Consider the following 57,671-nt stretch of genomic DNA (forward strand, 5'->3'; position numbering starts at 1 on the left):
AGGACGAACTGTCCACCGGACAGGTCGTCGGGCGTGCCACCAGCGACCTCCAGCTGATCCAGGGCCTTCTGTTCATGCTCCCGATGACCATCGGGAACGTGCTGCTCTTCCTCATCTCTCTGGTGATCATGGCGTGGCTCTCGCCCCTGCTCACCCTGGTCGCGATCGCCGTCGCCCCCGCCCTCTGGTACATCGCCCGCCGTTCCCGCGCCCGCCTCTTCCCCGCCACGTGGTACGCCCAGGGGCAGGCCGCCGCCGTCGCCGGAGTCGTCGACGGGGCCGTCTCCGGGGTCCGGGTCGTCAAGGGCTTCGGGCAGGAGGACCAGGAGACCGGCAAGCTGCGCGAGGTCGGCCGCAAGCTGTTCGCCGGACGGCTGCGGACGATCCGGCTGAACTCCCGGTACACCCCGGCGCTCCAGGCCGTCCCCGCACTCGGCCAGGTCGCCATGCTGGCCCTCGGCGGCTGGCTCGCCACCCGGGGCGAGATCACCCTCGGCACGTTCGTCGCCTTCTCCACCTACCTCGCCCAGCTCGTCGGCCCGGTCCGGATGCTCGCGATGGTCCTCACGGTCGGACAGCAGGCCCGCGCCGGCGTCGAACGCGTACTGGAGCTGATCGACACCGAGCCGGCCATCGAGGACGGCACCAAGGAACTCCCGGCCGACGCCCCCGCGAGCGTCGAGTTCGACGACGTACGGTTCGGCTACGCGGACGACCGCCCCGTCCTCGACGGGTTCTCGCTGACCATCGAGCCCGGTGAGACCGTCGCCGTCGTCGGCGCGTCCGGCAGCGGCAAGTCGACCGTCTCGCTGCTGCTGCCCCGCTTCTACGACGTGACGCACGGCGCCGTCCTGGTCGGCGGGCACGACGTCCGCGAGCTGACCCAGCGGTCCCTGCGCGCCGCCATCGGCCTCGTGCCGGAGGACAGCTTCCTGTTCTCCGACACCGTCCGCGCCAACATCGCCTACGGATTCCCGGACGCCACCCAGGAACAGATCGAGCAGGCGGCCCGCGCCGCCCAGGCCGACCGGTTCATCGCGGACCTGCCCGAGGGCTACGACACCAAGGTCGGCGAGCACGGACTCACCCTCTCCGGCGGCCAGCGCCAGCGCGTCGCGCTCGCCCGCGCCATCCTCACCGACCCCCGGCTGCTCCTCCTCGACGACGCCACCTCCGCCGTCGACGCCCGCGTCGAGCACGAGATCCACGAGGCGCTGCGCCAGGTGATGGCCGGACGGACGACCCTCCTGATCGCGCACCGCCGCTCCACCCTCGGTCTCGCCGACCGGATCGCCGTGCTGGACCGGGGCAGGCTCGCCGACATCGGCACGCACGAGGAGCTGGAGCACCGCTGCGCGCTCTACCGGCGGCTGCTCACCGACCCGGACGAGCTGGGCGGCACCTCGCCCGGACACCAGCCGCTGACCGCCGCCGCCGACACCACCCCCGAGGACGAGCGCGCGCTCCAGGAGGAGCTGGACGCCGAGTTCGATGCCGCGCGCGGTATCAGCCCCCACCTGTGGATCCGCAAGGACGAGCCGCGCGATGTCGGGGCGGCCGGCATGCCGGCGACCCCCGAGCTGCTCGCCCAGGTCGAGGCCCTGCCACCGGCCACCGACACACCCGACATCGACGAGGCGAGGGCCGTCAGCCCCGAGGAGTCGTACGGGCTGCGCAGGCTGCTGCGAGGCTTCGGGCTGCCGCTTCTGGCGAGCCTGGTACTGGTGGCGATGGACGCGGGGGCCGGACTCCTGCTGCCCGTACTGATCCGGCACGGCATCGACCAGGGTGTCTCCCAGCTGGCCCTCGGTGCCGTCTGGGCGGCCTCCGCGCTGGCCCTGGTGGTCGTGCTCGTGCAGTGGGCGGCCCAGATCGGCGAGACCCGGATGACGGGCCGCACCGGCGAGCGGGTGCTGTACTCACTGCGGCTGAAGATCTTCGCGCAGCTCCAGCGGCTCGGCCTGGACTACTACGAGCGCGAGCTGACCGGCCGCATCATGACCCGGATGACGACGGACGTGGACGCGCTGTCGACGTTCCTGCAGACCGGTCTGGTCACGGCCTTCGTCTCCGTCGTCACCTTCTTCGGCATCATGGTCGCCCTGCTGGTCCTCGACGTGTCGCTGGCCCTCGTCGTCTTCGCGACGCTGCCGGCGCTGGTCGTCGGTACGTTCTTCTTCCGGCGCAAGAGCGTCAAGGCCTACGAGCTGGCCCGCGAACGCATCAGTGTGGTCAACGCCGACCTCCAGGAGTCCGTCTCCGGACTGCGGATCGTGCAGGCGTTCCGCCGCGAGCGCGACGGCGCGGACCGGTTCGCGGAGCGCAGCGACCACTACCGGCAGGCCAGGGTCCGCGGTCAGTGGCTGATATCGGTCTACTTCCCGTTCGTGCAGCTGCTGTCGTCGGTGGCCGCGGCCGCCGTCCTGATCGTCGGCGCGGGCCGGGTCGACAACGGCACGCTCACCACCGGTGCGCTGGTCGCGTACCTCCTCTACATCGATCTGTTCTTCGCCCCGGTGCAGCAGCTCTCCCAGGTCTTCGACGGGTACCAGCAGGCCACCGTCTCCCTGGGCCGCATCCAGGAACTGCTGCGCGAGCCGACCTCCACCGACGAGGCGGACGAACCGCTGGACGTGCTGTCGCTGCGCGGCGAGATCGCGTTCGAGGACGTGTCCTTCGCCTACGGCTCGGGTGACGACGCCGAAGAGGCCCTGATCGGGGTCGACCTGCGGATACCGGCAGGTCAGACGGTCGCGTTCGTCGGCGAGACGGGGGCCGGGAAGTCCACCCTCGTCAAACTGGTCGCCCGGTTCTACGACCCGACGGGCGGCCGGGTCACGGCGGACGGCACCGATCTGCGCCGGCTCGACCTCACGGCGTACCGGCACCGGCTCGGAGTCGTGCCGCAGGAGGCGTACCTCTTCGCCGGTACGGTCCGCGACGCCATCGCGTACGGGAGGCCCGAGGCCACCGACGCGCAGGTGGAGGCGGCGGCGCGGGCGGTGGGCGCCCACGACATGATCGCCACTCTGGACGGCGGGTATCTTCACGAGGTCGCCGAGCGGGGCCGCAACCTCTCGGCCGGCCAGCGCCAGCTGATCGCCCTGGCCCGCGCGGAGCTCGTCGACCCGGACGTCCTGCTGCTCGACGAGGCGACCGCCTCCCTCGACCTGGCCAGCGAGGCCCTGGTCAACCAGGCGACCGACCGGCTCACCGGCCGGCGCACCACCCTGGTCGTCGCCCACCGGCTGACCACGGCGGCCCGCGCCGACCGGGTCGTGGTGATGGACCACGGCCGGGTCGTCGAGGACGGCACGCACGACGAACTCCTCGCCCGCGACGGGCACTACGCCGTGCTGTGGCGCACGTTCATCGGGGAGGACGAGCCCGCCGGGGTGTGAGAGCCGGGCCCGTCCACCGGTTCACCTGCCGATGCCGGAGATCTTGCCGGTCCGCAGGTCCGACCGCACGGTCAGGTACGTGTATGTGGGGTGCTTGCCGTTGCTCCAGGTGAGCCGCACCTTCGACCAGGTGTGGCCCGCCCCGCTCTCGCCCGATGTGACCCGGAAGGCGAGCGGGGTGTTCTGGGCGCGGAGCACACCGTCCGCGTGGTTGCGCCTTTCCCAGGTGTTCAGCTGGGTGCGCAGGTGGGGCGTCAGGTAGAACGACCTCAGGGCGGCGGCGAGCTTGCCGCCGCCCTTCACCGTGAGGGCATCGATGTAGGCACCGTAGAAGTGGGCCACCTGCTGGTAGGCCGGGGTGCCGGCGTCGCTGCGCACCGGCGTCGCGGCCTTCGGCGCCTGCGGGGCCGACGCGGCGGCCGGGACCACGGCGACGACGGAGAGGAGTGCGGTGGCGAGCACCGTCCTTGCGAGGGCGCGCCGGCCGAGGGGGCCCTGCGTACTGCGGAGTCGGAGCATGGCAGTTCCTGCCTTTCCTGTGGCTCTGCCTGGTGGGAGCCATGCTGGGGCGATTCGGTTGCCCGGGAGGCGGAGCACGCCGGGTGCAACCTTCGGATGGCCTCCTGCGTCGTACGCATGTGTGTGTACGTACCGAGTGAGGGCGTAAATGTTCGATTAGCTGATGGGGCTGCTGGTGATCAGAAGGACCGGATGGGCCGGAGGGGCTGGGGAGGCCGGAGCGTTCGATGCGGCCGGAGCGGCTGATGCGGCCGTCGAGGCGGCCGACGCGGTCGGAACGACCGGCGGGGGCGGAAGAAACACCGGCGCCGGACGCCGGATGCTCGCGTACCTGTTCGTCCTGCCGCTGGTGACCGTCGGCCTGCTGCTCACCGGCACCGCTGCGAGCAGCGCCCAGGCCGCGACGGTCTGCCCCGGGCGCCTCGCGAAGGCGGTCCCGTTCAAGACCGGCGAGCTGCGCGTCTACAAGACCCGCTCCTACGCCTGCGCCGTCGCGGTCACCAAGAATCCGGGCCCGCGCCGCAAGATGTCCGTGGCGATCCAGCCGCGCGGCGGCAGCCCCGTCGTCGACAGCGGCAACTACGGCAGGCAGGCCGGCCCGGTGACGGTCCATGCGCTGAACCGGTGCGTACGGGCTTCGGCCACGATTTCGGGGAAGTCCGCTTCCACGGGCTGGATTCTCTGCTGACGGAGGGCCGGTCGACGGCGGCGGCCGGAGCGCTCACCGAGGGCCGACGGCCCGGGGCCGTGGTTCTCCCCGGCATCTTTCCAGGACAACAGGGTCTGGCGGTGCCGGTGTTGCCCCGCTAGGTTCACGACGAATGTTGTGAATCTTGGGGAGGGTGCATGCGCAAGGCGCTCAGAGGGTTCCTGTCGCTCGCGGTGCTCATCGGCACGGTGAGTGCGACGGGTGCCTCGGCCGGAGCGGCCACCGCCGCGGAACCGACCGGGTTCCGGAGCACGGCCGTCGGCGACAACGGCACGAGCACGGACATCAAGGACCGCATCCTGGCCATCCCGGGAATGAGTCTCATCGAGGAGAAGCCGTACGCGGGCTACCGCTACTTCGTCCTCAACTACACCCAGCCGATCGATCACCGGCACCCGTCCAAGGGCACCTTCCAGCAGCGCATCACCCTGCTGCACAAGGACACGTCCCGGCCGACGGTCTTCTACACCAGTGGCTACAACGTCTCCACGAATCCGGGCCGCTCCGAGCCGACCCGGATCGTCGACGGCAACCAGGTCTCCCTGGAGTATCGATTCTTCACCCCGTCCCGCCCGGCGCCCGCCGACTGGTCCAAGCTCGACATCTGGCAGGCCGCCAGCGACCAGCACCGCGTCTTCACCGCACTGAAGCAGATCTACACCAAGAACTGGCTGGCCACCGGCGGCTCCAAGGGCGGTATGACCGCCACGTACTTCGAGCGCTTCTACCCGGAGGACATGGACGGCGTCGTCGCGTACGTCGCGCCCAACGACGTGGTCGACAAGGAGGACTCGGCGTACGACCGGTTCTTCGAGAACGTCGGCACCAAGGAGTGCCGTGACAGGCTGAACGGGGTGCAGCGCGAGGCGCTGGTCCGCCGCGGGCCGCTGGAGAAGAAGTACCAGGAGTACGCCGCCGCGAACAGCTACACCTTCGACACCGTCGGCTCCCTCGACCGGGCCTACGAGGCCGTCGTCATGGACTACGTCTGGGCGTACTGGCAGTACAGCCTGCTGTCCGACTGCGACACCATCCCCGCCGACGCCAAGAACGCGCCCGACCAGGCGATCTGGGACTCGATCGACTCGATCTCCGGATTCTCGGCCTACAGCGACCAGGGCCTGGAGAGGTACACCCCGTACTACTACCAGGCGGGCACCCAGCTCGGTTCGCCGAACATCAAGCAGCCGTGGCTCGGCAACCTGAGCCGGTACGGGTACCAGCCGCCGCGCAACTACGTGCCGCGCTCCATCCCGATGAAGTTCCAGCCGTCGGTGATGCGTGACGTGGACACCTGGGTGAAGAACCACGCCGACCACATGCTGTACGTGTACGGGCAGAACGACCCGTGGGGCGCGGAGCGCTTCCGGCTCGGTGCGGGCGCCCGCGACAGTTACGTCATGACCGTGGCGGGCGGCAACCACGGCTCCAACGTGGCAGGGCTCGACGCGGACGACAAGGCGACGGCCACCGCCGCGATTCTGCGCTGGGCGGGCGTCGCGCCGGCCGCCGTGCAGGAGGACCCGGCGAAGGCGAAGCCGCTCGCGCAGTTCGACGCGCGGCTCGACAAGCGGGACGTGATGAACGAGCGCGGGCTGCGCCCGTAGGCGGTCAGCGCCGAAGCGGTCCTCGTGAGGCCGCCTCAGCAGGGAGGGAAGGGGCTGTGCGGGTGCGCACAGCCCCTTCCCCTCAGTACGTCAGCCCGTGACCGATCAGTACGTCAGCCCGTGACCGACCGGGTACAGCACCCGCGCCGGGTCGTCGGCGCGCTGCACGGGTACCGGCAGGGTGCCCTCCGGCTTTGCGCGGCCCGCGATCACACGGGCGGCGGCCCGCAGTTCGACATCGGTCCAGGAGTACGTGGCCAGGTTCGCCGCGAACCCGGTCCCGGCCAGCTGGGCGATGTCGTACGGATTGCGGATCGCGACCGTGATCACCGGGATGCCGGTGGCCGCCAGGGCGCTCACCAGGGTGCGCTGCGAGCTGGTCGCCGTGACGTTGTACGTCCCGACGATCACCGCGTCCTTGCCCTGCGCGGCCGCCACCGCCTCGTCGATCTTCGCCCTGGTGGGGGCGGTACCGGTGGACAGCGCCGTTGCCGCGTACCCCAGTTCACCGAAGGCGGTGGCCAGGGTGGTGGTCGGCGGTCCGGTGGTGCCGGACGGGGAGGCCGGGTCGGCGCCGACCACGAGCAGGTTCTTGTGGGACCGGCGAGAGAGCGGCAGCACCGCGCCGTCGTTGGCGAGCAGCGTGGTGGTGCGCTCGGCGATCCGGTCGGCGGCGGCGAGATGGGCCCGCGTCCCGACGGTGTGGTCCACGCCCTTGTGGCTGACGAACGGGTCGTCGAACAGCCCGAGCTTCGTCTTCAGCCGCAGGATGCGCAGGATCGATTCCTCGATCCTGGCCTCGCTGATCTCACCGCTCTTCACGGCCTCCAGGACGGCGTTCCAGGAGACGTCCAGGTTCGGCGGGTTGAGCAGCTGGTCGACGCCCGCCAGAAGGGCGAGGACCGGCACGCGCTCGTCGCCGTACTTCGTCCGCACGCCCTCCATGCCGAGCGAGTCGGTCACCACGACCCCGTCGTAGCCGAGCTCCTCGCGCAGGATGCCGGTGAGGATCGGACGGGAGAGCGTCGCCGGGTCCTCGGCCGGATCCAGCGCCGGGACCACGATGTGCGCGGTCATGATCGAGTCGATGCCCGCGGCGATCGCGGCCCGGAACGGCGGCGCGTCCAGCTCCGCCCACTGCTCCCGGGTGTGGGTGATGACGGGCAGCCCGGTGTGGCTGTCGGTGCTGGTGTCGCCGTGGCCCGGGAAGTGCTTGGCGGTCGAGGCGATCCCGCTGCTCTGATACCCCTTCACCTGCGCGGCGACCATCGCCGCGACGGACTGCGGGTCGGAGCCGAAGGACCGTACGCCGATGACCGGGTTGGCCGGGTTGACGTTGACGTCGGCGTCCGGGGCGTAGTTCTGGTTGATGCCGATCGCCGCCAGTTCGGCGCCCGCGATCTGGCCGGCCCGGCGGGCGTCGGAGCGCGAACCGCCCGCGCCCAGCGCCATCGCGCCGGGCATCAGGGTGGCGGGCTCGCCGACGCGGCAGACGATGCCGTGCTCCTGGTCGGTGGAGACGAGGAGCGGCAGGGGAGTCGGGCCGGCGAGGCCGGCGCGCTGGATGCCGTTGGAGAGGTCGGCGATCTGGTGCGGGTCGCGGGTGTTGTGCGCCCAGGCGAAGTAGATGATTCCGCCGACGTGGTACTTGGCGATCATCTCTGCGGCGGTGCGGACGCCGATCTCGGCCAGGTTGGCGTCGATGTCGGCCTGATCGGGCTCGGTGGCGGAGTGCCCGTACACCCGCATCACGAAGAGCTGTCCGACCTTCTCCTCCAGGGTCATCCGGGAGATGAGCCGCTTGAGGCGCTGGGTGGTGGCGGCTGAGTCGTGCTGCCCGCCGCCCGGCCCGCTGCTCGCGGACCTCTGGGCGGCGACGGCGCCGGGGGCGAGGACGCCGCCGGTGACGGCGACCGCGGCCGTCGCGGCAGTGGCGGTGAGAAGGGTGCGTCTGGAGGTGCGGTGGTGCACGTGAGCTCCTTCGGCCGTACTCGGGGACGAGAGAGGAGGTGAAAGAAACTTCCAAGGAGCACGGATATACAGAAAATAACTTCCGGTCAAGGGTCTGGACCGTTTTGAGCCCGTCCCGTGCTCGAAGGCGCACGGGTGATCCCGTTCCGTCCGGCGATCGGGGGGCGCGGCGCCACGACCCCGGCCGGTCCCCTACCTGAGCCCCACCGCTGCCCCGTGTGCCTGGAGCGCCGACACGGCCGCCGTGATCGCGGGCCGCCGGGCCGCCTCCGTGCGCCACAACGCGTACAGCCGTCGCACCGGAACGGGGGCGAGCGGCACCGCCACCACTCCCGTCGGCAGCGGACCCCGTCCCAGCCGGGGGATCATCGCGACCCCCAGGCCGGCGGCGAGCAGGGCCAGTTGGGTGTGGTTCTCCTCCGCCTGGTGCCGGATGTCGGGCTCGTAACCCGCCGCACGCAGGGTCCGTACGAGCCAGTCGTGACAGACCGTCCCCGGCGGCTGACAGATCCACCGCTCCTTCGCGAGTTCCTCGCGCCGCACCGCGTCCCGCCCGGCGAGCCGATGGCCCTCGGGCACCAGCAGATCGCACAGGTCGTCGCCGATCACCGCCTGCGCCACGCCGTCGGGCGCGGGCAGCGGGGCGATGTCCCAGTCGTGCGCGACCGCCAGATCGATCACGCCCTTGGCCACCAGGTCGACCGAGAGGTGCGGATCGACCTCGGTCATCCGGACATCGAGGGCGGGGTGGTCCCGGCCCAGCCCGGCCAGCACCCCGGGCAGCAGTCCGCGCGCCGCGGACGCGAAAGCGCCGATCGACAGCCGCCCGGTCGGCAGCCCCCTGCGCTCCTCCAGCGTGGTCTCCGCGCGCTCCATGATCGCCAGCAACTGCTGGGCCGTCGCGGCGAGATGGAGCGCCTCCTCGGTCAGCGCCACACCGCGTCCACGGCGTTCGAGGAGTGTCGTGCGGGTCTCCCGTTCCAGCTTGGTGATCTGTTGCGAAACCGCCGACGGGGTGTAGCCGAGCGCGGCGGCCGCGCCCGCGACGGAGCCATGGACGGAGATGGCGTGCAGTGCGCGCAGCCGGGACAGATCGAGCACCGGAGCCTCCCGGACACGGGGTCTCGTGATTCATTAGCAACACTCAATTCCACCATGAAGGAATCCGTGCTGGTGCTACATGGTCCGCGCGGGTGATCCTCGGTGCATGCGTCCCCTCCACATAGCCCTGGCCGCCCTGGTGGCCGCCGTCTGGGGTGTCAATTTCGTCGTCATCGAGATCGGCCTCGGGCACTTCCCACCGCTGCTCTTCTCCGCCCTGCGCTTCCTGGTCGCCGCGCTGCCCGCGGTCTTCCTCGTCGGCCGGCCCAAGGTCGCCTGGAAGTGGATCGTGGGTGTCGGGCTCGTTCTCGGAGTGGCGAAGTTCGGTCTGCTCTTCATCGGCATGGACCGGGGCATGCCCGCCGGCCTCTCCTCCCTGGTTCTCCAGGTCCAGGCGGTCTTCACGGCTCTCTTCGCCGCCGTCGCCCTCGGCGAACGACCGGGAAGGGTAAGGGTGCTGGGGATGGGAGTGGCCCTCGCGGGCATCGGGGTCGCGGCGGTCGACGAGGGCGCGAGCGGACCCGTGCTCGCCTTCGTCCTGGTGATCGCGGCGGCGGCCTGCTGGGGTGTGTCCAACGTGCTGACCCGCAAGGCCGCGCCGCCCGACTCCCTCAACTTCATGGTCTGGGTCTCGACCGTCCCCGTGCTCCCGCTGCTCGGCCTCTCCCTCCTCTTCGAGGGCTGGGACCGCGACGCCGACGCGCTGGCCGCGCTCGACTGGAGCGGCGTCGGAATCATCGTCTACGTCGCCTGGGTCACCACCGTCTTCGGCTTCGGGGCCTGGGGCTTCCTGCTGCGCCACCACCCGGCGTCGTCGGTGGCCCCGTTCACGCTGCTGGTCCCGGTCTTCGGGATGTCGTCGGCCGCGCTGCTGCTGGGCGAGTCGGTGAGCCCGCTGCGGTGGTGCGCGGCGGCGCTGCTGGTCGGCGGGGTGGCCCTCACCTCACTGGCGGGGACGCGCCGCCCGCGCACCCCGGCACCGAGGACGCCGGAGCCGGAGGTGGCGCGGGCCGCCTGAGCCGGCCGCGTAGGCTCGGATGCCGGGGCTCGGGTGCCGGCTACTGCTCGGCCGTGCCCAGCCGCAGCAGATGTTCCCGCCCGGCGTCCAGCAGCCCGGGCAGCTCCGCCGCCCCCGGGTGCCAACGCTTCTCGTACTCCCAGCAGACCCAGTCGTCCGGGGCCAGCGTGTCCAGGCAGGCCGCCAGCGGCAGCACCCCCGCCCCCAGCGCCAACGGCTCGGTGTCCTCGGCCGACGCGATGTCCTTCACCTGTACGTAGCCCAGGTGCGGGGCCAGCACCGCATGGCTCGCGGCCGGCTCCTCGCCCGCCAGCCAGGTGTGCATGATGTCCCACAGCGCGCCGATCTGCCCGTGCCCGACCGTGCCGACGACCCGGGCCACATCGACACCGGCCCGGTGCGAGTCATGGGTTTCCAGCAGGATGCGCACGCCCTTGTCGGCGGCGTGCGGCGCGGCGGCGGCCAGGCGCCGGGCCGCGGTCGCGTCGGCCGCGGCGGGGTCCTGGCCACCGCCGCCCGGGAAGACCCGGACGTTCCCCGCGCCCAGGTCGTGCGCCAGGTCCACCAGCCCGGCCAGCTCCTCCAGAACGGGCCCGTCGTCGCCCTCGGCGGCGGCCCGCACATACCCGGCGACGGTCAGGATCTCGATGCCGCCGTTCCTGAACTCATCGGCGACGGCGGCCCGTTCGGAAGCGGAGAGACCCGGGTGCACCGGCTCCTCCGGGTGCGCCCGCAGTTCCACCCCCTGATAGCCGTGCCCGGCGGCGAGCCGGACGACATCGGCGACCGGCATCCCCGGGACTCCGAGGGTCGAGAAAGCGAGCTTCACGTGTGGTCCTTCCGTCGTCGTCCGGCCGCCCTTCCGGCCCGGCCTCAGCAGGGCTCCCGGAGCAGCTGCTCCAGACTATCCAGCAGCCTCAGCGCGTCCGCCCGCTGCCGGGGCCCCAGCCGCTCGCCCGGCGCACCGGCGTCGGCCGGGACGTACGCCGCCACCCGCAACGCCGCGGCGGCCTGCCGGGCGAACATGGCGAGCAGGTCCAGTTCCCGGATGTCCGTGCGGGCGCGGGGGGACGGGTCGAGCACCTCCAGCACACCGAGCACCTGGCCGTCGCTGATCAGCGGGGCCGCCATCAGGGCGCCCGGCACGAACTCGGTGGACTCGGCGAGCGCACGGTCGAACGCGGAGTCCGTGGTGAGGTCGTCCACCACCATCGGCTCACCGGAGGTCGCCACCCAGCCCGCTATCCCGCGGCCGGCCGGGAACCGGCGGCCCACCAGGAACTCCTCGCCCTGGCCGGAGACCGCCTGGAAGACCAGCTCGTCCGCCTCCTCGTCCAGCAGGAAGACCGAGCTGGCCGCCGCGCCGAAGATCGCTCGGGCCACGTCGACGACGGACTGGAGGAGTTCGCGGCGGTGCGGATTCGCCGCCGGCACCGTGCCCGCGGCGGACACTGATTCAGTTCTCGGAGTCATCACAGACCTCTCCTGCCGGGGTGGAAAGCCGCGGACCGAACCGCACGTTGGCCGCGGAGAGATAGAGGGCGTTCTTGAGCTGGAAAGCCGTCATCCTCGGATGGTCCGAGAGCAGACGCGCGCACAGTCCGCTGATGTACGGGGTCGCGAAGCTGTTTCCGGTGGTACGGATCGAGGTGCCGCCCAGCCACGGCACCGTCACGTTCTGGCCGGGGGCGAAGAACTCCACCGGCGGGTCGGGGTTGTAGAGATGCAGGTCCGGGTCCGCCTCCTGGTGGCTGCCCACGGAGATCACCGAGGCGAACCGCCACGGGTAGCTCTCCACCGGGGAGTTGTGCGCCGAGGCGACGACGACCGTGCGGTTGAAGTAGGCGTGGTCGGCCAGCGCGTGCAGCTCCTCGGCGAACCGGGCACGGGTGGTGGACAACGACAGGTTCACCACGTCGAAACCCTGCTCCACCGCCCAGCGCAACCCGGCCAGCAGCACGTCCCCGGTGCCGGAGAACCGCTCGCCCAGCACCCGCACGCTGTGCAGTTCGCACTCCGGGGCGGCCCGCCGGATGATGCCCGCGCAGGCGGTGCCGTGCCCGCAGGAGTCCCCGGTGTCGGTCGGCCGCACCTCGGTCCCGCCCGTCTCCGGGTCCTTGACCACCACCCATGACCCCTCGACCGGGCCGACGCCCGGATGGTCGCGCTCGACGCCCGAGTCCACCACGCAGACCCGCACGCCCCGCCCGGTGCCCCGTACGCCGCCGGCGTCGTGCCCGGGGCCCGGGTCCGCGAGGACCGCCACGTCGTCGGGTCCGCGTCCCCGCAGACTCCAGGTCAGCCCGGGCCCCGGTGCCGTGTCCGTGGTCGTCATCCCTCAGCTCTTCTCCGTCGTGGCCGCCGCCGGTGCTGCGGCGAGCCGCGCGGCCCACCGCTCGCCCGGCAGATGTCCCTTCTGCGCGAACCCTTCCCGGGCCTCCCGCGCCGCCGCGGCCGCGCCCGCCGTGTCGCCCAGCAGCGCCAGCGTCCGCGCCCGGTCCAGCGACGCGGTGGCCCGCACCAGCGGGGAGTCGGTCAGCAGGGAGTCGCGCACGGTACGGTCCGCGTGGCGCAGGGCCGCCTCCGCGTCCCCGGCCCCCGCCGCCAGCCGGGCCCGCAGCCCCGCCAGGTCCACCCGGTCCGCGTGCGGCAGCGACTGCGGTGCCCCGACCCCTTCGAGCCACCGACGGGCATCGTCCGGCCGGTCGTCGTCGAGCAGCAGCCGTGCCGCCTCCAGTGCGACGGCCGGGCGCATGGACCGGGCCCCGCCGCGCTCCGCCGCACGGTCGGCCCGGACGAGCAGGTCAAGGGCCGTTCCGGTGCGCCCGAGCAGCGCCTCGACCGTCGCCCGGAACACCGGCAGGAAGACCTCCGTCTCCGCGTACCCCAGCTCGTCGGCCAGCCGTTCTGCCTCGGCCAGGCACTCCCCGGCCCGGTCCGCCCGGCCGTGCAGCGCGTAGAGCACGGCCAGCGGACAGTTCAGCGTGGTCCGCACGGCAGGACGGCCGCTGCCGTGCCCGGCGAGCAGATCACGGCAGCGGGTCAGCGCGACCGGTACCGGCTCCGGGCCGCGCCACAGCGAGATCCCGATGGCCCCGAGCGCGGCCGCCCGCTCCGGCTCGGCCTCGGCCCGCACCGCGTGGTCCAGGGCCAGGGTCAGGTCGCGGTCCGCCTCCTCGTGCCGGCCGGCCAGCTGCAACCGCTGCGCGAGCCGCAGCCGGGCCCGCGCCTGCCCGACCCAGTCCCCGGCGGACTCGAAGAGCGGCAGCACCGACCGGGCCGTCTCCGACACGCTCACCGAGGCCGGGTCCAGCACCGCCAGTGCGAGCCGGGCGTGCGCGGCCTCCACCGGCGCGGTCCCGATGGCCAGCACCTGCCGCAGCAGCCGTTCCCCGTCCTCGGAACGGCCGAGTGCGAGGCGTACCTCGCCGAGCCGTCGCAACGCCGGTGCCGCCGCCGGGTCACCGGCCGGGTGCAGCTCCACGGCGCGCTCCAACAGGCCCTGGGCCCAGTGCAGATCGGAACGGGCCAGGGCCTGCGCACCGGCCGAGGCGAGCGCGGCGGCGGCCCGGACCCGCAGGGCGGCGGCCCGGTCGTCGGCCAGGCCGAGCTCGGTGCGGTACTGGTACGCCCGCTCCAGGTGTCCGCCGACCGCCGCCTCGCCCGCCGCCGCCACGCTGGGCAGCTCGGCCGCCCAGGCGTGCCGTTCGGCCTTGGCCCGCTTCGACAGGGAGGCGTACGCCACCTCCTGGACCAGACCGCTGCTGAACCGGTGCCGTCCCGTGCCCGGTTCGCCGCCGGGCGCGGTCTCGACCAGGCGGCGTCCGCGCAGCCGGGCCAGCGCGCGGGCGACCCGGCCGTGGTCGTCGTCCGGCGCGGAGACGCCGGTGCGGTCGGCCGGGGCGGTCCTGGCCGTGTGCTCCGTCCCACGTGCCGTCCGGGTCAGCCGGACGAGTTCCGGCGCGGTGAAGTCCCGGCCGACGACCGCGGCCAGGTCCAGCGTGGTGCGTTCGGCACGTTCCAGCGCGCCGATCCGGGCACCGAGCAGCGCCTGGAGGGTCGGCGGCAACGCCGTGCCCCGCGCGTTCCGCGCATCCTCCGGCGCCGGGCCCGCGGGGACGAGGAGCTGTTCCAGGTAGAGCGGGTTGCCCTCGGCCCGGTCGTACAGATCACGGCCCGACGCGTCGTGGGTGGCCGCGGCGGCGTCGTCCGGGGCGGTTCCGGTGCCCGGCCCGGTCAGTTCGCGGGCCAGCAGGGCGGCCTCGTCGCGCGACAGTCCGGTGAGCGGCAGGACCTGCGCCGGGCCCGCGGCCGGGCCGGTGGCGGCCGGGGGCCCGTCCGGGCGGCCCGGACACACGAGGAGTCCGCCCGCCCGGCCCAGCGGCCCGGCCAGCCGGTTCACCGCCCGCACCAGCAGCGGCTTTGCCCAGTGCCAGTCGTCGAGGACCAGCAGCACGGGGCGCAGCCCCGCGGTCCGCGACAGCACGGTGATCAGCGCGGCACACATGTCCTCGAACGGGGCGTTGGGCGTGCCGTCGTGCAGCAGACCGCCGCGCAGCAGCGCCCACGCGTCGGCCATGGATGCCCCGGACCGCCCGGAGGCCCCGTCCAGTGCCTCCCGGGCGACGGACGACCCGACCACCTCCCGCACCGCGTCGGCCAGCGGCGCCAGGGTGCCGTGGTCGCCGTAGCTGCGGCAGCGCCCGGTGCCGACGACCGGCCGCCCGGCCCCGCCGAGTCCGGTCAGCCACTCGCGCGCCAGCCGGGTCTTGCCGATCCCCGCGTCACCGACGAGGCGGACCAGCCCCGGGCCCGCCCCGCGCACCGTGCGGTCCAGCGCCTCGTCCAGCGCCGCCAGTTCCGCGGCGCGGCCGATGAACGGCACGTCGAAACGGCGCAGCAGCTCCGGGTCGTCGGCGCCGAGCGCGATCAGCCGGTACGCGTGCACGCTGTCGGTCTTGCCCTTGAGCCGCAGGGGGCCCGTCTCCTGCGCGACCACGGTCGGACCGGCGGCCTCCAGGGTCTGCGGGCCGATCAGGATCTCGCCGGCCGCCGCGTTCTGCTCCAGCCGGGCTGCCACGTTCACCGTCTCGCCCGAGACCAGCGCCTGCCGGGTGCTGGCATCGGAACTCGCCACCACTTGACCGGTGTTGACGCCGATCCGGATGTCGAGCCGGATGCCGAGGGTGGCTTCGAGATCGGTGTTCAGCTCCGCCAGCGCCTCGCGCATGCCGAGCGCCGCGGCGAGCGCCCGCCGCGCGTCGTCCTCACGCATCACCGGCACCCCGAACACCGCCATCACGGCATCGCCGATGAACTTCTCCGGGGTGCCGCCGTGCGCCTCGATCCGCTCGCTCATCACCGCGAAGTAGCGCAGCGTCACGGTGCGCAGGGTCTCCGGGTCCAGCAGTCCGGACAGCGCCGTGGAGCCCACCAGATCGCAGAAGACCGCGGTGACCAGTTTGCGTTCGTCCTCCGGCGCCGCGGCGACGGGGGACGGGCACGGGGTGCCGCAGGACGGGCAGAACCGTGCGGCGGCGGGCAGTTCGTGCCGGCACGAGGTGCAGTTCATCAGGGCTTCCTCTCTGCTTGGTCCGGCCGGAGCGGCGGGCCGGGTCACGGGAACCGGCCCGCCGTGTGGTGTCGGGCCCCGACGAGGCAGGACCCGGGCAGCCCCGGGGCCGGTCGGCCTCAGAAGAGGGCGCCGCCCGCGATCTCGCCGTGCGCCTGCACCTCGGGCCCCACCGCGTCGAGCCGGCTCTTGATGTCGAGCAGCACGGTGAGTTCCTCCGGTGCGAGGTCGTCGAGCACCTGACGCTGCTCGTCGGTGAGCAGATCGACGGCGAAGCCGGCGCCGTACAGCACGGCGAGCCGGTCCGGTGGTTCGGTCATGTCTGGCCTTCCCTCGGGACGGACCGCCCGGCTCCCCGCACCGGCGGCGCCGGTCCGGTGCGCCCTAGCCGGACGAACAACTGGGTGAGCGCGTCCGTGGTGTGCAGGGCACTGACGGCGACGGCCGTCTCCTGGGCCCGCGACAGCGGCAACCGGTCGAGGAGGGCGAACAGTTCGCCGGCGTGGCCGTCGTCGAGCCGGGCGTGCTCGTGCACGGTGCGGAAGGCCGGGGCGGGCAGCCCGGTCGAGCGGGCCAGCCGGGGCGCGAGGCCGGCGGCCGGGGCGTGTCCCTCCAGCACCGCGATGTAGCCGAGCAGCGCCACCGGGTGGTGGTGCTCGATCCAGTAGTACTGGGCCCCGGCCAGGGAGGCGACGAGCGGGGAGGGGACCGGGTCCAGCGCGGCCCGGGGCCCGCTGCCCGCCGCCGTCAGGTCCTCCAGCAGCCAGGTGTCGTGCTCCGCCTCCTCCCGGACGTGCTCGTCCAGATAGGCGGCCAGCGGCGCCCCCAGCGGATCGCCGTGACGGGCCAGCAGCCCGGCCCGTTCGGCGGCACGTTCCATCAGCGGAACGGAGGCCCGGATGACCGTGTGCATCGCGCACAGGTACGCCCGATAGCGGGGCAGCAGCCCCTCGGACCGCCACAGCGCGGCCGACGAGGCGCGCAACGCCGGTTCGGCGAAGGCGAGTTTGACCCGCAGCCGCTCGGAGGGCGGCAGCCCGCGCCCGCCGCCGCGCGCCCTCGGGACGCGTGCGGCAGCCTCCCGGACGGCCCGGGCGGGTCGTTCGGCGTCCGGTGCCGGGCGCGGTGCCCCGGCCGCCTGCCCGGTGCGTCCCGGTGGCCCTCCGGTGGGGTTCATGACCCGTGGCCTTCCACCGCCGGAAGCGAGTGGTGCCCGCCGTCCGGTGCCGCCACCAGAGGGGCGTACGCGGCGCAGCCGTGACGTCGTACCAGCGCCACCGGACCCTGGTCGTACTGCCGGCGGGCGGCGGTCAGATCGAGCAGCGCGCCGACGGCGCCCGAGGCCAGCGCATCGGCCGCCGCGACCACCTCCGGCAGCGTGCCCAGCCGTCGGCAGTCCTCGCAGTAGGAACCGGCCGGTGCGCCGGGTGACCAGCGCCGCCGCAGATGGGCCGGGCCGACCGTGCGGACGAGGCGCAGCAGCGGCGACCCGAGCGTCCGCGCCCGCACGGCGGCCCAGTCGTCCTGTGCGACATGGCCGAGCCGCAGATGGGGCGGTACGGGGCGGCGGTCCACGGCGTCCTGGTTGCAGCAGGCCAGCACCGTGCCGTCGAAGGCGACCACCGGCCAGGCGGCCATCGCGCACGGCAGCGCGCCCTCGCCGTCCGGCACGGTCCGGGCCGGACGGGCCCAGGACGCCGCCCGGCCGAACGGCCGCACCTCGTTGACCAGGGAGGGCACCGTGCCGCCGAAGGTCCGGCCGATGTCCGCGGTGATGTCCACGAGATAGCCGTCGTCCTCCCCGGTCCCGGTGAGGTGGAAGCTGACCGGGACCCCCAGTTCGCGGATCTCGCGCACCGCGCGGAACACCGCGGCCCGGGGTACCTCCCGCTCGTGCGGCAGGTCGAGGCTGGCGGAGAAGTGGTCGAGCGCGCGCACCGCCCGCCGTACCGGGTCCGGGAGTCCGCCGGACCGGGCGAAGAACATGCCGCTGAGCAGCGCGGTCCGGGTTCCGGCGGCCCGCGCGGAGCGGGCGAGCGAGGCCACCAGGCCCGGCCGGAGCAGGGGTTCGCCCCCGGTCAGCATCATCACCTCGGGCCGGTCGGCGGTGGTGAACGAGGAGACGAACCGTTCCAGCGCGTCCGCCTCCGGTTCCTCCCGCACCTGTGGCCCGGAGCCGGTGGAGCAGTGGGTGCAGCGCAGCGGACAGCGGCGGGTGAGGGTGACCAGCACTCCACCGGCCGGGACCGGCCGCAGTCCGATGAGTTCGGCGAGTTCCATCCGGCCGTCTCCTTCGGGCGTAGGGGCGCGGCACGCGGCCGCCGTGCGCGTACACAGCGTCCCATCGGACGGTTCGCCCCCGGTACGGATCCGGTTCGGGGCCGGTATGGCCGCAGGTCGGACGGTGTCCGCCGGCCCGCCACCGGCCCCGGCGGCCGCCCGCGCGCTCCCGTCCACCCCCGGTGAAGTGCCGTGATACCGCCGCCATACCGGCGTCGAGCCGTTTGCCAGGCCGGGGCTCCTAACTTTCTGGTCAGCGGAAGGCACCCGCCGGCCGCTACCGGGAGAACCGGGGTCCGCCCCGGAACGACCGGAGACCGCGGAGTCATACGAGTGGATGGAGATCACCATGGCCGAGAACACCAAGCCCGCCGGCGACGACAACGAGACCCCCGAGGTCGAGGCGCACTCCGTGCTGGACCTCCAGGAGACCGCCGTCAACAGCGACCGCGAGATCGACGGCAGCTGCGTCAGCACCGTGAGCCTCATCCTGTCGGAGCAGTAAGGGCTGATGACCGGGCCGCGGTGCCACGCCGGGGAAGGAACCTTTCCCCCGTGGCGCCCGGCCGGCCGAATCGGGGCGGCTCCGTGACACGGAGACCGCCCCGCCTCGATTTCCCGGGCCGGGTCCCGTTTTCACCGGGCCCGCCCCCTGCCAGGCCGTCGCCTTCGCCGGGCCACCGGCCGAGCCCTGTCCCCGAATCACCGACCGGGAGCCGACGATGGCCGCCTCGCTACGAACCAACCGGGACTTCCGACTGCTCTGGATGAGCGGTCTGTTCGCCGTTCTCGGCACCCAGATGACCGCACTGGCCCTGCCGCTCCTCGTGCTCCGCGAGACCGGATCGGCGGTGCAGGCCGGTGCGATCGGCACGGTGTCCGTCACCGCGGTCCTGATCACCATGCTTCCCGGCGGGGTGATGGCCGACCGGGTGGAGCGCCGCAGGCTGATGCGCCTGTGCGACCTGGGCAGTTTCTGCGTGGTCGGCGCCCTCGTCGTGGCCGTGTGGACCGGACACGTACCGCTGCCCCTGGTGCTGCTGGTCGCGGGCGCGGGCGCCGTCATCGGCAGCCTCTACGGGCCCGCCGCGTTCGGGCTGATGCGGAGCGTCGTGCCCCCCGAGGACATGGGGACCGCGACCGCCCGACTCCAGGCCCGTACCGCCACCGCGCGACTGGTGGGGCCGATGGTCGGGGGCGCCCTGTTCGGGCTGCACCCGGTCCTGCCGTTTCTCGCCGAGGCCGTCGGGCTCCTGCTGTCCACGATCTGCGTGGCCCTGGTACGCACCCGGTCCAGGTCCGCGACCAGACCCGGATCGGCCTTCAGCAAGGCCGAGTTGACCGCCGGGCTCTCGTTCCTGTGGAGGCTGCCCTATCTGCGGACCGTGCTTCTCGTCTTCGGACTCGGCATGAACTTCGCCTTCGGCGCCCTGACGTTCACCGCGCTGACCGTCTTCTCGGGCGGTGGAAGGTCGGGGCTCGGCGGCGGCACCGTCGTCACCTTCATCTCGGTCGGGGCCCTGACCGGCGCACTCCTCGCCCCACGGCTGCGCCCCGAACGTCACACCTGGGCGCTGATCGCCGCCACCTGCTGGTTCTGCGTGGTGAGCGCCCTCGCCATGGCCTGGGTGCGGGTCCCGTTGTTCGCCGGGCTGCTCTGCGCCGCCTGCATGTGCCTGTCCACCGTGGCCAGCATCGGCTTCCTCTCCACCCTGTTGGCGGTCACCCCCGGCGACCGGGTGGGCAGGGTGCAGAGCGCCGCCGGGTTCCTTTCCTCCCTGGTCCAGCCGTTCGGGCCGCTGGCCGGGGGCGCGCTCCTCACCGCCTTCGGCAGTCGGACGGCGTTCGGGGCGATCGCCGGGATCCTCGCCGTGTCCGCGGCTGTCGTCACGTTCGCCCCGTCCGCCCGGCCGGACCCGGAGGTGCTCGCGTCGAGGGAGTCCTCCGGGGCTTCCGAGCCCTCCGAGCCCTCCGAGCCCTCCGAGCCCTCCGAGCTCCTTGAGTCCCCCGGTCCGGCCGAGGGCGGGAGCCCGGCACGGTCCGCGTCGCATGAGGAAGGGACCCGCGCGGACGGAACGGCCGAGGCAGGCACCGCCGAGGACGCCGTCCCTGCGAACGGGAGCCCCATGGGCAAGGCCCCCGCGAACGAATCCCCCGCGAAACGGACTTCGGTGGATGAATCCCCTGCGAACCGGGCTCGCGCGGACGAGGTGCTCGCGCACGGGAGCCGCACGGACGAGCTCTCCGTGGACGAGGTCCTCGCGCACGGGACCCCGACGGACCGCCCCGGGGCCGGCAGCCCCCGCCCCTGACCACGCATCACAGGAGGTATGCCGTGCCCGGCATCCAGGAGACCCAGCTGTACTGCCTCGCCGACCGCCGCTACTACGACACCCCGGCCCGGCTGCCCGACGAGGACACCCGCTACCCGCTCGACCGCGCCGAACCGCCCGCCGGCTGGCGGCGCGGCACCGGCGGCCTGTGGACCGCGCTGCACCCCGCGTCCGCCGAACTGCCCGAGCAGGGCTGGAAGATCCATGTCTCCACCGTCCCGGAGGAGGCCGAGCGCACCCTCGCCGACACCGCCCGCATCTGCCTGGAACAGGAAGTGGCGTTCAAGTTCCTGCGCAGCACCCGCGCCCTGCGGCTGATGTCGGCGAAGTACATGAACCGGTCCGGCGCGGGGAAGTTCATCACCCTCTACCCCGAGGACGAACCCGCGTTCCTGAAGCTGCTCGACGCCCTGGGCGAGGCCCTGGACGGGCGCAGCGGACCGTACATCCTCAGCGACCTGCGGATCGGCAACGCTCCCGTGCACGTCCGCTACGGCGCGTTCGTCGAACTCTGGTGCCGGGACGACGACGGGGAACGGGTCCGCGCGATGCGCCACCCGTCCGGTGAACTCGTCCCCGACACCCGGGGCGTGGTCTTCCGGATCCCGGACTGGGTCACCGTCCCCGAGCCGCTGCGCCCCCATCTCGCCGCCCGTGCCGCCGCCCGCGACGACGGCTTCCCGTACGTGGTCACCAAGGCACTGCAGTTCTCCAACGCGGGAGGCATCTACCTGGCCGAGCACCGCACCACCCAACAGCAGGTGGTGCTGCGCGAGGCCCGGCCGCACTGCGGACTCGACCCCGCCGGCGACGACGCCGTCACCCGGCTGCACCGTGAGCACCGGGCCCTGACCCGGCTCGCCGGACTCGACTGCGTGCCCGAGGTGTACGGCGTCCGCACGGTCTGGGAACACCACTTCCTGATCGAGGAGTACATCGAGGGCACCACCCTGTTCGACGAGATCGTCGAGCGATTCCCGCTGGTGCGCGGCGAACGCACCCCCGCCGAACTCGACGCCCACTCCCGCTGGGCGCAGTCCGTCACGGACGGGCTCGCCGGGGCCCTCGACCGCATCCACGCCCGGGGGCTGCGGTTCGCGGACGTGCACCCCGCCAACGTCATCATCCGTCCCGACGGCCGTGTGGTCCTGATCGACTTCGAGTACGCCACCGATCTCGACGACGAGGACACACCGCTGGCGGGTGCCCCCGGCCTCCAGGCCCCGCACGGCACCAAGGGCGTCGAGGCGGACGACTACGCGCTCTGGGCGATCTGGCTGCACATCCTGATGCCGCTGATGGAGGTGAGCGACCACGACCGGGGCAAGGCCCTCACCATCGAACGCTGGGCCCGTGCCCGGTACGGGCTGGGCCCCGACGCGGGACCGCCCCGCCCCGCCGCGCTCTCCCACGGGCTGCCGGCGGACAGCGGCGAGGCGACGGTGGACACGCTGCTGCGCGGCCGGGAGCCCGACTGGCCCGGCATCCGCGAGCGACTTCTCGCAGGCATCCGTGCCGGGGCCACCCCGGACCGCACCGACCGGCTCTTCCCCGGTGATCCCGCGGGCTTCACCACCGGCGGCGTCTGCGTCGCGCACGGTGCCGCCGGGGTGCTGTACGCCCTGCACCGCGTCGGTGCCCCGGTACCCGACGCGTATGTCGACTGGCTGGCGCGCACGGCATTGCGCCGCGGCCCGGACACCCCCGGCGGGCTCTTCGACGGGCTGCCCGGCGTCGCGCTGGTCCTGGCCCGGCTCGGCCGTCGCGAGGAGGGCCGCGAACTGCTCGACCGGGCCTTGCGGGGCCCTGCCTCCTCGTCGGCCGACCTGCTCACCGGTACGGCGGGAACGGCGCTGGCGACCCTGCGGTTCGCCTCGGACGGAGCCGGCGCGCCCGACGGGGAACTCCTGGACCAGGCCCTGCGCACCGCCTGGGAACTCGACTCGCTGGTCCGCGACGGGGCCACCGCCGGCGGCCCGTCCGCCCCGCACTCGGCGGGGCTGCTGAGCGGGCTCTGCGGGGCCGCGCTGCTCCACCTCGAACTGCACGCACACACCGGCGAGGACTGGCTGCTGCGCGCTGCCGGGGCGGCACTCGCCCGGGAGGCCGGGCACTGCGTGACCATGCCGGGCGGCAGCGTGCAGGTGAAGGACGGGAAGCGCCATCTGCTCTACCTGGACCAGGGCAGCGGCGGCGTGGCCCTGGTCGCGCAGCGCTATCTGACCCACCGGGAGGACCCGGCGCTCGCCGCGCTGCTGCCCGGCATCGGGCAGGGGTGCGTCCTGGAGTTCATCCGCGAACCCGGGCTCTTCAGGGGCCGCAGCGGTCTGGTGGCCACCGCCCACCAGCTCTCCGGCGGCAGGCCGGGGCCCGAGGTGCTGGACTCGGTGCGCAACCTCTCGTGGCATCTGGTCGCCGAGCAGGACCGGTTGCTGGTGCCCGGTGCCCGGCTGCGCCGGTTCTCCGCCGATCTCGCGACCGGCGCGGCGGGGGTGCTGCTCGGCCTGCACACGGTGTTCGCCGCGCCGGACGAACGGCCCGAGCTGCTGGACGTGCTGACGCTGGGATGACGCGCCGCCGTCCGGTCCGGCCGACGCCGGACCGGACGGCGGTCCGGCGGGCCTGGGCCGGGCGCCTACGGGCGGTGGGCCCCCGCCGGTTCCGGAACCGGATCCGGGACGGCGTCGCGTTCGCGAGCGTACAGGCCCATCAGACGCGGCAGTTCGTACAGCACGCAGTGCGCGGTGACCTCGCCGCTGGGGGAGGACACCGCCCCGGCGTCGATCAGCGACTCCACCGCCCGCAGCGCCTGCCGTTCACCGCAGCCGAGCGCCGTCATCGCCTCCGGCAGCGTGAACGGCCCCTCGCGGACCGCGGCGGCCAGCTGGGCCAGCGCCTGCCCGCTTCCCGGCGACAGGTCCCGCCAGCCGGAGGCCAGCCGGGCGCGCACCGAGACGTCACCGGCCACCAGCTCGTCCAGCGCCCCGGCCGGATCGGCCAGCCGGTCCGCGTACTCGGCCAGCGGCAGATGGCGCAGCACCGCCAGCCGCATCCCGCTCACCCGCACCGCCAGCGGAAGCAGCCCGCAGGCGTCGGCTATGCGCAGCGCGGCGGCCCGGTCCAGCCCCACCCGCCCCGGCCCGATCAGCCGGCCCAGCAGCGCCAGTGCCTCGGCCGGGGCCAACGGCGGCAGTGCGATCCGGTGCACCGGAGCGAGCCCGGCCAGCTGACCGCGCGCGGTCAGCACGAACGAACTGCCCCCGGTTCCCGGCAACAGGGCCCGCACCGACGCCTCGTCCGGTACGTCGTCGAGCACGACCAGCGCGCGGTGCGCGGCCAGCCAGTGCCGCCAGTGCTCCGCGTCCGTCATCGGCTCCGACGGCCCCGGACCGCCGGTCAGCCGGGCCAGCTCGCCGACGACCGCCGCGGCGGGGCGCACCGTCCCCTGTTCGTCGCGGACCCGGATGTGGATCCGGCCGTCCGGGAACCGGTCCGTCAGCAGATGGGCCGCCCGCACCGCGAGAGCCGTCTTCCCGGTCCCGGCGGCTCCGGTGACCGCCACCACCCGGCCACTCTCCGCGCCCAGGACGTCCAGCAGTTCCCGCAGTTGCTCGCCCCGGCCGGTGAAATCGGACACCTCGGCGGGCAGCACCGCCCGCAGCGCGGGGACGCGCCTCGCCGGAGCCGCGCTCCCCGGCCGGTCCGCGGTGTCCCGGCCGGTCAGCATCGCACGGTGCCGGGCGGCGATGGCCGCCCCCGGCTCCAGCCCCAGCTCCCGTGCCAGCAATTGGCGGTAGTCGTCGTACACGGCGAGCGCCTCGGCCCGGCGGCCGGTCCGGTGCAGGGCGTCCATCCACGCGGCCCGGATGCGTTCGCGCGACGGATGACGTTCGGCGAGGTCCCGCAGCCCGTCCACCACGGCGGGCGCCCGCCCCAGCGCGATCTCCGTCTCGGCCCAGTCCTCGTGCACGGTCAGACACCGGGCCTCCAGCCGCTCCGCCTCCGCCGCCACCTCCGGAGAGTCGCGCAGGTCGTGCAGCGGCGGAGCCTGCCACAGGTCCAGTGCGCGGCGCAGCAGACCGGCGGCGGCGCGCGGATCGCCGTCGTCGGCGGCCCGGCGGCCGGCCGCGGCCAGCGACCGGAAGCGCAGGGTGTCCAGCTCGTCCTCGCCGACCCGCAGCAGATAGCCGCCGCAGGAGTGCACCAGCCGTTCCCCGCCACCGCCGTCCGGCCCGTCGGGACACCGTGCGCCGAGCAGCGTCCGGGTGGAACTGATGTACACCTGGAGGTTCTTGCGTGCCGTGCGGGGCGGCGCGTCGGGCCACACCGCGTCGGTGAGCACGTCCACCGGGACCGGTGTGCCCGGCCGGCTGAGCAGCATGGCCAGGACCAGCCGCTGTTTGCGCGGCCCGAGCGGCAGCGGTCGCCCGTCCAGATTCCCGGAGAGCGGGCCGAGGACCGAGAGGCTCAGCGCACCGGACGACGGGGCGCGGGTGGGGGGTCGGGTCATGGACGGGCCTCCGAAGAACCGGGGGACGGGGGTGGCGGGCTGCCGGTCGCACCCCTGGATGGTCCGCCGTCGGCAGCGGCCCCCACATCGGTGCCGGCCCCGCATGTTCCGTACCGGCACCCGACCAAATCCGCCCCGCGCCCCCATGTTGGGCCCGCGCACCCGTCACCCGTACCCGAGCAGGACACCGAGGGACCGACGGGGACACCGCGGTCCGGCCCCGGGCCGCCGCCCCCGAGCCGGCGTACCCGGTCCCGAGCCGTCGTACCCGGCCTCGAATCGCCGTGCCCGGTCCCGAGCCGCCGTACCCGGCCTCGAATCGCCGTACCCGGTCCCGAGCCGCCGTGCGCGGTCCCGGACCGCCGAACCCGGCCCCGCGTCAGTCGCGTTCGGCCGCGCACTCGGCGGAGAACTCGCAGAGTGCCGCGCGGTCCGCGCGCCCCGTCTTGTTCAGCAGACTCGCCATGTGCTTCTCCACCGTGCGCGGCGAGATCGACAGCCGCCGGGCGATCTGCTGATTGCCCGGCCGTTCCGCCAGCAGCACGAAGACCTCGTACTCGCGCGGCGTCACCCCGTTCGTCCGCAGCAGGGCCGGGATGCGGTCCCAGCCGCCCCGGTGCTGCCCGACGCTGGCCCCCGCCTGCCGTAACGCGGCCCGGCACGCGGCGGCGACCGGATGGATGCCCGCCCCGTAGAAGTACTCCTCCGACGCCCGCAGCCAGCTCACCGGTTCGCCCCACTCCTCGGCGAGCGCCGCGCCGGCGACCAGCCGCAGGCCCAGATGACGGGCGAGCGGAAAGGCGGCGGCGTCGGTGACGGCCGCCCCGACCGACCGGAGGGCCGAGTCCGCATCGCCTTCACGGCCGTGCAGGACGCCCTCGGCCAGTCGCAGGAACAGCTGGTTCCAGGCCAGGTCCGCGCCGGGGCTCTCCAGTATCGCGTCGAGCTCCGCCCGGCCGTCCCGGCCGTCCAGTATCCGCAGCAGCGGACGCAGACCGTAACGCCCGCTCAGATAGAAGAAACTGGGGTGCTCGCGCTCCCAGGCCAGCGAGGCGTCCAGGTCGGCCAGCGCGCCCTCGCGGTCCTCCTCCAGCAGTGCGGCGAAGGCACGGCAGAGCCCCAGTTGCAGCGGGACGAGCAAGGACTCCTCGCCGCCCGCCCGGCGGAACCGGACCATGGCCCGGTCCAGGTCCCGTCTTCGGCCCCGGTGCGCGGCGAGCGTCGCCGAGGCCAGCAGCAGATAGCGGTGCGCCCCCAGATTGCGGACCCGTGCGCTGGCGGCCAACGACCGCTCGATGATCTCGTGCGCCCCGTCCCACTCGCCACGCATCACGGCGTTCATGGCGAGCAGCCCGTCCACGGTCTGCGTCGGCACCAGCGCGCCCAGCGACTGGGCGGCGGTCCGGGCCGTCTCCAGCCGGGCCGGGTCGCCGGTGCGCATGAACGTGTTGGCGCCGAGCCGGACCAGCGCCTCCACCCGCCACACCGGCAGGGCGTGCTGCTCGGAGACCGCGAGCATCCGCTCCAGGCACGCGTCGGCCTCGTCGAAGCCACGCTCCCGGGAGAGCAGCGCCAGCAGCTGCCAGGCCTGGCAGGCGACCACGGGAAGGCTCCGCTCCTCCGCGACGGCGGCGGCCCGGCGCGCGGCGTCCTGCGCGCACTGCTGCTGCCCGTGTCCCGCATGACCGGGCAGCAGGGCCAGATGACCGTCCACCACGTCGAGCGCCGCCTCCAGCTCGGGGCGGATCGCCGTACCGAGCATGCTCCGCGCGGTCCGGATCTGCCCGGCCGCCTCGTCCACACGCTCCGCCATCACGGCCGCCCAGGCGATCCGGATGTGGGTCTCGCCGCGCTGCTCGGAGGCGTCGGATCGCGGTGGTACCGGGGGAAGCTCCGCGGTCAGCGCCAGGGCCGTGTCGAGCTCACCGGCCTCGGCATGGGAGATGGCGAGCGACTCCGTGATGTCCCGCAGATCGTTCTCGTGGGCGAGCGAGCGGGCCCGTTCCAGCAGGATGACGGCGGAACCGGACGCGCCCGCGTCCATCATCCGGCGGCCGACGCCGGCGAACTGGCGTGCGGCTCCGTGCCGGTCGCCCCCGGCGAGTTGCAGCGTGGCCATCAACTGCCGCTGTTCGTCACCGAGTTCGTGCTCGGCGGTGGCCAGGGAAAGGGCCGCGCGGCGTGCCGTCGCGGCCCGCTCCGCCGGTGCCAGCGAGGCCACCAGGGCCTCGGCGGTCAGCGCGTGGCGGAAGGTGTAGCGGTCGGGGTCCGCCCCGTCGGGGGCGATGATGTTCGCCTCCACGGCGGAGCGCAGATGGCTGAAGAGCGTACGGTCGTCGAACCCTGTGACGGTCTGGAGCACGGTGACCGAGAACCGGCTGCCCAGCGTGGCCGCGCACAGCAGCAGCTCGCGCACCGGTTCGTCGAACCGGTCCAGCCGCCGCGCCCAACTGCGCACCACCCCGGTCGGCACCGACGCGTCCGCGTTGGTCTGCTCCTCCCACCGGCCTCCGGCCCGGCGCAGCCGGCCGGAGTCGAGCAGATCGGCGAGCAGCACCTCGACCAGGTACGGATTGCCGCCCGACCGGCCGGCCAGCCGTTCGTGGGTGGCCTGCGGCACCTCGTCCGGGGCGGCCTCCAGACACGAGGCGGTCATCTCCCGCACGTCCGCGTCACCGAGCGGTGCCAGCTCGCGCACGGTGGCGACCTGCCGCCGTTCCGCCGAGCGCACCAGGTCGATGGCGACACCGGGCTCCGGACGCAACGTGCCCAGCAGCAGCACCGGAAGGTCCGCCACGTTGTCGATGACGTACTCCACCACCGCGATGGTCTCGGTGTCGGAGTCGTGCAGGTCCTCCAGCAGGATCACGCAGCCGCGCTCCTGGCCGAGCACCGACAGCAGCCGCAGCAGCGCCTCGGCCAGCTCGACCACTGTCTCCGGATAGCCGGGGGAGGAGCCCTGGCGCCATTCCGGCACCAGCCGGGCCAGCGCCGGACGGTACGGGTCCAGCTCCGGGTCGGTGGGCGTCCCGGCCGCCCGGAACCGCGAGGACAGCGCCTCGATCAGCGGGCGGAACGGCACCACGAGCCCGGTCGACGTGGCCCTGCCGCGCAGCACCGGCATGCCCCGCTCGTACGCCCGGTAGGCACACTCACCGGCCAGCCGGGACTTGCCGATGCCCGCGTCCCCGACGAAGAAGACCGCACGCCCCGAACGCCGCGACGCGGTGTCCAGGGCGTTGCTCAACAGGCCGGTCTCGGTGGCACGCCCGACAATCACAGACGAAGTGGCACGCATGGACGCAGGGTACTTGAGCCACTACCCAGCGGTCAGTGCGTCAAATCGCTTGATAGGAAAAGGAATTGGCTCAGACCCAGGTCATGGTGGTCCACGGCAGGCCCGAGGTGCAGTCGGTGTTGCCGTCCGTGGCGCCGAGGATTCTGCTGCGCAGGCCGAGTCTGCCGCCCGCACCCAGGGCGATCCTGCCGGCGGGGTGCTCGTCGGCGACGTCGTCGAACTCGTCGGCGCAGTAGGCGGAAGCTTCGGTGATCTGCATGGTCTGCCTCTTCTCGTGGGAGGTTGTCGTTGCGTGAGTGGTGCGATGGGGCGTGTGCAATGCGGTGGTGCGTGAGTGGTGCGATGGGGCGTGTGCAATGCGGTGGTGCGTGAGTGGTGCGATGGGGCGTGTGCGACGCGGTGGTGCGTGAGCGGTGCGGGGGTGCGGGCGACGCGCAGAGGTGCAGGGGCGGGCGGTGACATGTGAGCGGTGCGTGGGCACGGCTCCCGTTTCCGGCCTCCTTCCCGCTCCCGTTCCCGCCCGGTTTCCCTCCCGTGACCGCTCAGCCGGGCGCGACCCGCACGGCGGGTCCGGCGAGCAGCAGTACCGAAGGCACCCGGTCGGGGAATCCGGCCCGCAGCAGCCCGTGCCCGATCCCCGCGAGCCCGGTCAGCAGTCCCGGATGCGGCACCTGGCCGGGTGTCCCGCAGCGCGGCTTCGCCCGGTCGGCCGCCGCGAGCAGTGCCCCGGCCCGCTCCACCCAGCGGGTGCGGGCATGCGGCGGTTCGCTGCGGCGCAGCAGTTCGAGGACACCGAGTTCGCCGTGGCACAGGCTGTCGTCCGGCGGCGGCTCGGCCCGTGCGATGTCCGCCGCCGCCTCGCGCGCCCAGGCGGACAGCAGTGCGTCGGCCCGCGCCGCCGGGCTGTCCAGCACGGCCAGCGCCACGCCCGTCCGGCCCCGGCACCAGGAGATGTCGCAGTCCACGGCACCGGTCGCGGCCCGCAGCGCGGCGAGCCCCGCGGCACGGTACGGCTCGCCGCCGCCCGCCTCGGCGAAGCGCAGCAGCGCCCAGCCGATCCCGGCGGAACCGTCGGCGAACCCCGGTGTGCCCGGCAGCGGTGCCTCGCGCAGCAGCCCGGCGCAGCGTTCCGCCGCACGCCACACGTCGTCCCGTCCGGTGGCCCGGTACCCGGCGAGCAGACCGACCAGGCCGCCGGCCCTGCCCCCGCGCACCCCGTACTCGCCCTCGGCGATGGCCGCCGCACCGGTCAACCGCAGTGCGGGCAGCACCAGTTCACCGAGACGCGGATCGTCCAGCGTGTCCGCGACCTGGGCCAGCGCGTACGCGATCCCGCCGAGCCCGGCGAACGCGCCCGAGCCCACCGGCCCCAGATCGTCCGGCCGCGAGTGCAGCACGTCCAGCAGCCCGGCGAGGGGCGCCATCGCGTCCCGGGCAGCCGTGGCGTACCGGTCCGCCCCGGTGAGCGCGGCGAGCTGGGCGAGGAAGCACGCCGTACCGGTGTAGCCACCCGCCAGGTCGGCGGCCATCGGCCCCAGCCGCCAGTAGCGCTCGTCGAGCAGCTCCAGGCCGATCCAGTTCAGCCGGGTGGGTCCGGAGTAGGCCTGGGACACCAGCTCGTCGCCGACCGACCGGGCCGCCGCGAGCAGTTGCTCCGGCTCCGGCGCGGTCGCGGCCGTACGGATCCGGCGCGGGCCGGGACGGGGCTCATGGGCGGGCTCCCGCGAGGTCGTCACCATCGCGGCTCGGATGATCCGTTCCTGGTCCTGGCGGTCCACCATGTCCATGGCCGCGAGCTTCGCCCGGACCAGGGACAGGCCCGTCCGGGTGAGTGGGCCGGGCAGCAGCCGGCCGGTCCCGCTCCACAGATCGGTGCGTTCGGGCAGGGCCGTGAACAGCGGCACGTCGCCCGACCAGAGCTGGGCGATCTCCTCGTCCAGGAGGCCGGGCAGTGCTGCGGATCCCAGGGTGTCGGTGCCCAGCAGGGCGAGCACCTTGTGCCGTTCGGCGGCGTCCTTCATCAGGTCCGGGTGCGTGGACTCGTCCAGGAGCGAGGCGTAGATCCAGGTGGGCCGTGCCACCACCCGCACCTCGTCGTGTGCGAACCGGTCCAACGGGCCGCCGGCGCAGAGGAGTTCGACGCGGGCCTCCTTGATCGCGGTGTATCCGGCGCGGAATCCGGCGCACAGTGCGTGGGTGAAGGCGGACGGGTCGGCGGGCGCTCCGGTCAGCCGGGGCCGGTTCGCAGCACCGCTGAACCGGGCCGTCCGGCGTACCAGCCGCATCCGGTCGGTCCCCGCGTCGGCCCAGTCGATGCCGCGCACCGGGGAATCGGCCGCCTGCCCGCCGCCGATCCCGGACATGTCGAGCGCCGTCTCGTCCCCGACGAGCAGTTGCGGCAGCAGTCCCACCCGGTGCACCGAGCCGTGCAGGGCGCGGGCCGCGGGATCGTCCGAAACCGCGGTGGGCAGCGGCGGGTGGAACAGCGTCTCCACGTCGACGAGTACCGGGTACTCCCCGTCCGCGATCAGGTTCTCGTGGTGCAGGTCGGTTCCGTCCAGCGCGTGCAGCAGGGCCAGCAGCGCGCCCTGGCGCCGGTAGAAGGTCTCGACCTGACGGGCCGAGCGGCAGGGCCGTTCCGCGACGAACTCCACCCAGCCGTACGGGCCCCGGTCCAGCAGGGCGAGCGTACGGAGTCCGGGAGTGCCGGGCAGCGCGTTGAACCACTGGACCAGTTCGTTGAAGTGCCGGTGCGCGGCGAGCGGACGCGGCTTGTAGACCAGCCGGGCGCCGTCCTCGAACCGGAGCAGCATCACGGTCCGCCCGCCCCGGTGGCCGTCCCCGGCACCGGGATCGACCCCCACCAGGCGGCCGTCCCCGGCCCCTTCGCCCCGGGATTCGTGGACGCCCGGCAGCATCGGCCGGTCCGCGGCGAACCGGACCAGCATCTCGGCCAGCGCGGCGGCGGAGTCGAGCGCGGAACGTGCCAGGATCCGGGCCAGTACGGGGTACGTGGTGCAGAGCGCGGCCAGTCCGGACCGGGCGCCGGTCAGCCGCAGGAAGTCGGTGAACCGGTCCTCGGGACCGTCCCCGGCCAGCCGTCCGTCCTGCCGTGCCATGTGCAGCTCCAGGACCAGGGTCCGGGCGGCGAGCCGTGCGAGTCGCCGGGACAGGTGGCGCTCGAAGTCGTCGTGCACGGCGTCCAGATCGACATACCGGCCCAGCCCCCGCGGCAGACCGTCCCGCATCCGCCGCGCCGCGCAGGCGGTGAACGGGGCGAGGACGCGCTCGAATCCACGCAGCCCCGGCAGGTCCTCCCGGTCGCCGATCACCGCCCGCTCGGGCGCGGCGGAAATCGCGTCCAGGACGAACTCCGCCCAGTCCGGAGCGCGTTCGGGCAGCGTGTCACCGGTCAGCGCCGGCCGCCACCACGAACCATCGGCCCAGGAGGCCCCGTCCGCCGCCGGCCGCTCGGCTTCCAGCAGGCCGACCGCATCGGCCGACGAACCCGCTGCCGCGGCCGGACGTGACGCGGAAGAGAGGCCCAGCCGTTCGCCGCCGCCCGCATGAATCTCCGCCATCGCACCTCCTCGGTCCGGCGCCGGCACCACCGGTCCGCCACGCCCCATACTTCCGGCGACGCCTTCGCAGGGCATGGGGGCAACGCCCCCATCTTTCTGCCCGCGGCCCGAAAGGGAACCGGAACGGGCCCCGGCACAACCCCGGTCGGAGGTCGGAGCCGGGGCCCGAAGCGGCCGCACCCGGACGTGGCCGCGAGCCGAGCGCGCCGCATCGGACCCGGCGCCCCGCGCGCCTACCGCGCCCGAGCCGGCGCCGTCGACCCCCGCGGACCTGCTCGTGCCCGAGCCGATGCCGTCGACCCCCGCGCGCCTACCGCGCCCGCGGCGGCGCCGTCGACCCCCGCACCATCAGCTCGGCCGCGATCGTTGCGATGCCTCCCGGCGGCGGCGCCTCCTTGCCCATCGCCAGCCGCCCCGCCCGTGCACCCGCCTCGAAGAGCGGCAGCCGTACGGTGGTCAGCGCCGGGACCGCGTCCACCGAGAACGGCAGATCGTCGAATCCCGCCACCGAGACGTCCTCGGGGATGCGCAGGCCCTGGTCCCGGATCGCCGCACCGGCGCCCAGCGCCACCGTGTCGTTGGCGGCGACGACGGCCGTCACCCCGGGTTCGCGGCGCAGGAGTTCGAGGGTCCCGTCGTAGCCGGAGCGGCGGTCGTAGGGGCCGTGGACGGTGAGCCGCTCCTCGTCGTAGGCGTGCGCCGGACTCCCCTCCGTACCCGGTCCGTCGCCGACGAGCCCCGCCGCCCGCATCGCGGCCCGGTGGCCCTCCAGGCGGTGGCGGGTCGTCGTCCGCTCCAACGGGCCCGCGACATAGCCGATCCGCCGGTGGCCGAGCGAGAGCAGATGCTCGGTGAGGCGTCGCCCACCGCCCCGGTTGTCGAAGGCGAGCGAGGCCACGACCGCCTCGCTGCCCGGCAGCGGGGGCCGCCCGCACAGCACCACCCGGGTGCCCGCGTCCGCGAGCTTCGTCAGCTTGGCGGAGACCGCCGCCCGGTGCGCCGGGTCCTCCACGGCGCCGCCGGTCAGGACGACGGCGGCGGCGCGCTGGCGCTGGAGGAGAGTGAGATAGGTCAGCTCGCGCTCCGGGGAGCCGCCGGTGTTGCAGATGACGGCGAGCTTCTCGCCGCCCGCTCGGCCGGAACCGTCCCCGGGCCCGCCGATCTCGGTCTGCGCCGCCCCGGCCATGATCCCGAAGAACGGGTCGGCGATGTCGTTGACCAGGATGCCGACCAGGTCGGAGGTGGCCGCGGCCAGCGAACTCGCGGGCCCGTTGAGCACGTAGTCCAGGTCGTCCACCGCGCGCAGCACCCGTTCCCGGGTGGACTCGGCCACCGGGTAGTTGCCGTTCAGCACGCGGGAGACGGTGGCCGGGGACACCCGGGCGCGGGCCGCCACATCAGCCAGGGTGACTGTCATCGCTTTCCTCCGAGGAGTGCCGGGGTTGAGAGGAGTGAGAGAGGTTGCCGGCGCGCCCCCTCTTGTCCGGGCCGCTGTCGGCAGGCTAGCGTCATCTCCGATAGAAAGCGCTTGCTACGGGTGTATGGAGGAACTTTCGTGACACGCAGGACAGTGCGCATTGCCATGAACGGCGTCACGGGTCGCATGGGATACCGGCAGCACCTGGTGCGCTCGATCCTCGCCATCCGCGAGCAGGGCGGCCTCGACCTCGGCGACGGCGACGTGCTGTGGCCCGAGCCCGTCCTGGTCGGCCGCCGCGCGCATGCGCTGGAGGAGCTCGCCGCGCAGCACGGTCTGACCGAGTGGTCGACCGATCTCGACGCGGTTCTCGCCGACGAGACCATCGACATCTACTTCGACGCCCAGGTCACCTCGGCCCGCGTCGAGGCGATCAAGAAGGCGATCGCCGCGGGGAAGCACATCTACACCGAGAAGCCCACCGCCACGGACGTCGAGGGTGCCCTGGAGCTGGCCCGGCTGGCCCGTGACGCGGGGATCAAGCACGGCGTCGTCCAGGACAAGATCTTCCTGCCGGGCCTGCTGAAGCTGAAGCGCCTCATCGACGGCGGCTTCTTCGGAGAGATCCTCTCCGTGCGCGGCGAGTTCGGCTACTGGGTCTTCGAGGGCGACTGGCAGGAGGCCCAGCGCCCGTCCTGGAACTACCGTGCCGAGGACGGCGGCGGCATCGTCGTCGACATGTTCCCGCACTGGGAGTACGTGCTCCACGAGCTGTTCGGCCGGGTCTCCACCGTCCAGGCGCACGTCCAGACGCACATCCCGCAGCGCTGGGACGAGCGCGGCAAGCCGTACGCCGCCACCGCCGACGACGCCGCGTACGGCATCTTCCAGCTGGAGAGCGGTGCCGTCGCGCAGATCAACTCCTCCTGGACGGTCCGCGTCAACCGCGACGAACTCGTCGAGTTCCAGGTCGACGGGACGCACGGCTCCGCCGTCGCCGGACTCCGCAACTGCCGCGTCCAGCACCGCTCGGCCACCCCCAAGCCGGTCTGGAACCCGGACCTCCCGGTCACCGAGTCGTTCCGCGACCAGTGGCAGGAGATGCCCGACAACGCCGTCTTCGACAACGGCTTCAAGGCCCAGTGGGAGCTCTTCCTGCGCCACATCGCCCTCGACGAGCCGTACACCTGGGACCTGATGGCCGGTGCCCGCGGAGTGCAGCTCGCCGAACTGGGTCTGAAGTCCTCCGCCGAGGGCCGCCGCCTCGACGTGCCGGAGCTGACGCCGTGACGAGCCACCCGGCGTGCAGGGCGACGGAGCCGATCCGTTGACCGGCCACCTCGCGTACGGGACGTCGGAGGCGATCCCGTGACCATCAACCCCGCGTACGGAGCATCGGAGCCGACCCCGTGACCATCCACCTCCCGCAGGGCCCGTACGAGCCCCGCGCCACCCCGCTCGACCTCGCCCCCGACGGCGCACCGCTCGCCTCCCGTACGGTCTTCTCCGCCGCCCATGTCGTCGCCGACCCGTTCGCGGACATCAGCCCCGACTCACCGGCCGCCGTCGACTGGGACGCCACCCTCGCCTTCCGCCGCCATCTCTGGTCGCACGGTCTCGGCGTCGCCGAGGCCATGGACACCGCCCAGCGCGGCATGGGTCTGGACTGGGCGGGCGCGGCCGAACTGATCCGCCGTTCCGCCGCCGAGGCGAAGGCCGTCGGAGGCCGTATCGCCTGTGGTGTGGGCACCGACCAGCTCCCCGCCGGCCCGGTCCCGCTCGCCGAGGTGAGGGCCGCGTACGAGGAGCAGCTCGCGCTCGTCGAGGAGAGCGGCGCCCAGGCCATCCTGATGGCCTCCCGTGCGCTCGCCGCCGCGGCCAAGGGGCCCGAGGACTACCTGGAGACGTACGCGCACCTGCTGCGCCAGGCCTCCGAACCGGTCGTCCTGCACTGGCTCGGCCCGATGTTCGACCCGGCGCTGGAGGGCTACTGGGGCTCCTCGGACCTGGACGCCGCCACCGACACGTTCCTGAAGGTCATCGCCGAGCACCCGGACAAGGTCGACGGGATCAAGATCTCGCTCCTGGACGCCGAGCGCGAGATCGACGTACGCCGCCGCCTGCCCGGCGGGGTCCGCTGCTACACCGGCGACGACTTCAACTACCCCGAGCTGATCGCGGGCGACGACCGGGGCTTCAGCCACGCCCTGCTCGGCATCTTCGACCCGCTGGGTCCGCTGGCCGCCCACGCCGTACGCGTCCTGGACACCGGCGACACCCAGGGCTTCCGCGACCTCCTCGACCCGACGGTCGAACTGTCCCGCCACCTCTTCCGGGCGCCCACCCGCTTCTACAAGACGGGTGTGGTGTTCCTCGCCTGGCTCGCCGGGCACCAGGACCACTTCACCATGGTCGGCGGCCTGCAGTCCGCCCGCTCGCTGCCGCATCTGGCGAAGGCGTACGAACTCGCCGACCGACTGGGCCTGTTCCCCGATCCGGAACTGGCCGAATCCCGGATGCGCGCCCTGCTCACGGTCAACGGAGGCACCCGATGAGCGACGGCCGTCTCTCCATCAACCAGGAGACCATCAAGCAGTGGTCGCTGCCCGAGCTGGCCGAGGGCTGTGCCAAGGCGGGCATCGACAAGGTGGGCCTGTGGCGGGCCCCCGTCCAGGAGTACGGCGTGGAGAGCACGGCCGCCCTGCTCGCCGACAACGGACTGACCGTCACCAGCCTCTGCCGGGGCGGCTTCTTCACCGCCCTCGACCCGGCGGAGCGGGCCCGCGCCCTGGACGACAACCGCGCCGCGATCGACGAGGCGGCGGCCCTGTCCACCGACACCCTGGTCCTCGTCTCCGGCGGCCTCCCGGCGGGCAGCAAGGACCTGCAGGGCGCCCGCGAACGCGTCGCGGACGCCCTGGGGCAGCTCGCGCCGTACGCGGCCGAGCGTGGAGTGCGCCTCGCGATCGAACCGCTGCACCCGATGTTCGCCTCGGACCGCTGCGTCGTCTCCACGCTCTCCCAGGCCCTGGACATCGCGGAACGCTTCCCCGCCGACCAGGTGGGGGTGGTCGTCGACACGTACCACGTCTGGTGGGACGACCGGGCACCCGCCCAGATCGCCCGCGCGGGCGCGGCCGGCCGCATCCACTCCTTCCAGCTGGCCGACTGGATCACCCCGCTCCCGGCGGGCGTCCTGCTCGGCCGGGGTCAACTGGGAGACGGAGCCGTGGACTTCCGCGCCTTCCGCTCCCTGGTCGAGGACGCCGGCTTCGACGGCCCGATCGAGGTGGAGATCTTCAACGAGGGCCTCTGGGCCCGCGACGGTGCCGAAGTCCTCGCCGAGGTCGCGTCCCGCTACGCCGAACACGCCTGCTGAGAGGGCCTTTTTGTCACCAAGGTAAAGAAATCGTCAAGGCGCGCAACCGTTCGGCACCCCTCCGAGTCATATCTGTCGTCGGGCGCTTCCGGGGAGGGATCCGGGGGGATCGGGAAGCCCTGACGGAGGGGGAATCGAGGGGGGTCCGGTCTTCTGACCGGGCCCCGTTTCGTATCCCGGGCGCAGAGGCGTCGGTCACGCCCCCCGCTGGGGTCTCCGCGTCGAGCCGCAGTCGGCGGCGCCACCCCGCCCTGGCTGAGGGCAAGGCTCAGGTATCGAACTCGCCCACCCGGTTGCGCTTCAGAAGAGCCACGGGCAGGTACTCGGACTCGACTTCGATCGCTACGCGTCGAACTCGCCGCGCCAGGCGAAGTCCAGCAGGGCGTCCGGCAGATAGCCGGACTCGACCTCGATCGGAACGCCGTTGGCCTTCGCCAGGCAGGCCGCCGCCAGCGGAGCGATGGCCACGACTCCTTCGATGTTCTGGATGCGGTCTTCGTCGGCCGTCCAGTACTCCTTGTGCCGGCGCAGGGCATCGTTCAAGGCCTGGTTGAAGCCCGCAGCGTCGTTGCGCAGGTAGCGGTAGAACATCATGACCGGCGGGTACTTCAGCTTGCCCATGGTCTCGGCGTCGAGAATGCGGGTGGCCTCGGGAGCGCTCAGGTCCACGGCCCGCACCAGGTGCTGGCTGACGTCGTCACGCCGCACCCAGACCTTCCCTGTGCTGTCGGTCACCGAAAGCACAGGGCGGGCTTCCATTTCGGCGATGATGGTCTTCGGATAGGGCCTGGTGCCCTGCTCCACTGGCTGTGCAGGAAGGCGAGGGGGTCCGGCCTTATGACCGAACGCCGTTTCGCCTGGTCGGGACCGTCTCGCGAATTCCCGACGTTGCATCACACGCTGATCAGTAGGCCGAGTTGACGTTGTCGATCGAGCCGTAGCGCTGTGCTGCGTAGTTGCAGGCGGCGGTGATGTTGGCGACGGGGTCGTAGATGTTCCACGAGGTGCCGGGGACGTGATACGCCCTGAAGGTCGGGTCGATGACCTGGAGCAGACCCTTGGACGGGATGCCCTTGGCGGCGTTGGAGTCCCAGTTGTTGATGGCATTCGGGTTGCCACTCGACTCGCGCATCAGGTTGCGGTGGATCCCGTTGTAGGAGCCCGGGATGCCCTGCGCGCGCATGATTTCCAGTGACTGGTTGATCCAGGTGCTGACGCGGTCGCCGGCCTGGGTCGGGGCGGCGGCCGAGGCGGTCGGGGCGCCGGCGAGGGAACCGGCGACGAGTGCCGCTCCTGCGGCGGCCATGCCCAGCGAGATCTTCTTGGTCTGGGTCATGTGGGCGAACTTCTTGGACATCGCGGAGATCTGCATCGGAAATTACCTCTTCCGTGGGGATGCCAAGAATTGTTAAGCCAGGTTTAAGTTTCGGTCAATGACTCCACTTACTATCGGAATTCGTACAGGGAACGAGCAACTGCTTCCTGAATCGCCACAAACAGGTAATCAGACGGCCTTCTGTCCTACTAAGTCGCGTCATGGTGACGTGCATCATGTCGGCCACATCACGCGACAGAAGTGTTAAATAACCGCAAAACGGACATCACTATATGGTCTATGGCGCGCGAAAGAATCCCTTAATTAGTCCCGTGTAATGAATGAAATACGCGGCGCAGTTGGAGCGCGGTCGGGCCATGTGAAGTGACCTGAGGTAGCCCGCGGACCCCCCCCGCGCACGACCGGTATCACGCTGCGTGCGGACGGATCTTCGTGGTTCCGAACGCGGATGCGTGCAGCCGTGGGCGACGGTCGGCAGTGCGGCGGCGGACGCTGCGGCTCGCCGGGTACGGGGCAGACGGGAAGTCCGTCGCGACGGAGTCACGGCGTGACGCCGGACAAGTCGCGGCCGGGCGGGGAGGCGCGGGGAGTCCGCCATCTCGCAGGTGGTCGACGCCGGGTGGCATCCGGCCCCATTCCGGCCGGCGGCGGTCGACGTCGACGACTTTCTGCATCACCACCCGCCGCAACAAGATCGCGCACGACGCGGATCTCGTGGACGGCGACCTCAAGCAACGACGGCCCATCGCCGAGCCCGACGTCACGGATTCGATCAACTGGATCGACCGCATCGCCTTGACCGTGGCGCGCGACGCATGGGCCGGAAAAGGAGTGTCGTACCCGCCCGATACCGTCGAATCAAGTCCGACATGGTCGTCTTCGAAGGTGTGCTGGAGCGCATCACGTACGCCGACGAGGAGAACGGGTACACCGTCACCCGCCTCAACACCGAGCACGGCAGCGTCGCGGACAGGACGGTGGCGTAGCCTCGGGCGACTTCGAGGTACTCGTTGTCAGCGGAAGAGGTCGAGGAACCCGTTCACCCAGATTCCGACGAACACGATCGCCAGGAGCGCGCAGCCCATGGCAGCCAAGGACTGGCGGAACGAACCAGCCTCCGGCGCGTCACCTCGTACCTCAGCGAGCGTGTCCCAGGTGACCGGGTGGCCGAGGGCCTTGGAGGCGGCGATCCGCACGGCCGCCAACTGCTGCTCGACAAAGGGGGAGTCGGCCGCCGGTTCCTGGCCACGCCAGGCCAGGGCGCGCATCCGCCGTACGGGGTCGCTGTACCTCTTCTCGAACGCGGCGACCTCTTCCGGGAGCCTGTCCTCTTCGAGGTACGTCCAACGGCCGGCCTCGGCGGGGTCGCCGTACATCCGGTAGATGTCGGCCAGGCGTCGGCGCAGAGCCGGGGAGTGCGGGTAGGACGAGACCAGTCCGCGCAGTCGTTGGCGGGCCATGGGTACGCGTCCTGCGGCGAGGTCGGCGTCCACGCGCTCCAATGTCTCCTTCAGTGCCATGCACACATCATCGGGCTTGCCCGGCGGCGTGTGGGAATGAATTGTTCAGAGGTGCCCGGGAGGCCGGACGGTTGTTGCTCCTGTGGGTGGTCGGAAGTGCGCTCGATGCGGCCCTGGGTGGTCCGACGACGTGGGCGAGATCGTGGCCTGCTTGGATGCCGGTCATGTGCTGCTGGACGTGACGGAAGCGGGGCGGGATGTTCTCACCGGGCTTCCGCACCGCCGCTCCGCGGGGTGCTCGTCGCTGCTCACGGACGGGTCCTGGCTGTGGCGGCAGGACTTCTCGTATTCCTCGCGACGCACCATGTCGCCCTGCCCGAAACGTTCTTGGCCCACGTCCGCGACTCCGATTACCGCATGCCCGCGCTGGTGTCCGCCGACTTGGTGCCGCACTATGACGAGACCATGCCGGTCGTCGGCTGGTCATGCGCGACTCCATGGCCGTTGACGGAAGAAGTCATCCAGCCCGAGTCCCGCCGTGTGCGAGCGCGGCGGCGGCCCGGTGATCACTGCCGCTGTCAGACCCTCGTGTCAGGGTGTCGCCCATGAGCACTCCCGACCGCGCCATGCCGCCCCTGGACGCCGATGAGCGGACCTCGCTGACGAGTTGGCTGGACTTCTACCGCACCACCCTTGCCCAGAAGTGCGAGGGGCTCGACGACGAGCGGTTGCGTGAGGCATCCGTGGAGCCCTCGCCGATCAGCCTGCTCGGCCTCGTCCAGCACATGGCGGAGGTCGAGCGGAACTGGTTCCGTCGGGTCCTGGTCCAGGAGGACGCGCCGCCGATCTTCACGCCCGACGCCGACCCGTCGGCGCACGACGGTGGGTTCGACCTCGCCGAGGGGGCCGGCTACGACACGGCGCTGTCCACATGGCAGTCAGAGGTGGAGCGAGCCAGGGCGAACTGCGCCGCCCGGTCGCTCGACGACACCAGCCCGTTCATGGGCGGGCAGGTCACCCTGCGCTGGATCTACACGCACATGATCGGTGAGTACGCCCGCCACTGCGGGCACGCCGACCTCGTCCGCGAGCGCATCGACGGCCGGACGGGGGTCTGAGAGCCGGCGCCGGATCGCCATGGGCCGCACCGTCGCCTTCTTCCGCCGGTACCTCATGGGCGACACGTCGGCGGAGGCACTCCCGACCGGCCGGGAGAAGCTGCCCGATGTGCCGGACGTGGGGAAGCTGGAGTATGTGAAGCCGCACTGAAGCGGCGGTCCGGCCGGTCGCGGCGTGAGCGGGCGAGGAGGCGTGATGCGAACCAGCGACGAGATCTATCAATGGGTCCGCTGGGATCCGCGGTTCGACCCGGCCCGGTTCGTGCTGGGGATCAGCGAGCGCGGGAAGGCCTGCAAACGCGTCCCGCTGCCTTCATTCGTGCCCGGGGGCGACATCCCGTGGCACCGGGTGGTGTTCATCGAGGCGGACGGCGAGGTGGTCTGGGACCGGGCCACGGGCGTGGACCGCGTTGACGCGTCGGGCGCCGGACGGGTGCGGGACCCGCAGGCGGACCCGAGCATCGATACGAGCTCCGGCGGGGGCGATCCTGTCGGCGTCCTCGATGTGCCCCCGACGGCCCGCACAGCGGTGGCCTGGATCCCGCCTGCGGAGCTGTGGCCGCCGATCCAGGACATTCGCCGTGACTACGATCCGCAGATCCACCGATGGCCGCCGCACGTCAATGTGCTCTTCGGCTTCGTGCCCGAGTCCGACTTCGAGCGGGCCGCCCCGCTGCTTGCCGCGGCGACGGCCGCGACACCGGTCTTCACCGCCCGGCTGGACGGGGTGCGCACCTTCCGGCACAGGGCGTACTCCACGGTGTGGCTCGACCCGACGGCAGCCGGCCAGGCGCCGTGGGCCGACCTGCACCGCCTGCTGCGGCAGCGGTTCCCGCGCTGCAGTGGGCCCGCCGAGAGGTTCACCCCACATCTGTCCCTGGGCCGGACCCGGGATCCGCGGCGAGTCACCGCCGACTGTGTCGCCCGGCTCGACACCATGGCGGCGACCGTCTGGGAGCTCGTCCTGCTCTCACGCAGGGGCGACGGGCCGATGCGGCCACGGGCCACGGTCGCGCTGCGAACGGGCGAGGTCCGCCGGCTGCCCGCGCCCGGCCTCGGAGCGCCGGGCCCGGAGGACACGGCATGGCTCTTCGGCATCACCGACAGATGAGGCCATGGCCGGCTGGGGGCAGAGCGCCGCCGGACGGCGGCTTCCCAAGGCGTTCCGACGACGCGGCGAGGTGTCGTGGCTGTCGTCGAGCGCCCGCCAGGGAACACGGGGCAGCCCTCAGCCGATCCGACCGCCCTCCTCGGCGAGTGTCCTGATGCCCTGGAGGGTGGCCTCCATCCCGGCACGCAGTTCCTTCAGCCGGAAGGCGATCACCTCCTGTTCCCGGTCCGGCCGGCTCTCGATGGCTGCGGTGACCCCGCTGCGGCCCGGCCCGAGGCGGACCGCCTGCCGCAGCCGGGTGCCCGAGCCCTCGGCCTCGATCTCGTAGCGCCAGGTCGCCATGGACCGCGCCGGGTCCAGCGTCGCTTCGCCGTACCGACCGTCCGCGTCCGTGACGGCCCAGGCGAACACGCGTGGTTCGTCCGCCTCGATCACATGGGAGACGGTCCGCCACTCGCCGAGCATCCGGTGGTGGTTGAGGCCCTCGAAGCGTGCTCCCACCACGGGCCCGTTCGCCCCGTCGAGCCAGGCGACGCGCCGCAACTCCGGGCTGAACCGGGCCGGCAGGCGGATGTCCGTCACCAGCTCCCAGACCCGTGGCACGGCTGCCTCGACGTGGACAACACTGTGCACGCTCGGACCATCGGCGTATACCAAGGCGCCCTCCTCACAACGGAGTTGCTGATCATTCCGATCCTGCACCACGGGCGCAACAGGCCCTGGCCCAGATGCCTTCCCGGCGGTCCGGACAGCGCCGTCCAGGCGCCGTCACCACAGGAAACGGGCGGCCTCCGAGGCCGGGAATGCGTTGTCGGTGGGAACCGGTAGCGTCGGAGCATGTCCAACATGGCCGTCCTCGAAGGTGTGCTTGAGCGGATCACCTACGCCAACGAGGAGAACGGGTACACCGTCGCCCGCGTCGACACGGGCCGGGGCGCGGGGGATCTGCTGACCGTCGTCGGCTCGCTGCTCGGCGCGCAGGTCGGCGAGTCGCTCCGGATGGAGGGCCGTTGGAGTTCGCACTCCCAGTACGGCAAGCAGTTCACCGTGGAGAACTACACGACCGTGCTGCCCGCCACCATCCAGGGCATCCGCCGCTATCTCGGCTCCGGGCTGATCAAGGGCATCGGGCCGGTCATGGCCGACCGGATCACCACGCACTTCGGCGTCGACACCCTCGACATCATCGAGCAGGAACCGAAGCGGCTGGTCGAGGTCCCCGGGCTCGGACCGAAGCGGACGAAGATGATCGCCGCCGCCTGGGAGGAACAGAAGGCGATCAAGGAGGTGATGGTCTTCCTCCAGGGGGTCGGCGTCTCGACCTCCATCGCCGTCCGTATCTACAAGAAGTACGAGGACGCCTCGATCTCCGTGGTGAAGAACCAGCCCTATCGGCTGGCCGCCGACGTCTGGGGCATCGGCTTCCTCACCGCCGACAGGATCGCCCAGGCCGTCGGCATCCCGCACGACAGTCCGGAGAGGGTCAAGGCCGGTCTGCAGTACGCGCTGTCGCAATCCACCGACCAGGGGCACTGCTTCCTCCCCGAGGAGCGGCTGATCGCCGACGGCGTGAAGCTGCTCCAGGTCGATACGGGGCTGGTCATCGAGTGCCTCGCGGAACTGGCCGAGGACCCGGAGGGCGTCGTACGGGAGAAGGTGCCGTCGCCCGAGGGCGGCGAACTGGTCACGGCCATCTACCTCGTGCCGTTCCACCGTGCCGAAGTCGCCCTCGCCGCCCAGGTGCAGCGGCTGCTGCGGACACCAAAGGAGCGGATGCCGGCCTTCGCGGACGTGGACTGGGACAAGGCGCTGGCCTGGCTCACCACACGTACGGGGGCGAATCTGGCCCCCGAACAGGAGGCCGCGGTACGGCTCGCGCTCAGCCGCAAGGTCGCCGTCCTGACCGGGGGCCCCGGCTGCGGGAAGTCGTTCACCGTCCGGTCCATCGTGGAGCTGGCCCGCGCCAAGAAGGCCAAGGTGGTGCTGGCCGCGCCCACCGGGCGGGCGGCCAAACGGCTCTCCGAGTTGACCGGGGCCGAGGCCTCCACCGTGCACCGGCTGCTCGAACTGAAGCCGGGCGGGGACGCGGCGTACGACCGGGACCGCCCGCTGGACGCCGATCTCGTCGTCGTCGACGAGGCCTCGATGCTGGATCTGCTCCTCGCCAACAAGCTCCTGAAGGCGGTGGCACCCGGTGCCCACCTCCTGCTCGTCGGGGACGTCGACCAGCTGCCGTCGGTCGGCGCGGGGGAGGTGCTGCGCGATCTGCTGGCCGACGGCGGCCCTGTTCCGGCGGTCCGGCTGACCACGATCTTCCGTCAGGCCCAGCAGTCCGGAGTCGTCACCAACGCGCACCGGATCAACTCCGGCATACCGCCCCTCACCCAGGGCCTCAAGGACTTCTTCCTCTTCGTGGAGGACGAGACGGAGGACGCGGGTGTGCTCGCGGTGGATGTCGCCGCCCGCCGCATTCCGGCCAAGTTCGGGCTGGACGCGCGGCGTGACGTACAGGTCCTCGCTCCCATGCACCGCGGTCCCGCCGGTGCGGGCACACTCAACGGGCTCCTCCAGCAGGCCATCACCCCGGGCCGCCCGAACCTGCCCGAGAAGCGGTTCGGCGGCCGGGTCTTCCGGGTCGGCGACAAGGTCACCCAGATCCGCAACAACTACGACAAGGGGGAGAACGGCGTCTTCAACGGCACGGTCGGCGTCGTCACCGCCCTTGACCTGGACGAACAGAAGCTGACGGTCCTCACGGACGAGGACGAGGAGATCTCCTACGACTTCGACGAGCTGGACGAGCTGGCCCACGCGTACGCCATGACGATCCACCGCTCCCAGGGCAGCGAGTACCCGGCCGTCGTCATCCCCGTCACCAGGAGCGCCTGGATGATGCTGCAGCGGAACCTGCTGTACACCGCCGTGACCAGGGCCAAGAAGCTCGTCGTGCTGGTCGGCTCGCGGCAGGCGATCGGCCAGGCGGTCCGCACGGTTTCCGCAGGCAGACGCTGTACGGCGCTGGATTACCGGCTGTCAGGGGGCTGGGACGGAGGATCCGCGGAAAAAATGATCGATCAAATCGGTGGGAAACATCACGCAGGCCTTCCGGAACCGAAGCCGACGGGGCAGGATGAGTAGGCTCGCGGCACTCAGTGCCGCGAGTAGGTCCAATGGACGACCCCGAGTGCACTCTCCTGAGCCAAATGGGGGAGGGTGGAGACAGTCAGGGAACCTCGAAGAAGAGGCACTACGTCGGTGAGGGATGACGTGAGCGAGCACACCAGCAACGCTGTAGTACTGCGGTACGGCGACGGCGAGTACACCTACCCGGTGATCGACAGCACCGTCGGCGACAAGGGCTTCGACATCGGGAAGCTCCGGGCCAATACCGGTCTGGTGACGCTGGACAGCGGATACGGCAACACCGCGGCCTATAAATCCGCCATCACCTACCTCGACGGTGAGCAGGGCATTCTGCGCTACCGCGGCTACCCCATCGAGCAGCTCGCCGAGCGCTCGACGTTCCTCGAGGTCGCGTACACGCTCATCAACGGTGAGCTCCCCAAGGTCGACGAGCTGTCGACCTTCAAGAACGAGATCACCCAGCACACGCTGCTGCACGAGGACGTCAAGCGGTTCTTCGACGGCTTCCCGCGCGACGCCCACCCGATGGCCATGCTGTCCTCGGTCGTCAGCGCGCTGTCCACGTTCTACCAGGACAGCCACAACCCGTTCGACGAGGAGCAGCGCCACCTCTCGACGATCCGGCTGCTGGCCAAGCTGCCGACGATCGCCGCGTACGCGTACAAGAAGTCGATCGGCCACCCCTTCGTCTACCCGCGCAACGACCTCGGGTACGTCGAGAACTTCCTGCGCATGACCTTCTCGGTCCCCGCCCAGGAGTACGAGCTGGACCCGGTCGTCGTCTCGGCGCTCGACAAGCTGCTCATCCTGCACGCGGACCACGAGCAGAACTGTTCGACCTCCACCGTGCGTCTCGTCGGCTCCTCGCAGGCGAACATGTTCGCCTCGATCTCGGCCGGCATCTCGGCGCTGTGGGGTCCGCTGCACGGTGGCGCCAACCAGTCGGTGCTGGAGATGCTCGAAGGCATCCAGGCCAACGGCGGCGATGTCGACTCCTTCATCCGCAAGGTGAAGAACAAGGAGGACGGCGTCCGGCTGATGGGCTTCGGCCACCGCGTGTACAAGTCCTTCGACCCGCGCGCCAAGATCATCAAGGCTGCCGCCCACGACGTGCTGTCCGCGCTCGGCAAGTCCGACGAGCTGCTCGACATCGCGCTGAAGCTGGAGGAGCACGCGCTCTCCGACGAGTACTTCGTCTCGCGCAACCTCTACCCCAACGTGGACTTCTACACGGGTCTGATCTACCGGGCCATGGGCTTCCCGACCGAGATGTTCACCGTGCTCTTCGCGCTCGGCCGGCTTCCCGGCTGGATCGCCCAGTGGCACGAGATGATCAAGGAGCCGGGTTCCCGCATCGGCCGCCCGCGTCAGATCTACACCGGCGAGGTCCTGCGCGACTTCGTCCCGGTCGAGGGCCGCTGACCTCGTACCACCTCGCACTGCCCCGGCCGCCGAGGCCGGTTGTCTTCGCCCCGTGTACCGCGCTTTCGCACAGAGCGCGGTGTCCGGGGCGATTCGCATGCCCGGCCTCGCGCGGCCGATGCCGGGTCGACAGCGAGAAGCGCCCCGCCATCGATCCCCCCACGGGCCGACAGCGAGGCGCTTCCCATATCCCGGAGCGGATTCCCCCCACGGGATCCGGCCGGGCGTCTGTGGGAGCCGAAGCTCCTGGGCGTTCCTCACCCACTGCGAAATGTGCTCTTCACTTGTACTTCCAGTGCGGTCCGCCGGGGTACGTACGCACGGGAGGGCCGCTCAAAGCTCCCCGGTGCACGTGCCCCGGCCAACGCTTGCCCGAAGCGTCCCCCAAGACACTTCGACGGACATCCCCCAAGACATCCTTGGCATCGCACTCTAAGACTCGCGAACCCCTCAGATGGTTACCCTGAAAGCGGTGTGATCTAAATCTCTTTGTGGAAGTTACGTGAAGGTGCGCAACCGCAGGCTGTTCGTCACGACGAAGACCGATGAGAACGCCATCGCCGCTCCCGCAATCATAGGGTTGAGCAGGCCAAATGCCGCAAGGGGTAGGGCAGCAACGTTATAACCGAATGCCCAGAACAGGTTGCCCCTGATGGTGGCCAGAGTGCGCCGGGAGAGCCGGATCGCGTCTGCCGCCACCTTGAGATCTCCACGAACGAGGGTGAGGTCGCTCGCCTCGATCGCGGCGTCCGTACCCGTCCCCATCGCCAGGCCGAGGTCGGCGGTGGCGAGGGCGGCCGCGTCGTTGATCCCGTCACCGACCATGGCCACGGAGCGCCCCCGGGCCCGGAGCCGCTCGATGACGTGGACCTTCTCCTCGGGCAGAACCTCGGCGTGGACCTCGTCGATCCCGACGGCGTGGGCCACGGCGTCCGCCACGGCCCGGTTGTCGCCGGTCAGCAGAACGGGACGGAGGCCGAGCCCGCGCAGCTCGGCGACGGCCGCCGCGCTCGACTCCTTGACCGCGTCGGCGACGGCGAGGACGCCGCGTGCCCGTCCGTCCCAGGCGACCGCGATCGCGGTACGGCCGCGGGCCGCCGCGTCGGCCACGGCGCCGGACAGGCTGTCGGGGACGTCGATGCCCGCGTCGGCGAGCAGCTGCGGACGGCCGACCAGTACCCGGTGCCCGTCGACCGTGCCGCGTACGCCGAGCCCCGCGACGCCGGCGAAGTCCACGGGGGTGGGGAGGGGGCCGCCGATGCGTTCCGTGGCGCCGGCGGCGACGGCCTGGGCGACGGGGTGCTCGGAGGAGTGCTCCAGCGCCCCGGCCAGCCGCAGGAGCAGCTTCTCGTCGGTACCGGGCGCGGGGTGGACGTCCTGCAGGGTCATCCGGCCGGTGGTGACCGTGCCGGTCTTGTCGAGGACGATCGTGTCGATGCGATGCGTGGCCTCCAGGACCTCCGGCCCCTTGATCAGGATCCCGAGCTGGGCGCCGCGCCCCGTGCCGACCATGAGGGCGGTGGGAGTGGCGAGACCGAGGGCACAGGGGCAGGCGATGATCAGTACGGCGACGGCGGCGGTGAACGCGGCGGTCACGTCGTCCGTGACGAGCAGCCATGCGATCAGCGTGGCCAGGGCGAGCACCAGCACCACGGGGACGAAGACCGCGGAGATCCGGTCCGCGAGGCGCTGCACCTCGGCCTTGCCGCTCTGGGCGTCCTCGACGAGCTTCGCCATCCGTGCCAGCTGGGTGTCGGCACCGACCCGGGTCGCCTCCACGACGAGCCGGCCCGAGGTGTTCACGGTGGCCCCGGTGACGGGGTCCCCCACGCCCACGTCGACCGGAACGGACTCGCCGGTGAGCATGGAGGCGTCCACGGCGGAGGCGCCCCCGACGACGGTCCCGTCGGTGGCGATCTTCTCGCCGGGACGGACGACGAAACGGTCGCCCACGGCGAGCCGGGCGACGGGCATGCGTACCTCCGTACCGCCCCGCAGGACGGTGACGTCCTTCGCGCCCAGGTGCATCAGCGCGCGCAGCGCGGAACCGGCCTTCCGCTTCGACCTCGCCTCCAGGTAGCGGCCCAACAGGATGAAGGTCACGACGCCGGCGGCGACCTCCAGGTAGATGGTGGAGGAGGCTCCGGCACGCGAGACGGTGAAGTCGAAGCCGTGCCGCATCCCGGGCATGCCCGCGTCGCCGAGGAACAGCGCCCACAGGGACCAGCCGAAGGCGGCGAGGGTGCCGACCGAGACCAGGGTGTCCATGGTGGCCGCGCCGTGCCGGAGGTTGGTCCAGGTGGCGCGGTGGAAGGGCAGCCCGCCCCAGGCGACCACGGGGGCGGCGAGAGTGAGGGAGAGCCACTGCCAGTAGTCGAACTGGAGCGCCGGGACCATCGCGAGTACGACGACGGGGGCGGCGAGGACAGCCGAGACGAGCAGACGTTGCCGCAGCGCGGCGAGGGCGAGGGCCGCGCTCCGTTCGGCGGGGTCGGTGCTCGGCTCGGGGAGATCGGCGGCGACTGCGGCGTCGACCCGCACCCCGGCTCCGACTCCACCCGCGGTGTCTGCCTCGGCGTCGGTCCGGATGCCGCTGCCGATGGCGGTCGAGTTCCCGGTGGTTCGGGCATCGGTGCCGCGCGGGCTGCCGTCCTCCGGGAGGTCCGTGGTGGCGCCCGCGCGTGTGACCGGCGCGCCGCCCGAAGACGGCGACACGGGCATGGCGGTCGACGCGGGCGTGGCCTGCGGCGGAGCGGGAGGTGCCGGATCGGGGCGGCGTACGGGCCGCGCCGTGTATCCGGTCTTCTCGACCGTGGCGATCAGATCCGCGAGGCCGACACCGGGACCGAAGGAGACGCGGGCCTTCTCGGTCGCGTAGTTGACGGTGGCGGTGACGCCGTCCATCCGATTGAGCTTCTTCTCGACGCGGGCCGCGCAGGAGGCGCAGGTCATGCCGCCGATCGCGAGTTCGGCCCGAGAACCTTCCGCTGCCGGGGTCTCGGCCTGTGTGGCGCTGTGCATGTCCGAACTCCTGTGATGCCGACCGGGCCGTACCCCACCAGTATCTGCTGATGGGTCCGGCCCGGCGGCAAAGCGGGTGATACGGGTGAAGCAGGTGATTTCGCGTGTCCGGTGTGCCGGGTGCGTGCCGGTGGCGTTCAGGCCTGGCCGACGAGCTCGTAGCCGGCCTCGTCGACCGCGGCGCGCACGGCGTCCTCGGCCAGCGGGGCCCGGGAGGTCACGGTCACCTGGCCGGTGGAGGCGACGGCCTTCACCGACGTGACCCCCTCGATGCCGGAGATCTCCTCGGAGACGGCGCCTTCGCAGTGCCCGCAGGTCATGCCGGACACCTGGTACACGGTGGTCACGCCGTCCGCCGCCCGGTCGCCGGTGTCCGCGCCGTCGTGGCAGGAACCGCTGGGCGAGCAGCAGGAGCCGGTGGCCTGGGGGAGCTGGGTCTCGGCGGTCATGGTGTTCTCCTCTTCGACGAGCACGAAAGGGTGTGGTGTCAGGGGTCCGGGGGACCGGTGTGCCCCGACGCTCATCACACTATACCCCTAGGGGGTATGAATGCGAGCGCCCCGCCCTCCATTGCGGGCGTCTTCCTGTCTGCTGGGCGCGCTCCGGGCCGGTGAGCGCAGCCGGGCCGGAGCGACGAACGTGATCACGACGAGGCCGCCCACCGAGAGCAGCGTGAACAGATGCTGCTGCCCCTCGGTGGGGGTCGGGGTGTACCCCTGCGTGAAGAGCGCGCGGCTCGGCCCGGTGTCGGTGACCCGGGCGACCGGCCGGATCGCGATGCCGTGCATCGAGTCCCAGGACGAGTGCAGCACGGCGACGCCGAGGTGGGCGGCGATCACGGGTGCGGCGAAGCGGAAACGCCCGTTCGGCCTGCGGAAGGAGGGCAGGACGCCACCGGCGATCGCCGTCCGGAGGTCGTGCCCGAACGGTGCGAGCACCCCGCGCAGTACCTCGGTCTCCAGCGGGGCGCGCAGATCGATGCCCTTCATGGTGACGGCGGCGTCGAGGTGTAGCCCGCGCTCTTGAGGGCGGCGAACCCGAATCCGACCGCCGCGCCGAGCGCGCCGAGGATTCCGCCCGTCGGGAAGCAGCCGGGGATGAGGTTCACCCCGAGGTCGCGGCCGTGCCGTTCGCATTCGGGGAAGCATGGAGCGGGGAGTCGCAGACCAGCGGCTCCAGGTAGCGGAGCAGTGCGGTCTTCAACTCCCTGGTGTACGCGTCCCGCTCCTCGCCCTCGTGCGCCATGATCAGGTCGAGTCCTCCCTTGAAGACGATGAGGATCATGTTGGCGATGCGGGCTGTCTGTGCGGGCGGCGTGTCCGGCAGGTAGCCGCCGAGGATCGATTCGACGCGGTTGAGCATGGTCATGTGGAGTGCGTCGTGTCCCTGGGTGATCACTCCGGGGATCTCCGGACCGTGCATCAGGACGGTGAACGCCGGGTTCTCGCAGTTGAAGGTGATCAGCGGGTCGAGGACGGCGTCCAGCATCCGGTCCAGCGGGAGCGTCAGGTGGTCGGGGAGGAACGCGGCGCCGTACGTCTCCCGCCAGCGGTTGAGGAGTTGGTCGCCGAGCTCGACGGCGATGGCCTCCTTGTTGGGGAAGAACTGGTAGAGCGTGCCCGGTGAGACGCCGGCTTCGCGAGCGATGGCGTTGGTGCTCGCGGCGGTGTAGCCGGTGGTGCAGAAGACGCTGGCCGCCGCTCTGAGGAGCTGGGCGATGCGGGCTTCGCCGCGGGCCTGGCGGCGGCGGGGGCGGGGGGCGCCGGCGGTCGCCTCGGCGCCCTTGGCGTCTCTCTCGCCCCCGGTGTCCCGCGAGTTTCCGGCGTCTCGCACGCCTCCGGCGTCCGTTGTCTCTCCGGTGTGCCTCGCTCTGGCCTCCGACACGGTCAATCCCCAGCTTTCATGGCGCGTTTGACAAACGCGAGTGGCCGCTCGCATTCTTGGTGAAACGCGAGCGATGACTCGTGTTTGCCAGTCTAATGGGCAACGACTGATCCATGCTGCCTTGCGCCGCCGCCCCGCGTGGCCGCCGCACGCCGTTGGATCCGGGGGGAAGGGGATACCGCGCGATGCCTGAAGTGAACGGTCCGCAGCGTCTGGGGGGCTGGACGCGATTCGTCACCGCGCGACCACGGCTCGCGCTGCTCGCGGCTCTGGTGATCACGATGCTCGCCGTCTTCGCCGGCAGCGGGGTGGCCGGCCGGATGGGCAGTGGGGGCTGGGAGGCGCCGGACGCCGAATCGACCTATACGACCAAGGCGCTGGAGCGCGAGTTCCCCGCGTCCCAGCCGAATCTGCTGCTGCTCGTGGACAGTGGCGGCGCTTCGGTCGACGATCCCGCGGTGGCCGCCGAGGCTGCCCGGCTGACCGAGCGGCTGGCCGGTGAGAAGGGCGTCACCGGTGTCGGCTCGTACTGGCAGAGCAAGTCACCCGCGTTGCGTGCCGAGGACGGGCGGGAGGCGTTGATCGCCGCCCGGATCGAGGGTGACGACAAGGCGATGGGCGAGGTCCTGGACCGGATAGCTCCCGCCTACCGGGGTGTGCACGGGCCGGTGGAGGTCTCGGTCGGCGGCCCGGTGGCCGTTCGGCACGAGATGCAGACGATCATCCAGGAAGACCTGCTGCGGGCCGAGATGATCGCCCTGCCGGTGACTCTCGTGCTGCTGGTCATGGTCTTCGGCAGTGCGATCGCCGCCCTGCTGCCGCTCGGTGTCGGCATCGTCGCGATCCTGGGGACCAATGCCGTGCTGCGCGGCATCACCGAATTCACCGATGTCTCGGTCTTCGCCCAGAACCTCACCACCGCCCTCGGCCTCGGACTGGCCATCGACTACGCGCTGTTCATCGTGCGCCGGTTCAGGGAGGAGCTCTCGGCCGGGGCGGACACCCGTGAGGCCGTGGGGGCGACGTTGCGCACCGCCGGCCGCACGGTGCTGTTCTCCGCGCTGACCGTCGCGGTCTCGCTCGCTGCGATGCTGGTCTTCCCGCAGTACTTCCTGCGCTCGTTCGCCTACGCGGGGATCGCCGTGGTGCTGCTGGCGGCCGCTGCCGCGCTCGTGCTGCTCCCGGCCGCGCTGGTGCTGCTCGGACCACGGGTGAACTCCCTCGATCTGCGCCGACTGCTGCGGCGTGGTGACGGGCACGCGAGCGGGCGCCCGGTCGCGCGCTCCGGCGGAGTCGTGCGAGGGCGTCCGGGCGGACATGACGGATCGTCCGGATCCGCCGACGCCGGGCCCGGCCGCGGGTGGGGCAGGTTCGCGGCCCTGGTGATGCGTCGGGCGCCGGTCTTCGCCGCCGCCACCGCTGTGGGGCTCGTCCTGCTCGGGCTGCCGTTCCTCGGGGTGAAGTTCGGTACGGCGGACGATCGCCAGCTGCCCGCGTCCGCCGAATCGCATGTCGTGCAGCAGCACATCCGGGACGGATTCCCCGGCAGTCCGGGCGGCGGCCTCGAAGTGCTCGCGGAAGGTGCGGCGACGCCGGCCCAGTACGCCGAATACCGCGACAGGATCGCCGGGCTTCCCGGTGTGCTGCGGGTCGAGGGACCGGTCACGGCGGGGCGGTTCGCCTACTTCGGTGTGCTGCCCGAGGGCGAGTCCGTGGGGCAGGGGGCCCAGCGGCTGGTCCAGGACCTCCGGGCCGAGCCCGCCCCCTTCGACACCTCGGTGACGGGCACGGCGGCCGTCCTGGTCGACTCCAAGCACGCCATCGCCGACCGGTTGCCCTGGGCGGTGGGCATCATCGTCGTGGTGACGCTGCTCCTGGTCTTCCTGCTCACCGGAAGTGTGCTGATCCCCCTTCAGGCGGTCGTGCTCAACGCGCTGAGTCTCACGGCGATGTTCGGAGCGGTCGTCTGGGTCTTCCAGGACGGGCATCTGTCCGGGCTGCTCTCCTTCACCAGCACGGGGGACATCGAGACGACACTGCCGGTGCTCATGTTCTGCGTCGCCTTCGGACTCTCCATGGACTACGGGGTCTTCCTGCTCTCCCGGATCAAGGAGGAGTACGACCGCACCGGGGACCACGAGGGGTCGGTGACCTTCGGGCTGCGGCACACCGGTGGGCTGATCACCGCGGCAGCCGTGATCCTGGCGGTGGTGATGGTCGCCATCGGCACATCGCGGGTGACCAACACCAAGATGCTGGGCCTCGGCATCGCCCTGGCCGTGCTGATGGACGCCATGGTGGTGCGCAGCCTGCTGGTTCCTTCCGTGATGAAGCTGATGGGCAGGGTCACCTGGTGGGCGCCCGCCCCGCTGCGGGCCTTTCACCGGAGGTTCGGCCTGAGCGAGGGGGAGTCCGTGCCGGTACCGGCCGAGGAGATGCCGAAGGACGCCCCGGAGCGGGACAGGGTCACTACCGGAGCGTAGATTCGCCCGGCCGCCCGTGACGCAGGCGCCGGCGAAGGAGTGGGTCCCGTACGGCGGGTGGGGACCGCCCGCCGTACGGGACCGCAGGCGTCAGCGACCGCGCCCTCGGTTGCCGGGTCTTGAGGCGACCCAGGCGCGGATGGTGTCCGCGTACCAGAAGGGCTTGCCGCCCTCCACATGGTCGGGCGGCGGGAGATGACCGTGTTTGCGGTAGGAGCGGACGGTGTCCGGCTGCACCCGGATGTGCGCGGCAATGTCCTTGTAGGACCAGAGTCTTCTGTCCGTCATAAGTGACACCTCTCTGCACTGCGGCGGCAGCCGTGGGAGGCCGCCGGGGGAGCCGCGGTATCGACGCTGACGATCACTCAGTCAGTGCTAGGTGCAACGAAAGGGAGCGAGTTCCGGGGAGGGCCTGTCGAGCGCCTGTGACGGAAGCCTCGCGTAATGAAGACACCTGTGACGAGAGATGGATCTCTGTGACAGAAGGAGTACGTGGTGTTCGAGGGGATGGCGAGAGAGGGGTCCGGCGACCGGAGTCACGCCGGCGGATAGGGGAGAGGGGTTGTGCGACTCGGCCCCGCGTGCCAGAGCGCCGACCAGGTGGCCTTGGTGACCAGGCCGTTCGGTACGAGCGGCGGGTGGTCGGCCTGGAAGCGCTGCACGGCGAGGAGGGTCTGCGGTCCGAACGTTCCGTCGAGCGCGGACCACGGCAGATAGTGGCGGTTGGCCAGCATGCACTGCACCTGGGACACCCGCTCGCCCCGCTCCCCGAAGAAGGTCGGCCCGTCGCCGTCGTAGAAGGCGCAGACCGGGCTGGAGCCGGGCGGTGGCGGCGGGTTGTGCGCGTCGGCAAAGGCGCCCGGGGCCGTGACGAGGGCGGCGGCCAGGGCGACCGCGGCCAGGGCCGGGGCCCCGGCCGTCCTGCGGAACGACAGCATCTTTCGGATCATGGCGAGTTGCTCCTCGTGCGATGGCGGGGCGTTCGGCGGCGGGCGCGGCCGGGGCCGCGTACCGGCGCCTCGTCGAGCACAACACCGCGCACCGCCACTTCGTCACTTCCCGGGATCGTTCGGCGTGTCCGGAGCCCGACGGGGGCCGTCGGTGCGCGGGGCCCCGCAGGAGCGGAGGAAGTCCCGGGTGCGGCGGGCGATGGGGAGGGGCTTGTCGGGCGAGCACGGATACATGTCCTGCTCGACGATGGCGAAGAGGTCCACGTCCAGTTTGCGGGCGGCGGCGAGTACGGGTTCCAGCGCGGGCACCCCGCCCGGCGGTTCGCACATCACGCCGCGCGCCACGGCCGGCCCGAACGGCACCTCGTGCGCCACGACTTCGGCCAGGATCTCCGGGTCGACCTGCTTGAGGTGCAGATAGCCGATCCGTTCGCCGTAGGTCTCGATCAGCTCGACGCTGTCACCGCCGCAGTAGGCGTAGTGGCCGGTGTCGAGGCAGAGCGAGACCAGATCGGGATCGGTGGCGTCGAGGAAGCGGCTGACGTTCTCCTCCCCGTCGATGTGCGTGTCGGCATGCGGATGGACGACGATGCGCAGCCCGAAGCGGTCCCGCACCTCGCGGCCCAGCCGTTCCGTCTGGGTGGTGAGGTCGCGCCACTGTTCCGCGGTGAGGCTGCGGTCCTCCAGGACCTCCCCCGTCCTGTCGTCGCGCCAGAACGACGGGATGACCACCAGATGCGCGGCACCCATCGCCCGGGTGAGTGCCGCGATGTCGGCGACATGCGCCCAGGTCCGGTCCCAGACGTCCGGTCCATGGTGCAATCCGGTGAAAACGGTCCCGGCCGAGACCGTGAGTCCGCGACGGCCGGTCTCGTCGGCGAGGCGGGCCGGGTCGGTCGGGAGGTAGCCGTACGGGCCGAGCTCGATCCACTCGTAACCCGCCATGGAGACCTCGTCGAGGAAGCGCTGCCAGGGCACTTGCCGGGGATCGTCGGGGAACCACACCCCCCACGAGTCGGGTGCCGAACCGATGCGGATACGGGCCGGAGCCAATGCGGAGGAGGTCATGCCGTCCAGCCTCCCGGCCCCGGGGGCGGGTGTCAATCATTCGTCCTTATGTCCGGACAAAGCATTGACAGGGTTCCGGGGGAGGGCTAGACCTGGGAGCATCCGCCCCGGTCGCCGGTCGAAGGGATGCGTATGCCTGAGCAGTACGACGTGATCACCATGGGCCGGATCGGCGTGGACCTCTACCCCCTGCAGACCGGTCTGCCGCTGGCAGCGGTCGACACCTTCGGGAAGTTCCTCGGTGGTTCCCCCACCAATGTCGCCGTCGCGGCGGCCCGGCTCGGACGACGGACGGCGGTGGTGACGCGCACCGGCCGGGACGCCTTCGGGGAGTATCTGCACCACCAGTTGCGGGAGTTCGGGGTCGACGACCGGTGGGTGACGCCCGTCGACGCCTGGCCGACGCCCCTCACCTTCTGCGAACTCTTCCCGCCCGACGACTTCCCGCTCCACTTCTACCGGCAGCCCAAGGCCCCCGACCTGGAGATCCACGCGTCCGAACTGGACCTCGACGCGGTGCGGTCCGCCAGGGTCTTCTGGATGACGGGCACCGGCCTGTGCGCCGAGCCGAGCCGTACCGCGACCCTCGCCGCACTCCGCGCCCGCGACCGGTCCGGCATCACCGTCTTCGACCTCGACTGGCGCCCGATGTTCTGGGACACCACGGGGGATCCCGCGTCCCGCCCCGCCCCGGCCGCCCGCTACCGGGAGGCCCTCGCCCATGCCACCGTCGCCGTCGGCAACCTCGACGAGTGCGAGATCGCGACGGGTGAGCGCGAACCCCACGCGGCCGCCCGCGCCCTGATCGGCGCGGGCATCGAACTGGCCGTCGTCAAGCGGGGCCCCAAGGGCGTCCTCGCCGTCCATCGCGACGGCACGGTGGCCGATGTGCCGCCGCTGCCCGTCGAGGTCGTCAACGGCCTCGGCGCCGGTGACGCCTTCGGCGGGGCGCTCTGCCACGGACTGCTCGCCGGCTGGGAGACGGAGCGCGTCATGCGGTACGCCAACGCGGCCGGCGCGATCGTCGCCTCCCGTCTCGCCTGTTCCTCCGCCATGCCGTTCCCGCACGAAGTCGAAACGGCCCTGGCCGAAGGCGCCGTCACCTCCCGTACCACCGGAGCCACTTCATGACGCCCGCGGCCGCCTCGGTCTCCGAACTCGTCCACCTGCGCGTGCGCCACCCCGAGGCCGTCGCGGAAGCCGCGGCGCGGCGCCGCAGACGCCCCCTCGTCGGCAGTCGCGGACGCCTGATGATCATCGCGGCGGATCATCCGGCCCGTGGCTCCCTGGCTGTCGGCGGCCGCGGACTGGCCATGGCCAACCGCTTCGAGCTCCTGGAACGGCTGTGCCTCGCCCTCTCCCGTCCCGGTGTCGACGGAGTCCTGGCCACCGCCGACATCCTCGACGACCTGCTGCTCCTCGGCGCGCTGGAGAACAAGGTCGTCATCGGCTCGATGAACCGCGGCGGCCTCGCGGGCGCGGCCTTCGAACTCGACGACCGTTTCACCGGCCACCGCCCCGAGGACCTCGCCCGTCTGCGCTTCGACGCGGGCAAACTGCTGCTCCGTATCGACTACGACGACCCCGGCTCGCTCGACACCATGCACGCCACCGCGCGTGCCGTCGACGCCATGGCCGCGCACCGGCTGCCCGTCTTCGTCGAGCCGTTCCTCTGCCGCCGCGCGGACGGCCATGTCCGCAACGACCTCGGCGCGGAGGCGGTCACGACCTCGATCGCCATCGCCTCGGGGCTCGCCGGGACGTCCGCGTACACCTGGCTCAAGGTCCCCGTCACCGAGAACCCCGACGACATGGCCCGGGTGATGGAGGCCTCCACGCTGCCCGCCGTGCTGCTGGGCGGCGAGGTGCGCGACGACCTGGACGGCGCGTTCGAGAAGTGGCGCACGGCGCTGCGACTGCCGACCGTCCAGGGCCTGGTGGTGGGGCGTTCGCTGCTCTACCCGGCCGACGGCAAGGT

The 57,671-nt window shown here is 72.1% G+C and carries 44 protein-coding genes and 1 pseudogene (2 of these 45 running past the window's edge); 18 read left to right on the forward strand and 27 right to left on the reverse strand.

Annotated features, from left to right (window positions below; genetic code table 11):
• Window positions 1-3,401, forward strand: the 3' portion of a protein-coding gene (locus ACIRP2_RS01555; protein ID WP_404245421.1) for an ABC transporter ATP-binding protein. The gene continues 355 nt to the left of window position 1, outside the view; the window shows 3,401 of its 3,756 coding nt (coding positions 356-3,756); its start codon lies off the left edge, out of view; its stop codon occupies window positions 3,399-3,401.
• Between the two features lie 21 nt (window positions 3,402-3,422).
• Here the strand turns inward: ACIRP2_RS01555 and ACIRP2_RS01560 are convergent, their stop codons facing one another.
• Window positions 3,423-3,920, reverse strand: a complete 498-nt coding sequence (locus ACIRP2_RS01560) for a hypothetical protein (RefSeq protein ID WP_404245423.1) — start codon at window positions 3,918-3,920, stop codon at window positions 3,423-3,425.
• Between the two features lie 319 nt (window positions 3,921-4,239).
• Between ACIRP2_RS01560 and ACIRP2_RS01565 the strand changes: the two genes are divergently transcribed.
• Window positions 4,240-4,608 carry a hypothetical protein gene (locus ACIRP2_RS01565; protein ID WP_404247126.1) on the forward strand — a complete coding sequence of 123 codons (369 nt, stop codon included), beginning with the start codon at window positions 4,240-4,242 and terminating at the stop codon, window positions 4,606-4,608.
• A gap of 158 nt (window positions 4,609-4,766) precedes the next feature.
• Window positions 4,767-6,236: a S28 family serine protease gene (locus ACIRP2_RS01570; protein WP_404245425.1), complete on the forward strand. Its 1,470-nt coding sequence runs from the start codon at window positions 4,767-4,769 to the stop codon at window positions 6,234-6,236.
• Between the two features lie 105 nt (window positions 6,237-6,341).
• Here ACIRP2_RS01570 and ACIRP2_RS01575 read toward each other — a convergent pair whose 3' ends face one another.
• Together ACIRP2_RS01575 and ACIRP2_RS01580 are read right to left on the reverse strand one after the other, a co-directional pair.
• A complete protein-coding gene (locus tag ACIRP2_RS01575) occupies window positions 6,342-8,207 on the reverse strand; it encodes a glycoside hydrolase family 3 protein (RefSeq protein ID WP_404245427.1) in 1,866 nt (621 codons plus the stop codon).
• Between the two features lie 192 nt (window positions 8,208-8,399).
• Window positions 8,400-9,308 carry a LysR family transcriptional regulator gene (locus ACIRP2_RS01580; RefSeq protein ID WP_404245429.1) on the reverse strand — a complete coding sequence of 303 codons (909 nt, stop codon included), beginning with the start codon at window positions 9,306-9,308 and terminating at the stop codon, window positions 8,400-8,402.
• A 106-nt stretch (window positions 9,309-9,414) separates the two neighbouring features.
• Here ACIRP2_RS01580 and ACIRP2_RS01585 point away from each other — a divergent pair, with 106 nt between their 5' ends.
• Entirely contained in the window at window positions 9,415-10,326 is a 912-nt protein-coding gene (locus ACIRP2_RS01585) for an EamA family transporter (RefSeq protein ID WP_404245431.1), read from the forward strand.
• Window positions 10,327-10,366: 40 nt separating this feature from the next.
• Here ACIRP2_RS01585 and ACIRP2_RS01590 read toward each other — a convergent pair whose 3' ends face one another.
• The 7 genes from ACIRP2_RS01590 to ACIRP2_RS01620 all read right to left on the reverse strand — a co-directional run bounded on the left by ACIRP2_RS01590 (window position 10,367) and on the right by ACIRP2_RS01620 (window position 18,178).
• Complete coding sequence (locus ACIRP2_RS01590; RefSeq protein WP_404245433.1) at window positions 10,367-11,155, reverse strand: sugar phosphate isomerase/epimerase family protein; 789 nt, start codon at window positions 11,153-11,155, stop codon at window positions 10,367-10,369.
• Between the two features lie 44 nt (window positions 11,156-11,199).
• Window positions 11,200-11,799, reverse strand: a complete 600-nt coding sequence (locus tag ACIRP2_RS01595) for a GAF domain-containing protein (protein WP_404245435.1) — start codon at window positions 11,797-11,799, stop codon at window positions 11,200-11,202.
• Complete coding sequence (locus tag ACIRP2_RS01600; protein WP_404245437.1) at window positions 11,783-12,661, reverse strand: S8 family peptidase; 879 nt, start codon at window positions 12,659-12,661, stop codon at window positions 11,783-11,785. Before ACIRP2_RS01600 ends, ACIRP2_RS01595 begins: the two co-directional genes overlap by 17 nt.
• Before the next feature lie 3 nt (window positions 12,662-12,664).
• Window positions 12,665-15,898: an adenylate/guanylate cyclase domain-containing protein gene (locus tag ACIRP2_RS01605; RefSeq protein WP_404245439.1), complete on the reverse strand. Its 3,234-nt coding sequence runs from the start codon at window positions 15,896-15,898 to the stop codon at window positions 12,665-12,667.
• 119 nt (window positions 15,899-16,017) lie between these two features.
• Window positions 16,018-16,218 (reverse strand): aroma-sacti cluster domain-containing protein, encoded by a 201-nt coding sequence (locus ACIRP2_RS01610; protein WP_376629841.1) that lies wholly within the window; start codon window positions 16,216-16,218, stop codon window positions 16,018-16,020.
• The gene (locus tag ACIRP2_RS01615) at window positions 16,215-17,075 is read right to left on the reverse strand and encodes an iron-containing redox enzyme family protein (protein WP_404245442.1); all 861 of its coding nucleotides are present in this window, start codon (window positions 17,073-17,075) and stop codon (window positions 16,215-16,217) included. The genes ACIRP2_RS01610 and ACIRP2_RS01615 overlap by 4 nt, the downstream gene beginning before the upstream one ends.
• The gene (locus ACIRP2_RS01620; protein WP_404245444.1) at window positions 17,072-18,178 is read right to left on the reverse strand and encodes a radical SAM protein; all 1,107 of its coding nucleotides are present in this window, start codon (window positions 18,176-18,178) and stop codon (window positions 17,072-17,074) included. The genes ACIRP2_RS01615 and ACIRP2_RS01620 overlap by 4 nt, the downstream gene beginning before the upstream one ends.
• 349 nt (window positions 18,179-18,527) lie before the next feature.
• On the opposite strand from ACIRP2_RS01620, the gene ACIRP2_RS01625 reads away from it, so the two are divergent.
• The 3 genes and pseudogenes from ACIRP2_RS01625 (at window position 18,528) to lanKC (ending at window position 23,081) form a co-directional block, all read left to right on the forward strand.
• Window positions 18,528-18,683, forward strand: a complete 156-nt coding sequence (locus ACIRP2_RS01625) for a hypothetical protein (RefSeq protein WP_397797261.1) — start codon at window positions 18,528-18,530, stop codon at window positions 18,681-18,683.
• 217 nt (window positions 18,684-18,900) lie between these two features.
• A pseudogene (locus ACIRP2_RS01630) lies at window positions 18,901-20,098 on the forward strand (MFS transporter); the annotation flags it as partial.
• Window positions 20,099-20,513: 415 nt separating this feature from the next.
• Window positions 20,514-23,081 (forward strand): class III lanthionine synthetase LanKC, encoded by a 2,568-nt coding sequence (gene lanKC / locus ACIRP2_RS01635; RefSeq protein ID WP_404245446.1) that lies wholly within the window; start codon window positions 20,514-20,516, stop codon window positions 23,079-23,081.
• A 65-nt stretch (window positions 23,082-23,146) separates the two neighbouring features.
• Here the strand turns inward: lanKC and ACIRP2_RS01640 are convergent, their stop codons facing one another.
• From ACIRP2_RS01640 to ACIRP2_RS01660, 5 genes are all read right to left on the reverse strand, one after another.
• Window positions 23,147-25,021, reverse strand: a complete 1,875-nt coding sequence (locus ACIRP2_RS01640; protein ID WP_404245448.1) for a BTAD domain-containing putative transcriptional regulator — start codon at window positions 25,019-25,021, stop codon at window positions 23,147-23,149.
• Between the two features lie 379 nt (window positions 25,022-25,400).
• Window positions 25,401-28,319, reverse strand: coding sequence for an AAA family ATPase (locus ACIRP2_RS01645; protein WP_404245450.1), 2,919 nt, complete (start codon window positions 28,317-28,319; stop codon window positions 25,401-25,403).
• Window positions 28,320-28,389: 70 nt separating this feature from the next.
• Window positions 28,390-28,578: a hypothetical protein gene (locus ACIRP2_RS01650; protein WP_404245452.1), complete on the reverse strand. Its 189-nt coding sequence runs from the start codon at window positions 28,576-28,578 to the stop codon at window positions 28,390-28,392.
• Between the two features lie 283 nt (window positions 28,579-28,861).
• Complete coding sequence (locus ACIRP2_RS01655; protein ID WP_404245454.1) at window positions 28,862-31,900, reverse strand: type 2 lanthipeptide synthetase LanM family protein; 3,039 nt, start codon at window positions 31,898-31,900, stop codon at window positions 28,862-28,864.
• 310 nt (window positions 31,901-32,210) lie between these two features.
• Entirely contained in the window at window positions 32,211-33,317 is a 1,107-nt protein-coding gene (locus ACIRP2_RS01660; RefSeq protein WP_404245456.1) for a LacI family DNA-binding transcriptional regulator, read from the reverse strand.
• 138 nt (window positions 33,318-33,455) lie between these two features.
• On the opposite strand from ACIRP2_RS01660, the gene ACIRP2_RS01665 reads away from it, so the two are divergent.
• From ACIRP2_RS01665 to ACIRP2_RS01675, 3 genes are all read left to right on the forward strand, one after another.
• Window positions 33,456-34,607: a Gfo/Idh/MocA family protein gene (locus ACIRP2_RS01665; RefSeq protein WP_404245458.1), complete on the forward strand. Its 1,152-nt coding sequence runs from the start codon at window positions 33,456-33,458 to the stop codon at window positions 34,605-34,607.
• Between the two features lie 119 nt (window positions 34,608-34,726).
• A complete protein-coding gene (locus ACIRP2_RS01670) occupies window positions 34,727-35,872 on the forward strand; it encodes a dihydrodipicolinate synthase family protein (RefSeq protein ID WP_404245460.1) in 1,146 nt (381 codons plus the stop codon).
• The gene (locus tag ACIRP2_RS01675; protein WP_404245462.1) at window positions 35,869-36,696 is read left to right on the forward strand and encodes a sugar phosphate isomerase/epimerase family protein; all 828 of its coding nucleotides are present in this window, start codon (window positions 35,869-35,871) and stop codon (window positions 36,694-36,696) included. The genes ACIRP2_RS01670 and ACIRP2_RS01675 overlap by 4 nt, the downstream gene beginning before the upstream one ends.
• Window positions 36,697-37,038: 342 nt before the next feature.
• Here ACIRP2_RS01675 and ACIRP2_RS01680 read toward each other — a convergent pair whose 3' ends face one another.
• The 3 genes from ACIRP2_RS01680 to ACIRP2_RS01690 all read right to left on the reverse strand — a co-directional run bounded on the left by ACIRP2_RS01680 (window position 37,039) and on the right by ACIRP2_RS01690 (window position 39,552).
• Window positions 37,039-37,431, reverse strand: coding sequence for an immunity 49 family protein (locus ACIRP2_RS01680; protein WP_404245465.1), 393 nt, complete (start codon window positions 37,429-37,431; stop codon window positions 37,039-37,041).
• A 169-nt stretch (window positions 37,432-37,600) separates the two neighbouring features.
• Entirely contained in the window at window positions 37,601-38,068 is a 468-nt protein-coding gene (locus ACIRP2_RS01685) for a transglycosylase SLT domain-containing protein (protein ID WP_404245467.1), read from the reverse strand.
• A 977-nt stretch (window positions 38,069-39,045) separates the two neighbouring features.
• The gene (locus ACIRP2_RS01690) at window positions 39,046-39,552 is read right to left on the reverse strand and encodes a DUF6584 family protein (protein ID WP_404245469.1); all 507 of its coding nucleotides are present in this window, start codon (window positions 39,550-39,552) and stop codon (window positions 39,046-39,048) included.
• Between the two features lie 545 nt (window positions 39,553-40,097).
• Here ACIRP2_RS01690 and ACIRP2_RS01695 point away from each other — a divergent pair.
• Genes ACIRP2_RS01695 through ACIRP2_RS01705 form a run of 3 tightly spaced genes read left to right on the forward strand, consistent with a single transcriptional unit; the run spans window position 40,098 to window position 41,721 of the window.
• Window positions 40,098-40,610 (forward strand): DinB family protein, encoded by a 513-nt coding sequence (locus ACIRP2_RS01695; RefSeq protein ID WP_404245471.1) that lies wholly within the window; start codon window positions 40,098-40,100, stop codon window positions 40,608-40,610.
• A 19-nt stretch (window positions 40,611-40,629) separates the two neighbouring features.
• Complete coding sequence (locus ACIRP2_RS01700) at window positions 40,630-40,761, forward strand: hypothetical protein (protein WP_404245473.1); 132 nt, start codon at window positions 40,630-40,632, stop codon at window positions 40,759-40,761.
• A gap of 45 nt (window positions 40,762-40,806) precedes the next feature.
• The gene (locus ACIRP2_RS01705; protein ID WP_404245475.1) at window positions 40,807-41,721 is read left to right on the forward strand and encodes an RNA repair domain-containing protein; all 915 of its coding nucleotides are present in this window, start codon (window positions 40,807-40,809) and stop codon (window positions 41,719-41,721) included.
• 117 nt (window positions 41,722-41,838) lie between these two features.
• Here ACIRP2_RS01705 and ACIRP2_RS01710 read toward each other — a convergent pair whose 3' ends face one another.
• On the reverse strand, window positions 41,839-42,354 hold the full coding sequence (locus ACIRP2_RS01710) for an SRPBCC family protein (protein ID WP_404245477.1): 516 nt from the start codon (window positions 42,352-42,354) through the stop codon (window positions 41,839-41,841).
• 204 nt (window positions 42,355-42,558) lie between these two features.
• Between ACIRP2_RS01710 and ACIRP2_RS01715 the strand changes: the two genes are divergently transcribed.
• Complete coding sequence (locus tag ACIRP2_RS01715) at window positions 42,559-44,859, forward strand: ATP-dependent RecD-like DNA helicase (protein WP_404245479.1); 2,301 nt, start codon at window positions 42,559-42,561, stop codon at window positions 44,857-44,859.
• 129 nt (window positions 44,860-44,988) lie between these two features.
• A complete protein-coding gene (locus ACIRP2_RS01720; RefSeq protein ID WP_093898305.1) occupies window positions 44,989-46,287 on the forward strand; it encodes a citrate synthase in 1,299 nt (432 codons plus the stop codon).
• A 498-nt stretch (window positions 46,288-46,785) separates the two neighbouring features.
• Here ACIRP2_RS01720 and ACIRP2_RS01725 read toward each other — a convergent pair whose 3' ends face one another.
• The 5 genes from ACIRP2_RS01725 to ACIRP2_RS01745 all read right to left on the reverse strand — a co-directional run bounded on the left by ACIRP2_RS01725 (window position 46,786) and on the right by ACIRP2_RS01745 (window position 51,192).
• Window positions 46,786-49,308 (reverse strand): heavy metal translocating P-type ATPase, encoded by a 2,523-nt coding sequence (locus ACIRP2_RS01725; protein WP_404245481.1) that lies wholly within the window; start codon window positions 49,306-49,308, stop codon window positions 46,786-46,788.
• Window positions 49,309-49,445: 137 nt separating this feature from the next.
• Window positions 49,446-49,757 (reverse strand): heavy-metal-associated domain-containing protein, encoded by a 312-nt coding sequence (locus ACIRP2_RS01730; protein ID WP_376209661.1) that lies wholly within the window; start codon window positions 49,755-49,757, stop codon window positions 49,446-49,448.
• A gap of 87 nt (window positions 49,758-49,844) precedes the next feature.
• Window positions 49,845-50,297 carry a PrsW family glutamic-type intramembrane protease gene (locus ACIRP2_RS01735; protein WP_404245484.1) on the reverse strand — a complete coding sequence of 151 codons (453 nt, stop codon included), beginning with the start codon at window positions 50,295-50,297 and terminating at the stop codon, window positions 49,845-49,847.
• Window positions 50,294-50,416 (reverse strand): hypothetical protein, encoded by a 123-nt coding sequence (locus ACIRP2_RS01740; RefSeq protein WP_404245486.1) that lies wholly within the window; start codon window positions 50,414-50,416, stop codon window positions 50,294-50,296. The genes ACIRP2_RS01735 and ACIRP2_RS01740 overlap by 4 nt, the downstream gene beginning before the upstream one ends.
• Window positions 50,413-51,192 carry a TetR family transcriptional regulator gene (locus ACIRP2_RS01745; RefSeq protein WP_404245488.1) on the reverse strand — a complete coding sequence of 260 codons (780 nt, stop codon included), beginning with the start codon at window positions 51,190-51,192 and terminating at the stop codon, window positions 50,413-50,415. The genes ACIRP2_RS01740 and ACIRP2_RS01745 overlap by 4 nt, the downstream gene beginning before the upstream one ends.
• Before the next feature lie 185 nt (window positions 51,193-51,377).
• Between ACIRP2_RS01745 and ACIRP2_RS01750 the strand changes: the two genes are divergently transcribed.
• A complete protein-coding gene (locus ACIRP2_RS01750) occupies window positions 51,378-53,675 on the forward strand; it encodes an MMPL family transporter (RefSeq protein WP_404245490.1) in 2,298 nt (765 codons plus the stop codon).
• Between the two features lie 90 nt (window positions 53,676-53,765).
• Here the strand turns inward: ACIRP2_RS01750 and ACIRP2_RS01755 are convergent, their stop codons facing one another.
• From ACIRP2_RS01755 to ACIRP2_RS01765, 3 genes are all read right to left on the reverse strand, one after another.
• Window positions 53,766-53,963: a helix-turn-helix transcriptional regulator gene (locus tag ACIRP2_RS01755; RefSeq protein ID WP_404245492.1), complete on the reverse strand. Its 198-nt coding sequence runs from the start codon at window positions 53,961-53,963 to the stop codon at window positions 53,766-53,768.
• Window positions 53,964-54,211: 248 nt separating this feature from the next.
• Entirely contained in the window at window positions 54,212-54,625 is a 414-nt protein-coding gene (locus ACIRP2_RS01760) for a peptidoglycan-binding protein (RefSeq protein WP_404245494.1), read from the reverse strand.
• Between the two features lie 102 nt (window positions 54,626-54,727).
• Entirely contained in the window at window positions 54,728-55,693 is a 966-nt protein-coding gene (locus tag ACIRP2_RS01765; protein ID WP_404245496.1) for a sugar phosphate isomerase/epimerase family protein, read from the reverse strand.
• A 132-nt stretch (window positions 55,694-55,825) separates the two neighbouring features.
• On the opposite strand from ACIRP2_RS01765, the gene iolC reads away from it, so the two are divergent.
• The gene (gene iolC, locus ACIRP2_RS01770; RefSeq protein WP_404245498.1) at window positions 55,826-56,824 is read left to right on the forward strand and encodes a 5-dehydro-2-deoxygluconokinase; all 999 of its coding nucleotides are present in this window, start codon (window positions 55,826-55,828) and stop codon (window positions 56,822-56,824) included.
• Window positions 56,821-57,671 carry the 5' portion of a deoxyribose-phosphate aldolase gene (locus ACIRP2_RS01775; protein WP_404245500.1) on the forward strand. Its footprint extends 85 nt past the window's final position, so the window shows 851 of its 936 coding nt (coding positions 1-851); it begins with the start codon at window positions 56,821-56,823; the stop codon falls past the right edge of the window. Before iolC ends, ACIRP2_RS01775 begins: the two co-directional genes overlap by 4 nt.

This window comes from Streptomyces sp. NPDC101194 (assembly GCF_044767885.1).
In the GTDB taxonomy this organism is placed as follows: Bacteria; Actinomycetota; Actinomycetes; order Streptomycetales; family Streptomycetaceae; genus Streptomyces.

Excerpts from the sequence above, each read along its gene's own strand:
- iolC (WP_404245498.1), top strand. The coding sequence starts at position 55,826 with ATGCCTGAGCAGTACGACGTGATCACCATGGGCCGGATCGGCGTGGAC.
- ACIRP2_RS01560 (WP_404245423.1), bottom strand. The coding sequence starts at position 3,920 with ATGCTCCGACTCCGCAGTACGCAGGGCCCCCTCGGCCGGCGCGCCCTC.
- ACIRP2_RS01715 (WP_404245479.1), top strand. The coding sequence starts at position 42,559 with ATGTCCAACATGGCCGTCCTCGAAGGTGTGCTTGAGCGGATCACCTAC.
- ACIRP2_RS01700 (WP_404245473.1), top strand. The coding sequence starts at position 40,630 with ATGGGCCGCACCGTCGCCTTCTTCCGCCGGTACCTCATGGGCGACACG.
- ACIRP2_RS01755 (WP_404245492.1), bottom strand. The coding sequence starts at position 53,963 with ATGACGGACAGAAGACTCTGGTCCTACAAGGACATTGCCGCGCACATC.
- ACIRP2_RS01695 (WP_404245471.1), top strand. The coding sequence starts at position 40,098 with ATGAGCACTCCCGACCGCGCCATGCCGCCCCTGGACGCCGATGAGCGG.
- ACIRP2_RS01765 (WP_404245496.1), bottom strand. The coding sequence starts at position 55,693 with ATGACCTCCTCCGCATTGGCTCCGGCCCGTATCCGCATCGGTTCGGCA.
- ACIRP2_RS01565 (WP_404247126.1), top strand. The coding sequence starts at position 4,240 with ATGCTCGCGTACCTGTTCGTCCTGCCGCTGGTGACCGTCGGCCTGCTG.
- ACIRP2_RS01750 (WP_404245490.1), top strand. The coding sequence starts at position 51,378 with ATGCCTGAAGTGAACGGTCCGCAGCGTCTGGGGGGCTGGACGCGATTC.
- ACIRP2_RS01735 (WP_404245484.1), bottom strand. The coding sequence starts at position 50,297 with ATGAAGGGCATCGATCTGCGCGCCCCGCTGGAGACCGAGGTACTGCGC.
- ACIRP2_RS01645 (WP_404245450.1), bottom strand. The coding sequence starts at position 28,319 with ATGCGTGCCACTTCGTCTGTGATTGTCGGGCGTGCCACCGAGACCGGC.
- ACIRP2_RS01690 (WP_404245469.1), bottom strand. The coding sequence starts at position 39,552 with ATGGCACTGAAGGAGACATTGGAGCGCGTGGACGCCGACCTCGCCGCA.
- ACIRP2_RS01685 (WP_404245467.1), bottom strand. The coding sequence starts at position 38,068 with ATGCAGATCTCCGCGATGTCCAAGAAGTTCGCCCACATGACCCAGACC.
- ACIRP2_RS01620 (WP_404245444.1), bottom strand. The coding sequence starts at position 18,178 with ATGGAACTCGCCGAACTCATCGGACTGCGGCCGGTCCCGGCCGGTGGA.
- ACIRP2_RS01570 (WP_404245425.1), top strand. The coding sequence starts at position 4,767 with ATGCGCAAGGCGCTCAGAGGGTTCCTGTCGCTCGCGGTGCTCATCGGC.
- ACIRP2_RS01585 (WP_404245431.1), top strand. The coding sequence starts at position 9,415 with ATGCGTCCCCTCCACATAGCCCTGGCCGCCCTGGTGGCCGCCGTCTGG.
- ACIRP2_RS01610 (WP_376629841.1), bottom strand. The coding sequence starts at position 16,218 with ATGACCGAACCACCGGACCGGCTCGCCGTGCTGTACGGCGCCGGCTTC.
- ACIRP2_RS01730 (WP_376209661.1), bottom strand. The coding sequence starts at position 49,757 with ATGACCGCCGAGACCCAGCTCCCCCAGGCCACCGGCTCCTGCTGCTCG.
- ACIRP2_RS01595 (WP_404245435.1), bottom strand. The coding sequence starts at position 11,799 with ATGACTCCGAGAACTGAATCAGTGTCCGCCGCGGGCACGGTGCCGGCG.
- ACIRP2_RS01655 (WP_404245454.1), bottom strand. The coding sequence starts at position 31,900 with ATGGCGGAGATTCATGCGGGCGGCGGCGAACGGCTGGGCCTCTCTTCC.
- ACIRP2_RS01705 (WP_404245475.1), top strand. The coding sequence starts at position 40,807 with ATGCGAACCAGCGACGAGATCTATCAATGGGTCCGCTGGGATCCGCGG.
- ACIRP2_RS01650 (WP_404245452.1), bottom strand. The coding sequence starts at position 28,578 with ATGCAGATCACCGAAGCTTCCGCCTACTGCGCCGACGAGTTCGACGAC.
- ACIRP2_RS01605 (WP_404245439.1), bottom strand. The coding sequence starts at position 15,898 with ATGAACTGCACCTCGTGCCGGCACGAACTGCCCGCCGCCGCACGGTTC.
- ACIRP2_RS01615 (WP_404245442.1), bottom strand. The coding sequence starts at position 17,075 with ATGAACCCCACCGGAGGGCCACCGGGACGCACCGGGCAGGCGGCCGGG.
- ACIRP2_RS01675 (WP_404245462.1), top strand. The coding sequence starts at position 35,869 with ATGAGCGACGGCCGTCTCTCCATCAACCAGGAGACCATCAAGCAGTGG.
- ACIRP2_RS01725 (WP_404245481.1), bottom strand. The coding sequence starts at position 49,308 with ATGCACAGCGCCACACAGGCCGAGACCCCGGCAGCGGAAGGTTCTCGG.
- ACIRP2_RS01625 (WP_397797261.1), top strand. The coding sequence starts at position 18,528 with ATGGCCGAGAACACCAAGCCCGCCGGCGACGACAACGAGACCCCCGAG.
- ACIRP2_RS01660 (WP_404245456.1), bottom strand. The coding sequence starts at position 33,317 with ATGACAGTCACCCTGGCTGATGTGGCGGCCCGCGCCCGGGTGTCCCCG.
- ACIRP2_RS01760 (WP_404245494.1), bottom strand. The coding sequence starts at position 54,625 with ATGATCCGAAAGATGCTGTCGTTCCGCAGGACGGCCGGGGCCCCGGCC.
- ACIRP2_RS01600 (WP_404245437.1), bottom strand. The coding sequence starts at position 12,661 with ATGACGACCACGGACACGGCACCGGGGCCCGGGCTGACCTGGAGTCTG.
- ACIRP2_RS01640 (WP_404245448.1), bottom strand. The coding sequence starts at position 25,021 with ATGACCCGACCCCCCACCCGCGCCCCGTCGTCCGGTGCGCTGAGCCTC.